A 50,449-nucleotide genomic window follows, 5' to 3' on the forward strand; every position below is an offset into this window, starting at 1 on the left:
TGCGTGATAAATCACCAACTCATCTTTGGCGACATCAACACCCACGATCGGCTTTGCGACAGAAACCGGCATTGCCATTGAAAATCCTCCGGGCTAAGGTTTGAACACTTGAAGGGTTCACCCAGAGGCGCAGGCTTGTTCCTATCGTCGGTCTAGGCCAGATGCATTCTTTATCGGCGCTTGGGTGAAAGGAGGAGGGGTGAAATCTCCCACGGTCTGTACTGCGGCTAACAGTCAGAATCGAGCTTTGTCCCTCCTCCCCCCTTCAAGTCCTACCATACAAGCGAGCTTGCTCGCGATGGCGGTGGCTCGGCTTGCGACTGGGGTCAGATCTTGAAGCTGTCCACCAGTTGCTTCAGTCGATTGGCCTGTTGGGACAAGGCATCGCAATCCTTCAGGGTTTCATTGAGGTTGGCCACGCTTTGCTGGTTCAGCAGGTTGATGTGGCTGACGTCCATGTTGAGGGTTTCGACCACCGCGGTCTGTTCTTCGGTCGCGGCGGCCACCGACTGGTTCATGCCGTCGATCTCACCAATGCGCTGCGTCACGCTGACCAACCGCAAGCCAGCCTGGTTGGCCACTTCCACGCTTTCTTCGCTGGAGGTCTGGCTGGCGTTCATCGTGGTGACCGCTTCACGGGAGCCGACCTGCAGCGAGGTGATCATCTTGTGGATTTCTTCCGCCGACTCCTGGGTACGGTGCGCCAGGTTACGCACTTCATCGGCCACCACCGCAAAACCGCGGCCGGCTTCACCGGCACGGGCCGCTTCGATGGCAGCGTTCAGGGCCAGCAGGTTGGTTTGCTGGGAGATGCCCTTAATCACGTCCAGGATGTGCCCGATGTTGTCGGTGCTGGCGTTCAGGGTTTCGATCTGGGTGCACGAGAGGCTGATCTTCTGCGACAGCTCGGTCATGGCCTGGATGGTTTTTTCCACCACCTGGCGACCGTCATCGGCCTGTTCGCTGGCACCGCTGGCATGCTGCGAGGCATCGGCGGCATTACGGGCGATTTCCTGGGTCGCGGCGCCCAACTGGTTGATGGCCGCGGCCACGCTGTTGGTGCGGGCACTCTGCTCATCCGAGCCGACGAGCGAAGCGTTGGACGAGGTCATCACTCGTTGCGACAGGTCATGCACCTGGCGGGTAGCGGAAGACACTTCCGAGATCGACGCATGAATCCGCTCCACGAACTGGTTGAACGAACCACCCAGCACCGCGAACTCATCCGTGCCCTGCACCACCAGGCGCCGGGTCAGATCGCCTTCGCCCTGGGCGATGTCCTGCATGGCGCGGCCCATGGTGGTCAACGGGCGCATCAATACCTGGATCAGCATGCTCAGCAGCAACGCAATGGCCGCCACCGCGACGAACATCGCGATCAACGCCGACGTACGGAACTGGCTCAACGGCGCGTAAGCCTTGGCCTTGTCGATCGACAGGCCGATGTACCACTCGGCATTCGGCAGGCCCGCCACCTGGGTGAACGAAAGAATGCGGTCCTTCCCATTCAACTCGACCTCCTGGATACCCTTGCCAATGCGCACAGGGGTGCCGGGGTAGATGTCCTTGAGGTTCTTCATCACTTGGTCTTTATCCGGGCTGACGATCACCTGACCGTCGCCGCTCACCAGGAACGCATGGCCGATACCACCGAAGTCCACGGAGTTGATGATTTTCACCAGGGTTTCCAGGCTCAGGTCGCCGCCCACCACGCCGAGCAGTTCGCCGTTGTGCTTCACCGGCAGGGCAACGGTCACCACCAGGCCGCCCACCGCCGCCATATAAGGCGGGGTCAGCATGGTTTTATCGGCGGTCACCGCCTGTTTGTACCAAGGGCGCTGACGCGGGTCGTAGCCGTCAGGCATTTTCGCGTCAGGCCGTTGGGTGAAGACACCGTTGGCCTGGCCCACATAAGTGAACTGGAAGTTCGACGTCAGCGCCGGTTGGTCAACCAGCCCGGGCAAATCGGCAGTCGGGCCCTGGTGCGCGATGTTTTGCGCCAGGTTTTCCAATACCAGTATCCGGCCACTCATCCAGTTCTGGATGCTGCTGGCCGTCAGATCGCCGGATTGCTCGATGGACGACTCAAGGCTGCTGCCAATGGTGTTGCGCTGCAAATAATCGTTGTAGAGCGTGAACAGGGCAAAAGCCAGAACCACCACACCAGAGGCGGCGAGAAGGATTTTGTGGCTGAACTTTAGATTCATCGATGGGGCTTCTTATGCAAGGAGTGGGGGTGCATTCCAGATTGCAACGTTCCATATAACGACGCGGGCGGTTGTCACTTCGCTCCACTTTGGTGCACGCATATCACTCTGTCGGCAAGCCTGTACAAATAATTAGGGATTCGAAGAAATAGACGACGGGAGGACAAGGCGAGCGAACGGTGGTTGCAAATTCGCCGGGCGATGATGACAATGCGACCTATTATCATTTGTAACATCCAGGCCGTCGCGTCCATGTCATCTCCCGAGTTTGCAGTACAGGCGCTCTACAGCCGGCATCACGGCTGGCTCAATACGTGGCTGCGCACCCGGTTGGGCAATGCCGCCGACGCGGCGGACCTGGCTCAGGACACCTTCGTGCGCCTGTTGCAGCGTAGCGAACGCCTGGAGCTCAGGACGCCACGTGCCTTTTTGCGAACCATCGCCCAAGGCCTGGTGATCGACCATTGGCGGCGAGCGGAAATCGAACGCGCCTACCTGGAAACCATCGCTCACCTGCCGCCAGCCCAAACCCCTGGTGCTGAAGCCCAGGCCTTGATCCTGGAACTGCTCGAAGCCATTGCCAGGATGCTCGAAGGCCTCAAGCCGAAAGTGCGCAGGGCCTTTCTGTTGGCCCAGTGCGAGGGTCTGACGTACAAGCAGATCGCCGAACAGATGGGCATCTCGCTGCGCTCGGTGGAGCGCTACGTCGCCGATGCGCTGTACCACTGCTATGTGTTGCGCTATGAAAGCTGAGCCGGCGGATCACTTGCAGAGCCGCCGCAACGGCCCGTCGCAACAGGTGGTCAGGCAGGCGATCAACTGGCTGTTGCGCCTGCGCAATCACACCGCTCACCCGACCCTGCGCCAAGAGTGCGACACCTGGCGCGCCGCCCACCCTGAACACGAACTGGCCTGGCAACGGGTGCAATCGCTGCACAGCGAATTGACCGCCAACCTGCGGGCGGTGCCCGGTGCCCATATCGCCCTGGACACCCTGGAAAACAGTGCCCAGCGCCTCAGTCGTCGTCAGGCCCTGAAGTTGCTGTCGGGCGTTGCCGTGGTGAGCGGCGCGGCATGGCTGGGCAAGGACCTGGGCTGGCAAGCGTGGAATGCCGATTTCGCCACCGCCACCGGTGAACGCCGAGGTTTCCAGTTGCCAGACGGCACGCGGCTCGAGCTCAATACCCACAGCGCCGCCGACCTGGACTTCAGCGCCCGGCAGCGCCTGATTACCCTGGCCCGCGGCGAAATCATGGTCACCTGTGGCCGCGACCCGGGACGGCCGTTGCTGGTGAAAAGCAGACATGGCCTGTTCGAAGGGCTGGAAGGACGCTTCGTCGTGCGCCAGGACAGCGACTGCACGCGCTTGAGCGTCACCAGCGGACACGTCGTCATCCGTTCGCACCCCAGCAGCGATGGCCCGCCCATCCAGGTCGAGGCCGGGCAAAGCTATCTGGTCACTGCATCGACAGCGTCCCTGGCACCGCCGCTGGACATGGACGCAGGCGCCTGGGCCGACGGCTTGATCGTCACGCGCAACATGCGCCTGGAAGACTTCCTCAATGAAGTAGGACGCTACCGCTCGGGCTATCTGCACTGCGCAGCGTCGATCGCCGACCTGCGCCTGTCGGGGGTGTTTCGCTTGGAAGACACCGACAAATTGCTGGCCGTCCTGCCCCGCACGCTTCCGGTACAGCTGCGCTATCGAACCCGTTGGTGGATCACGGTGGAACGCCTGGCTTGATTTTTTTTGGCGGGTTTCAGACCGGCGTCCGGCTAGGACAGTAAGCAACCCTTATCTGCCTTCAGCGACTCCTACGGAACCTACAATGACTGAGCGCGTACCTCTCAAGAACTCCTTCGGCTTTTCTTCGCAACCGCGCCTGTTGCGCCAGGCGATTCATGCCGCACTGCTCTCCACGGCACTGGGGGTCAGCGTCGTGCCGATGCTCGCGCTGGCCGCACAAAACGGCGTGACTGCCAGCCGTCAGAGCTACAACATAGCCCCGGGCCCATTGAGCGATGTGCTGAACCAGTTCGCCCGCCAGGCCGGGATCACCCTGGCAAGCACCCCGGCGCAAACCGGCGGCGTCCAGTCCCCGGGGCTCAAGGGCGAGTATTCGCCCGACCAAGCCCTGAGGCAGTTGCTCAGCGGCTCAGGACTGGTTGCCATCAGCCAGGATGGCAGCAGCTATGTGCTGCAAACCGAGACCGCTGGCAGCACATTGGAATTGCCGACCACCGACATCAAGGGCTTCGCCCTGGGTAATGCGTTGGGCAGCATGGAAGGCTACAACGCCACCCACAGCCAGGTCGCCACCAAGACCAGCACCGCCCTGCGGGAAACCTCCCAGAGCGTGTCGGTGGTCACCCGCGAGCAAATGGACGACCAGGGCGCGCAAACCGTGTCCCAAGCCATGCGCTACACCCCCGGCGTGCTGACCAATCCCTACGGCGCGACCCACCGCTACGACTATGTGGCGATGCGCGGCTTCAACGACGGCTCGGTGGATAACATCTACCTCGACGGCCTCAAGTCCATGGGCGACAGCGGCACCTACAGCTCCATGCAGGTCGATCCGTACTTCCTCGAGCGGGTCGACATTCTCAAGGGCCCGTCCTCGGTGCTCTACGGCCGCAGTTCGCCGGGCGGCTTGGTGGCGCTGACCAGCAAGAAGCCGCTGTACGAGGCCTATCACCAGGTCCAGGCCACGGTCGGCACCCAGGGCCAGCGCGGCATGGGCTTCGACTTCAGCGGCCCGGTGGATGACGAAAAACGCCTCACCTATCGCCTGATCGGCCTGGCGGACAGCTCCGACACCCAGTTCGACCACAACAAGGAAAAACGCTTCGCCCTCGCCCCCACGGTGAACATCGACTTCAGCGAGGACACCTCGCTGACCCTGCAAGCCTACCTGCAGCATGACCCCGACGGCGGCTACCACGGTGGCATGCCGGCCGACGGCACCTTGCATCAGCGCAACGGTCGACGGATTTCCGAGCACTTCTTTGAAGGCGAACCCGGCATCGACCGCTATGAGCGTGACCAGCAGTCGTTCGGCTACCAGTTCGAACACCGTTTCAACGATGTCTTCACCGCCCGGCAGAACTTCCGTTACCTGGACTCCGAGGTCAAGAACGATCAGGTCTATGCCTACGAATGGACCACGCCCACCAGCAACGAGCTGAACCGCTACTACACCGGCGCCGAAGAAAAGCTCCATTCGTTCATCGTCGACAACATGCTGCAAGCCGAATTCTTCACCGGCGCCACCCAGCACACCGTACTGATGGGCGTCGACTACCAGCGCCGCAAAACCGTGGTCGACTGGACCAGCGGCAGCCTCGCACCGATCAACGCCTTCGACCCGGTCTACGGCAACTCGGCCATCACCTACTTCAGCCCCACCAGCTACCTGCGGCGCCTGGAGCAGACCGGCGTCTACCTGCAAGACCTGATCGAAATGGACAAGTGGCGCTTCTCCCTCGGCCTGCGCCAGGACTGGGTGCAAACCTCGGATGAGAACCGCATCGCTGAGTTCGGTCGTCCGGAAGGCACCGAGATCAACGACAAACGCACCAAGCTCACTGGCCGTGCCGGGGCGCTGTACCTGTTCGACAACGGCCTGGCGCCGTACATCAGCTACTCCGAGTCGTTCAACCCGAACTCCTATGCCGACAGCGCCGGCAACCCGCTGCCGCCGACCGATGGCACGCAGTGGGAACTGGGGTTGAAGTACCAGCCGCCGGGCACCGATGACCTGTACACGGCCTCGCTGTTCCGCATCGACCAGGAAAACCTGGCGACCAAACTGCCCCAGGACAACTTCTACCGCGCCATCGGTGCCGTGCGCTCCCAGGGCCTGGAGCTGGAAGCGCACCTGCAGTTGACCGAACAATTCAAAGTGCTGGGCAGCTACACCTTCACCGACATCGAATACTCGAAATCGATGGTCAGCACCCTCAGCACGCCCACCGACATCATCGAAAACAAGGGTAACTCACCGACCCAGGCGCCGCGCCACATGGCCTCGGCCTGGGCGGACTACACGTTCGACAGCGGCACCCTCGATGGCCTGCGCCTGGGCGGCGGCGTGCGCTACGTCGGCTATAGCTGGGCCGATGCGGAGAACACCATGAAGGTGCCGTCCTACACCTTGTTCGATGCCTCGGTGGGGTATGACCTGGGCAAGGTCGGCTTGAAGGGCGTGGACGTGCGCCTGAACGCGAACAACCTGACGAACGAAAGCTACGTCGCCTCGTGCGCGAGCCTGAGCTATTGCTACCTGGGCGAAGAGCGCAATGTGGCGGCGACGGTGAGTTACCAGTTCTAAGCGCCACAGGCTTGATCGTTCCCACGCTCCGCGTGGGAATGCATCCCGTGACGCTCTGCGTCACCTTGCAGAAGCGGAACGCGGAGCGTCCCTGGCGGCGTTCCCACGCGGGAGCGTGGGAACGATCGATCCGCGCTAGCCGGCCCACCACTTTCCCTCGCCACAGATTCTGCTTCTGCTCTTTGGACGGGTTAGCTTCAAACCCGAACCGTATCCCCTTCCTCCCGCACCACAGCTTCCTGGCGCACAAACCGATTCGCCCGCCCGAACGTGCCGAAGTCATTGAACCGCACGCCCATCTCCCGCATCACCTTGTGCGCCACCGGCACCGTCAGTTGGCGAATGTAGAACGGTTCCTTCACCACGAAATGATGAATGCCGTGGCTGCTGCCGAAGTTGAAGCAGAACGCCTGCAACGGCCACAACCACCAGGGATTGAGCACCTGGGTTTGCTGGATGACGTTGCCCGGCTCGATGTCGCCGTAGTAGTGCATGTTCGAACTGACGAAATGCAGGCAAAAGGTGCGCAACACGTTCGGCCCGATGATCACCACCGCCGCGATGTCGATCACCTGCATCGTCGCCAGCGTGGTGGCCGACCAATCGATTGAAGTCCCCAGCAGACTGGCGACACCGTTGGCCCCGTGGAAACCGAGGAACACATACCAGGCGCCCCAGTGCAGCAACGCCAGCGGGAAGTAAACCTTCAGCGTACGCTTGAGGATGCTGCGCTTGTGCACCCAGCTCTTGGCCCGCAGCAGGCGGATGAAGGCCGACATCACGTTGTCGCCCACCATCAGCAACCGCGCCAGCCCCCAGGGTTCGCCGTTGGTGATGGCGCGCTCTTCCATATCGGCCTCGCTGCCGGACACCTTGTGATGGTTGAGGTGCAGATGGCGGCGGATCCACGGATTGATCGTGCTCGGCCGCGCCAGCCACACCAGCCCCATCATCAGGTTGTGGGGCAGGCGCTGCTTGCGGAAATACATGCTGTGGATCAGGTCATGTTCCAGCTCGTGGGTCAGGGACGCGAAAAACCCGTTGAGCAACAGGCACGCCCACCCGGCCAGGTAACCGTTGATGTAGAGCAGCGCCGAACCGATCATCCCAGCCAGGGCCAGGGCCAGGATGCCCGCGCCCAACGCATCCTGGTGGCGCAGGATCGGATAACGCTGGCGCAACTCCTCGCCCCGGGCCAGGACCACCTGGCGAATATGGGCCGCTCGTTGTTGTGCATTCAATCGCTCGGGGCTTGCGCAAGTGCCGTGCATGGCTTACATCCTCTATCAGAGATGTGCTCATCCTGCCGGGCGTTGTCCCATGGGGTGGTAGCCGTAAACGCCAACCTGTTGACCGCAAGCGCCAATCGTCATGACGGAACCGACCTCCCTCGCCAGTTGGACCCGCGCCCTGCGCAAGCAGCTCGATGCATTGGGCCTGGACAGCCATGCCCTGTGCGTCGAGGCGGGGCTCGACCCGCAATGGATGGACGACCCGAACGCCCGTTATCCGCTCTCGGCCACCACGCGCCTGTGGGCATTGGCCGTGCAGGCCAGCGGCGACCCGGCCATCGGCCTGCGGGTGTCGCGCTTCGTCAGCCCCACCACGTTTCACGCACTGGGTTATGCCCTGGTGGCCAGCGGCAGCCTGCGGGAAGTGTTCGAGCGGATCGTGCGCTATCACCCGGTGGTCAGCGATGCACTGACCCTGCAACTGAGCCGCGGCGAAGACCGCTACCGCTTCAATCTCGATGTGCCCCAGGGCAGCCCGTCACCGGCCTTTGAAGCCATCGATGCGTTCGCGGCGATTTACGTGCGCACCTGTCGCAACCGCCTCGGCCGTGATTACGCGCCACTGGCGGTGTACCTGCGCCGCCCGGAACCGGCGGACCCCAGCCCATGGCATAAAGTGTTTCGCTCGCCGGTGCATTTCGGCGCCGCCCAGGATTGCCTGGAGTTCAACCTCAGCGACTTCGACAGCCACCTGGACGACGCCAACCCGGAACTGGCCGAGCACAATGAAACGGTGCTCGAACGCACCCTCGCCCAGCTCAAGCCGCTGACCTGGGAACGCAAGGTGCGCGCGGCCATCGAGGCCCAACTGCCCGAAGGCGAGCCCAGCGCCGAACGCATCGCCCAGGCCATGCACCTGAGCCTGCGCAGCCTGCAACGGCATCTGGCCGACGAAGGCTGCCGCTTCGACGCACTGCTCAACGAATGCCGGGAAAACCTTGCGCTGCTGCACCTGCGCGATCCCCAATGCTCGCTGAGCGAAGTCAGCTACCTGCTGGGCTTCGCCGATACCAGCAGCTTCAGCCGCGCCTTCAAGCGCTGGACCGGGATGACGCCGGGGCAGTTTCGGGATGGGTTGCGCTAGGGATTTGCGTTGGCTGGGCTGGTCCTATCGCGAGCAAGCTCGCTCCCACATTGGGAACGGTGTGACCGCGATATCTGCGGCAACACAACCCCCCTGTGGGAGCGAGCTTGCTCGCGATGGCGGTGTATCAGTCAATATTGATGTCGACTGACCTGTCGCCTTCGCGAGCAAGCTCGCTGCCACAGGGGGCAGGTCGGTTCAGATGGTGGTCAGCGCCCGCAACCGCTCGATGTCGACGATTTCGATCTCGCCATAACCCAGGTGGAGAATGCCCTGGGCCTGCAAGTCCTTGAGGATCTGGTTGGTGGTCTGGCGGGACAGCGAGAGCATCAGCGCCAGTTGCTCCTGGGGCAGTTGCAAGACCCGGCGCGGCGGTTCGATTTCGCCGTAGCCTTCGGCGATCATCAGCAGGCGGTGGGCCACGCGGGCCGGGGCGGGCATCAGGCTCAGGTGTTCGAGGTTGATGAAGGTCAGGCGCAGTTTATGACTCATCAACAATGCCAGATGCCGCCAGTAGATCGGTTGCGCTTGCAGGAAGGCCAGCAACGGCGCCTGGGGCACGTGCAGCAGCGTACCTTGACCCACCACGACCGCATCATGGGTCCGTGGCTGGCCATCGAACAGGCAGATTTCACCGAACCAGTGAGGTGCCTCCACCACGCTCAGCAACGCCTCCTTGCCCTGTTCGTTCACCGCACCGACGCGCACCGCGCCTTCTAGCACGGCATACAGCCCACAGGGTGGATCGCCGCGCTGGAACAGCCGATGCCCCGCTGGCAGGCGGCGCACCCGCGCCATGCCCAGCAGACTATTCTGTAACTCATCAGGCAGATGGCTGTACCAGTGGCCGGCCATCAGGTGCGAGTGCCAGGGATGAGAATTCATGGAAACTCCGGGACAAGTGTCGGCTAACTGACAGAACGCCTCGTGGTACCCGGGCATCATGCAGGCATCACCTCAGGAGGAACAACAATGAAAAGCCTCGTCGATCATCTCAGTCAATACGCTGCTTATCACCGAGACCCGCGCAACATCGCCAGTCATTTCATCGGGATCCCGCTGATTTTCGTCGCCGTCGCCGTGCTGCTGTCACGCCCCGGCTGGCCAGTGGGCACGGTGCTGGTGTCACCAGCGCTGCTGGCGGCGGTGGCCAGCGCCTGGTTCTACCTGCGCCTGGAGTTGCGCCTGGGGGTGCTGATGACGGTGCTGCTGGGCCTGGCGGTATGGCTGGGCCAGGTGCTCGCCGCGCAAGGCACCTGGGTATGGCTGGGCAGTGGCCTGGGGATGTTCGTGGTGGGCTGGGCGATCCAGTTCGTCGGCCACTATTACGAAGGCCGCAAGCCGGCGTTCGTCGACGACCTCACCGGGCTGATCGTCGGGCCGTTGTTCGTGGTGGTGGAAGCAGGCTTCCTGCTGGGGCTTCGCGGCGAACTGAAGCGGGCGATCGAAGAGCGTGTCGGGCCGGTGGCGTTGCGCAACCAGCGTTCGGCGGCGTGAAAAAACCATAGCCCTCTGTGGGAGCGAGCTTGCTCGCGATTGCGCTCGGCCAGACACATCCGTGTCGACTGATCCACCGCTATCGCGAGCAAGCTCGCTCCCACAAGAGTCAGACCTTGCCGCTCAAGCGTTACAGGGCTCCGAATTCGACCCGTATCGTCAGCGCGCCGGTGTTATCTTTCAAGCCAGACCCGTGCTGCCCGGTCAGGTCATCGTTGATGCACAGTTGCAGCTCCCCTTGCTGATTGCCCGGAACCTGCGCCAGATCACCCACCAGGAACGGCTTGCCACCGTTGCCCACGCGACCGATCAAGGCGCCTTCGGCGGCACCGGGCAAGGCATAGCTGCTGTAGTCGATGTGCCTCGAACCGCCATTTCCATCGACATTGCCGCCCTGCGGACTGGCACACCATAGCCCACTGACGTAGCGGACCAGGCGCGGTACCACCCCGTTGACCTGCACGCCAGTGCCCTGCCAGGCGATGTTGGATTGGACCTGCATCGTCACCGCCTTCAGGTCGTTGGCCACAGTGTCCCCGGCCTGGAACGACAACGCTGCGATCGTCAGGCTCGGGTTCGAAGTGCCGGTGCTGGGGAACACGCCATCGCCCACCAGGAACAGGTTCTTGTGGTCCCAACTGCGCTGGTCCTTGTCCACCACCGACTTGGCCGGATCATCGCCCATGCGGTAGGTGCCCATCAGGTGCCCGGCGCCCTGGAAGCTGTACTCCTCGCCTTTGTAGGTGAATTTGCCTTGGCCGATGGGTACCGTCAGCTCCACGGCACCGAGCATCTCCGTGATGATCTTCGTCGCCAACACTTTCGCCCGCCTGAAACCTTCCTTGGTGTAATCGGAGAGGTCATAGTGGATTTCCGGGCGCAGAAGGCCAAGCCCATCCGTGTAGCCATCCGTCGAAGGCACGATGTAGCAATTGGAATGGTCGGGATTGTCCTCCACCTGCTCCACCAGGAACCCGATCCGAAACTGACGGGTGAACAAGTCATTGAGTTTTTGAATCAGAGCCGTGCCGTAAAGCACTTCACTGGGCAGCGGCGGTGTCTGTTCCGATAGCAATGGGTTAGTGCGGCTGACGTTATCCCCATCGATAAAATCGGCCACGGTGACGTAAGGGTCGCCCACCGGCCAGTTCCAACCCTCGTTACCGATCTCGATGCGCCACGCCGCTCGCTGGCTGCGAAAATCGCCGTCACGCAAGCTCTCGATGCCCGCCGTGGACACCGGGCCACGATACGGAAACACCGCCTTGCCTTCCGGCATCAGGCCCCACGCCAGGTAAATCGGATGGTCGGACAGGCTGCGTCCCACCTGCCCACTGCTGTTGGCCACACCGTTGGGCCAGTCAGTCGTCTTGGAGTTGAGCAACAATTTAGGGGTTTCGATGGCATGGGCGGCGACCACATAACGTTGTCCGACAGCCACGCCGGTTCCCGTCTTCGGCCCCTCGCCAAGTTGATATTGAATGAATTCGATGCCATTGATGTTCTTGTCCGGACCCACGTTCACTTTGCTGGCCACGGTCCGGTACATGACCCGGACCTTGCCGGTGGCCAGGGCTTTGTTCAGGGTCACAGTGGCGTCGTACTTGGCCTGGATCGGGCAGATCGGCGTGCAGTTGGTATTGCCGGCACACACCCGGCGCCCGGCGTAGGGTTGGGAGTTGCGGCCGGCCGGCGTCGGGCTGACCACCAGCGGCAACCCGTCGAAGCTCTTGCCGGTCACGGCCGCGACAAAACTGCCATCGACCAGCGACAACGGAATGCCGTGCATCGGGAATGAATAGCCCTCGGGAAAGGTCATGCCCAGGTAGGCCTGGTCGGCGACATTGGCCGACACCCCGATTTCCGCCTCCGCCCGGCAATAGGCGCTCTGCAGGTCGTCGTAGCCGATCGGCCAATCCACCCCGACGCCGTACTTGCTCCTCAGGCGGAAATCGTTCGGCACCATGCGCAGGCAGGTCCCGACCCAGTGCCAGGTCGTCCCGCCGCCCACCCGTTCATAGGTGCTGTTGAACGGCAGCGGACCTTTCTGCACCAGATAGCTGACGTCGTGATCGTTCCAGCCCTTGATCAAGTCGGCGATGGTAGCCCGAGGGGCATTTTCTTTGGTCGGATATCGCCGTGTGTCCAAGGTCGATAGCGGAGGGTAGGGCGATTCCGGAGTTTTCAGGGTGGCAGTGTAGAAGCGCTCCAGGTATTGCGCACGGTTGACCGGGATCTCCGGCCCCGATTCGAGGACCAACACATCCACGCCAGCCATGCCCAACTGATAGGCGATGATGCTGCCGGCCAGTCCTGCGCCAACGACGATCACCTCTGCTTGTTCGGTACTCATGACGAGGCTCCTTGTGAGTGAGCGGGCACCCCGGTGTAATCCTCGAGGCTCGGTGGCGTCGTGTTCCAATAGCCGAAAAACATCTCGCTGTAGCCCATGGGGTGGGCCTGGGCAATTTTCCAGGCCCAGCTCTGGATGTAGGCCTGGTCGGAGACCACCGTCTGGACTTTCTCCTTGAAACTCCCCGCGTCATAGGGTTGGTACCAGACCCCCAGCAACCACAGCTTCATGATTGCACGCGCGGCCAGCACGGTTTTCGGGAGGACCGGCTGCACTCCGATGTCCACCAACACTTTGTGGGCAATCAGATCGGGATGAGACTTTTCAGCCGCCTGCGCGGCGAACTGGGTTAGCAACGCATTGAGTACCTCCGGCGTGATTCGCGGCGTGATGAACTCAAGAAAGATCGTCGGCAGTCCCACCTGGTCGATCGCCGGCGCAAGCCGATCAGTGGGAATGCCGGTCAGGGCCGATGAAAGGCCAATGAAATTCTCCAGATCACTGCTCATGGCTGACTCCTTGTCGCGCCGGTGGACTGTGCGCGTTCGAGCAAATAGGTGAAGTCCGCGAAACTGGTACGCGGGGATTCGGTGACATGGGTGGCGGCATTGCCGTGACACGCCATGCAACTGGACGACGCCTGGGGCACGGTGCCCTGGATGTAGGTTTCCAGCGTGGCATTGGCCAGGAACAACGGGGCCGGGCTGCCCAGTGGGTTGGCGGCCGATACCTGGCAGTTCTTGGGCGGGTCTGACGGCCACTGGGTACTGATCAGTTGATAGTTCGCCCAGACACTCCGCGGGTTCACCGTACGCAACAGCGTTTGATAGGTGGTATTGAGGGTTTTGGTGGCTTCGGTCAACGGCACTTCCCGCACGATCTGCGAGGGTGTCGCCTTGACTGCCGGGTTCCACGGCCGTGGCGGCGGCTGGTTGATGTCGCTTTTGCTGGCCGCGTTGTAGAACAGATAAGGCCCCGTGCGCTGGGCCACAGGCGTGGTTTTTTCCGGCACGTTTTTCACATGCTCGAAGGTTGACCAGACCCATTGCGCCGCACTGGCGGTCTTATGGACCATATGCAACCCCACCAACCCGACCGGCTCGGACACGCATGACTCCGCGACGATCGGCCCATGGCTCGGGTCGTTGTTACCCGGGGTGTAGACCAGTGCATCGACGGTATGGAAATCCTGGCGGTTGTCGTTGGGGCCCAGCACTTTCCACGATGCCTTCACCATCACCGCGCCGACCTGTTTGGTCTGGGTGGAACCACAGCTGAACGCCACGGTATTGTTCGGGTTGGCGGCGAAGAATTTCTGCTGACCTTCAATGCTGTACAGACCGTTGTCGACGATCCCGTTGAACATCGATTGATTGACCACGATTTCGTTGCGCGTGTAGGTACCGTTCTGATCCACCAACGGGCCGCTCTCGAAGGGTTGGATAAACTCATCCAGCACATCGGGAACCTTGCCCATCTGCTGCAGCAAGCGACCCGGCTTGAGCGACTTGCACGCTTCAGGGAGAGTCGCCGATGCGTTCCAGGGCAGCGGCGTCTGGCCCTGGGCCCGGAAGATCTGGTAACTCTCCTTCCAGCTTTCCCACACCGTGGCGCCATCTTGCTTGCCAATGGGCGTGCCGGTATTCGGATCACCGTTATCCAGCGCCGGCCAGTTCAGGGCGATGAAGGTCTGCCATGACAGGTCATCGAAATCGGCTTGCAGGCTGGGCAGTGAAACCGGTTTGGTCACCGTGACATCGAAGGGTATCTGGGGGGACAACGAAGGGGCGGCGCTGGCGGCCGGGACCAGCAAGGCACTTAGCAATGCACAGCCCAGCGGGCCGTGCCGACTGACTTCCATTCTCATACTTCATCTCCTTGGCATCAGGGCGCCAGGAGATAACACCGGTCCGTCGTTGGACTCTCTCTCGCCTCCTGGCAAGTCAGAGTCTAGGTAGGGTTTGAGATGGGCAAAGGCTTTGAAGTAGAACCAATCGAAGCAAGGCTGGGTAGAGTTATTCAGATTCTGATCGGGGGCAGTGAGGACGCCATCGCGAGCAAGCTCGCTCCCACAATGGATCTCCATAGGTACACAAATAGTGTGTTCACTGAAGTTCTACTGTGGGAGCGAGCTTGCTCGCGATGCTTTTAGAGGTTGGAAACCTTCTGCCAGACCTTGGGCTTGAAGAACAGCGTCTCACCCTTCGCCAGGCCCACCAGGCTGTCATGGTCCTTCACCACTTCCGCTTCGATCAGCTCGCTCTGGCCCTCCACCTTCAACGTCACCCGAGTGGTCGCGCCCAGCGGCCGGATGTCGCGCACTTCGGCGGCGTGGTGGTCTTCCAGCTCCGAGCGCGACAGCGAGACTTCGTGAGGGCGGAACAGTACATGCCGGTCCTCCCCCAAGTGCAGGCGGTTCGAGTCGCCGAGGAAGTGGTACACAAAATCACTGGCCGGATTTTCATAGACATCGCCCGGCGAGCCGATCTGCTCGATCACGCCCTTGTTCATCACCACGATCCGGTCGGCGACTTCCATGGCTTCTTCCTGGTCGTGGGTCACGAACACCGAGGTCAGGTTGATGTCCTCGTGCAGGCGCGCCAGCCAGCGGCGCAGTTCCTTGCGGACCTTGGCGTCGAGGGCGCCGAACGGTTCGTCCAGCAACAGTACCTTGGGCTCCACAGCCAAGGCGCGGGCCAGGGCGATACGCTGACGCTGGCCGCCGGACAGCTGCTCCGGGTAGCGGTCGGCGAGCCAGTCCAGTTGCACCATGTTCAGCAGTTCGTGGACCTTGGTCGCGATCTGGCTTTCGTTCGGGCGCTGATTCTTGGGCTTCATGCGCAGGCCGAAGGCGACGTTGTCGAACACCGTCATGTGGCGGAACAAGGCGTAGTGCTGGAACACGAAACCGACGTTGCGATCACGCACGTCGTGGCCGGACACGTCCTCGCCGTGAAACACGATGCTGCCTTGGTCCGGCGTTTCAAGACCCGCGATGATTCGCAGCAAGGTGGTCTTGCCACAGCCCGACGGGCCTAGCAGCGCCACCAGCTCGCCGCTCTGGATGTCCAGGCTGATCTCGTCCAGGGCCCTGAAGGCGTTGAAATTCTTGCTGACGTTACGGACTTCGATCGACATGACTTATTCCTCCGCGGCGCTGGCGCGCAGGCGGTTGATTCGGTTTTCGCTCCACTGCTTGAGCAGCAGGATGAAGAGCGCCAGGATCAGCAACAGGCTCGCCACAGCGAACGCGGCCACGTGGTTGTATTCGTTGTAGAGGATCTCGACGTGCAGCGGCAGGGTGTTGGTCACCCCGCGAATGTGCCCGGACACCACCGAAACCGCACCGAACTCGCCCATGGCCCGGGCGGTACACAGCACCACGCCATAGATCAGGCCCCACTTGATGTTCGGCACGGTGACATGCCAGAACATCTGCCAGCCATTGGCGCCCAGCAGGCGCGCGGCCTCTTCTTCCTGGGTGCCTTGTTCCTGCATCAGCGGGATCAGCTCACGGGCCACGAACGGCACCGTGACGAAGATGGTCGCCAGGACGATGCCCGGCAGCGCGAACACGATCTGGATGTCGTGATCCGACAGCCACGGCCCGAACAGGCCCTGGGCGCCGAACATCAGCACGTAGACCAGGCCCGCGATCACCGGCGACACCGAGAACGGCAGGTCGATCAGCGTCACCAGCATGCTCTTGCCACGGAATGAATACTTGCTCACGCACCACGCGGCACTGACGCCGAACACCAGGTTCAGCGGCACCGAGATCAGTACGGCGATCACCGTGAGCTTCAACGCCGACAGCGCGTCGGGTTCGAAGATCGCGGTGAAGAACGCCCCCAACCCGAGCTTCAAGCCCTGGGACACCACGATGAACAGCGGCAACAGCAAAAACAGCGCAAAAATCAGCCAGCCGAGGCCGATCAGCACCCGCCGCGACGTCGCACTGCCGCGGCGAGCGGCGTTGGTGGAGGCTGCGGAAATAGACGATTGGGACATGCTCGCGCCTCCTTATGGGGTTTCGATGCGCCGCTGCAGCAGGTTGATCAGCAGCAACAGGACGAAGGAAACCACCAGCATCAGCACGCCGATGGAGGTGGCGCCGGTGTAGTCGTATTGGTCGAGCTTGACCATGATCAACAGCGGCAGGATCTCGGTTTTCATCGGCATGTTGCCGGCGATGAAAATCACCGAACCGTATTCGCCCACGCCACGGGCAAAGGCCAGGGCGAAACCGGTCAACCAGGCCGGCAACAACGCTGGCACCAGGATGTGGCGGAACACCTGCCATGGCTTGGCACCCAGGCAGGCGGCGGCCTCTTCGACTTCACGGGGAATATCGGCCAGCACCGGCTGCACCGTGCGCACCACGAACGGCAACGTCACGAAGGTCAGCGCCAGGGTGATGCCCAATGGGGTGTAGGCGATCTTGAAGCCCAGGTCGGTGGCGAACTGGCCAACCAGGCCGGTCGGCGCGTACAACGCCGTCAAGGCAATACCGGCCACGGCGGTGGGCAGGGCGAATGGCAGGTCGATCATCGCGTCGATGATCTTGCGGCCGGGGAAGGTGTAGCGCACCAGCACCCAGGCCAGCAGCGTACCGATCACGCCGTTGATGACCGCGGCGTACAGCGCGGTACCGAAACTGAGTTTCAAGGCCGCCAGCACCCGCGGCGCCGAGATGATCGCCCAGAACTGTTCCCAGGTGAGTTGGGCGGCATGCACGAACATCGCCGCCAGGGGTATGAGCACAATCAGACTGAGGTACACCAGGGTGTAGCCCAGCGTCAGCCCGAAGCCGGGTATGACGGGGGATATGCGACGCGACATAGAGGTCCTTGGTTTACTGTGGGAGCGAGCTTGCTCGCGATAGCGGCGCATCAGTCAACATCAATGCAAACTGAACCGACGTCATCGCGAGCAAGCTCGCTCCCACAGGTTTGTGGCTTAACTGGCAGGCACTAAGACAAAACCCAGCTTACTGCGCCTGATAGATCTGGTCGAACACGCCGCCATCGTTGAAGAATTTCGGTTGGGCAGTTTTCCAGCCGCCGAAATCCTTGTCGATGGTCACCAGGTCCAGTTTCGGAAACTGGCGCGAATACTTGGCGGCAACGTCCTTGTCACGTGGACGATAGAAGTTTTTCGCGGCGATTTCCTGGCCAGCCGGGCTGTACAGGTGCTTGAGATAGGCCTCGGCGATCTCGGCATTGCCCTTTTTCTCGGCGTTCTTGTCCACCACTGCCACGGGCGGCTCGGCGAGGATCGACAGCGACGGCACGACGATGTCGAACTTGTCGGCGCCACCGTCTTCCTTGAGCGCCAGGAAGGCCTCGTTTTCCCAGGCCAGCAACACGTCGCCCTGACCGTTGTTGACGAAGGTAATGGTCGAACCACGGGCGCCGGTGTCGAGGATCGGCACGTGCTTGAACAACGCCTGCACGTATTCCTTGGCCTTGGCTTCGTCACCGCCGTTGGCCTTCAGGCCGTAGGCCCAGGCGGCGAGGAAGTTCCAGCGCGCACCGCCGGAGGTCTTCGGGTTCGGGGTGATGACCGACACGTCGTTCTTGATCAGGTCGCCCCAATCCTTGATGCCCTTGGGGTTGCCCTTGCGCACCAGGAACACGATGGTGGACGTGTAAGGCGTGCTGGCATCCGGCAGGCGTGTCTGCCAGTCCGCTGGCAGGGACTTGCCCAGCTTGGCGATTTCATCGATGTCGCCAGCCAGGGCCAGGGTCACCACGTCGGCCCGCAGACCGTCGATCACCGCCCGGCCTTGCTTGCCCGAACCACCGTGGGACTGTTGGATCTTCACGCTGTCGTCCGGGTGCGCTTTCTTCCAGAAACTGACGAATTCGGCGTTGTAATCCTGGTAAAGCTCGCGCGTCGGGTCGTAGGACACGTTGAGCAGCTCGTAATCCTTGGCGACGGCGGAACCTGCAAAAACAGCACTGGCCAGCGCGGCCAGGGCATAACGACGAATGGACGACATGGTGAAAGCTCCTGGAATTCTGGTTTTTTCTTATGGCTTATAAATCGTGAGACCTGAACAAATCGAATCGCTGTGGGAGCAAAGCTTGCTCGCGATGAAGGCGCCGCAGTTCCCCAGAAATCGAGGCGCCTGTTTCGCGAGCAAGCTTTGCTCCCACAACCAGCTGTTTCAGCCCGGTTTATGGCTCGGTTGCTGCAACCGGAATTTTTCCTTGCGTTCGATCTGGACCACCTGGGCGTTGTGCACGGTGATTTCCACTGCCCCAAAGCGTAGATCGCGCAACGCGCTCTGGATCTCGCGCAAGATGGTTGCTTCGTCCTGGCCGTCAACGCTACGTAGAGATGCGCTCATGCTGCTGCTCCTTTGAATGAATGCCTGGCAGTGGGCGGCACTGCTTGCGGCGTGGGAGCAATACTAGATAAGTGCGGATATTCTTAAAAAGACTATTTAAGAATTTTTATATAACTAAAACGATATTTGGCTTTCACTGCCCTGCGGCGGGCGTGATCGCGCCATCGCGAGCAAGCTCGCTCCCCCAGGGAAAAGCGGGTTAGCGCGCCTATCACAGGCAACACAAAACAACTGTGGAGCGAGCTCGCTCGCGATAGCCGAGTGTCAGTCAACATCAATGCCATCGGTCATCAAGCGATGATCGGCGCGCAGTCCCAATCCAACTGCGCCGCCGCCACCGGTCGGCCAAACCAGTAGCCCTGCCCCAGCTCACACGCCTGTCCAAGCAAAAAGGCCGCTTGTTCGCGCTGTTCAATGCCCTCGGCATGCACTTGCATGCCCATGCTGCGGGCCAAGGCGATGATCACCCGGACGATCGCCGCGTCATCCTCATCCCATGGCAACCCCGCGACAAAGCCCTGATCAATCTTGAGCTTCTGCACCGGCAAGCGTTTGAGCCGCAGCAGCGACGAGTAGCCCGTACCGAAATCGTCGATGGCCAGGCGCACGCCCAACTCCCGCAGGCGGTGCATCTGCTCCAGCGCCACCTCCGGGTCTTCCATCACCGCGCTTTCCGTCACTTCCAGTTCCAGGCAGGCCGGATCCAGGCCCGTGTCGTGCAACACTTGGGCAACCTGCTCGTACAACTCGCGACGGGCAAACAACCGACTCGAGACGTTGACGGCGACGAACGACAACGCTACGCCCGCCTGGTGCCACCGGCACATCTGCCGACAAGCCTGGTCCATGACCCAGGCATCGACCTGGGCAATCAGGCCGGTACGCTCGGCGATGGGAATGAACTCGGCCGGCGACACCAGCCCCCGCGTGGGATGCTCCCAGCGCACCAGCGCCTCGACACCGATCAGACGGCTGCTCGCCAAGTCGTGTACCGGCTGGTAATGAACCCGCAACTCCTGCTGCTGCAGCGCGCGACGCAGTTCGAAGGCAATTTCGACCCGTTGCTGCGCATGGGCGGTGAGTTCTTCGGTATACAGGGCGTAGCCGTCGCGTCCGGCGCTCTTGGCCTTGAACAACGCCGAATCGGCATTGCGCAACAACTGCCCGGCGTTCAGGGCATCGCCGGGAAACAGGCTGATGCCGATGCTGGCGTTGATGAACAACGCGTGCTCATCGAACCGCAGCGGTTCTTTCAAGGCGTCGAGGATGCGCCGGGCCAACGCCGCGGCCTGGCCAGGCTGGGAACAGTTTTCCACCAGCACCGCAAACTCGTCGCCCCCCAGCCGGGCCAGGGTCACGCCCGGGGCAAACAGCCCGCGAAATCGCTCGGCCACGCCTTTGAGCAACTCGTCGCCGACGTTGTGGCCGAGGCTGTCATTGATGTTCTTGAAGTGATCCAGGTCCACCAGCAACAGGGCACAGCCACGCTTGTGCAACTGCGCCGACGCCAGGGCCTGCTCGGTGCGGTCGGAAAACAACAGGCGGTTGGGCAAGCCTGTCAACGGGTCGTGATGGGCCAGGTGGGCCAGTTCGTGCTCGGAATCCTTGATGGCGCTGATGTCCGAAAACACCGCGACATAATGGCTGACTTGGCCGTTGTCATCGTGAATGACGCGGATCGTCTGCCATTGCGGGTAGATCTCACCACTTTTACGTCGATTCCAGATCTCGCCGCTCCACTCGCCCAGATTGACCAGGGCGGCAAACATGTCGCGGTAGAAATCCGGTCCATGGCGACCGGACTTGAACAGATTGGGCCGCTGGCCCAGCACTTCGTCCCGGGCATAACCGGTGATCGCCATGAAAGCCCGGTTCACATGCACGATCAAGCCGTTGCAGTCGGTCACCAACACTCCTTCGCGGGTGCAATCGAAGACGGCGGCGGCCTGGCGCAGGCGCTCGCGATCGGCGCCGTGCTCACCCTTGGCGAAAAACCGCGAGATCCGCGCCCGGGCCAGGAAGATCAGCCCGGCGCTGAACAGGATCCAGGCATACCCGTTGATCAGGAGCCAGCGCTGCCGGTCAGCGAATTGATCGAAGAAACTGCTCAATAAATAACCAACAAGCTGCAGCCAGACGACTGACAGTACGAGGTAAAGCAGCGCTACGCGCATGGCACTGCGTTGATAGGCAGGCATTCGGCCATCCATGTCCTTACAAAGAGGTGGATTATAGAGGAAGAAACATTCAGCCACTCTTATCTGAAAGGCCGACTGGTTTTATCCGTGGGGCTGGTGATAATGCAACGGCGGTTTCTATCTTTATCGAGGGCCCTACAGCCTATGTGGTACGAAGGTTTTCTTGGCTTGTCGGCCTGGTCACTGGTGGCAGTCACCCTGCTGATGACCCACGTCACGATCATTGCCGTCACGGTCTATCTGCACCGTTATTCGGCCCATCGCTCCCTGGAGCTCAACGCAGGTCTCAAACATTTCTTCCGTTTCTGGCTGTGGCTGACCACGGCGCAGAACACCCGCGAGTGGACCGCCATCCACCGCAAGCATCACGCCAAGTGCGAAACCGAGGATGACCCTCACAGTCCGGTCATCAAGGGCTTGTCCACCGTGCTGCGCAAAGGCGCCGAGCTGTATCGCGCCGAAGCGGAAAACCCGGAAACCCTGCGCATCTACGGCAAGAACTGCCCCGACGACTGGATCGAGCGCAACCTCTACAGCCGCTTCCCGCTGCTGGGCGTGGCGATCATGGGCATCATCGACCTGCTGCTGTTCGGCACCATCGGCATCACCATCTGGGCGATCCAGATGATGTGGATCCCCGTCTGGGCCGCTGGCGTGGTCAATGGCCTGGGCCATGCCGTGGGCTACCGCAACTTCGAATGCCGCGACGCGGCGACCAACCTGGTGCCCTGGGGCATCCTGATCGGCGGCGAAGAACTGCACAACAACCACCACACCTACCCCAACTCGGCCAAGCTGTCGGTACGCAAATGGGAGTTCGACCTGGGCTGGGCCTGGATCCGGGTGTTCAGTTTCCTGCGCCTGGCCAAGGTCCAGCGCGTTGCGCCTATCGCCCACCGGGTCGAAGGCAAGGGCCACCTGGACATGGACACGGCCATGGCGATCCTCAACAACCGCTTCCAGATCATGGCGCAGTACCGCCGGCTGGTCATCGCGCCGCTGGTCAAGCAGGAACTGGAAAAGGTCGATCACTCGGTGCGTCACCAGTTCCACCGGGCCAAACGGCTGCTGTCGCGGGAAACCAGCCTGCTGGATGATCGTCACCACGTGCGAATCCAGAACATGCTCGAACACAGCCAGGCACTGAAGGTCATCTACGAGAAACGCCTGGCCTTGCAGCAGATCTGGGTCAAGACCAGCAGCAACGGCCATGACATGCTCGCGGCCATCAAGGAATGGGTCCACGAAGCCGAGGCCAGCGGCATACAGTCCCTGCGGGACTTCGCCGACCAACTCAAGACCTACTCGCTACGGCCTGCCACAGCCTGACAAGATCACTGTGGTGAAGGGCTCCTGTGGCGAGGGGATTTATCCCCGCTGGGCTGCGAAGCAGCCCCAAAGCAGTCAACTCAAATTGATCTGACACACCGAGCCATCAGGATCCAGGGGCTGCTTCGCAGCCCAACGGGGATAAATCCCCTCGCCACAGGTTCAGTCCTCATGACGTGATTGGCTGAGTTTCCCCCCGCCCTTCGTCGCCTGAAAAGGAACTTCGCCCCGAATCCCCTATCTCAAAGAGCACTTCGCCATCCAGGCGGGATTTGGAGAAAAGTGCGTGCAAAACAACAGCAGTGCACGTTCTTTGAGATTTGTGCCGATGGTCGACAAGAACCTACAGGATTACGCTCTACCTCATTGGCCCGAGGCGGCCCAGACGCTCATGGCGCTGATGCACGCCCAGGGCGAAGTGGCGCGCCTGAGCGAACGTGAGCAACTGTTCAGCTCGCTGCTGGTCAGCGTCAATGCCGTGCTGTGGGCGTTCAACTGGGAAACCCGGCAAGTGCTGTATGTCAGCCCCGCCTACGAACGGATCTTCGGTCGCCCCGCCGGCCTGGTCCTGGCTGACTACAACGAATGGCGCGACGCAATCTACCCCGATGACCTGGAGTACGCCGAACGCAGCCTGGCCGAAGTCCTGGTCAAGGGGGCCGTCGAAGACCGTGAATACCGCATCATCGCCGGCGATGGGCAGGTTCGCTGGCTGAGCGACAAATGCTTCATCAACCGCCAGGCCGAGCCAGGGCAACCGGTGATCGTGGTCGGCATCGCCGAGGACATCACCGAAAAGAAGCTCTTGGAAAGTGAGCTGCAGCGGTTGGCAACCACCGATGTGCTGACCCAGAGCAGCAATCGGCGGTACTTTTTCGAATGCGCCCACCGTGAGTTCGAGCAGGCGCGGCTACAAGGGACGCCCATGGCGTTCCTGTTGCTGGACATCGATGACTTCAAGGTGATCAACGACACCTACGGTCATCAGGAAGGCGATACCGTGTTGCAGAAGATCGCCGAAAGCGGCCGGTCCGTGCTCCGACGCGGCGACCTGTTCGGGCGGATCGGTGGCGAAGAGTTCGCTGCGGTGTTCCCTGGCTGCCCCCCCGACATGGCCTTGCAAGTGGCCGAGCGGTTGCAACGGGAAATCCAGCGCCTGATGTTCCGATGCGGCGAACAGACCTTCGGCATTACTGTCAGCCAGGGCCTGACCGCCATTACCCCCGAAGACCCGTCCCTCGACAGCCTGTTCTCCCGCGCCGACGCGGCCATGTACGAGGCCAAGCGCAGGGGGAAGAACCGCATCATCGCGGCTTGACGCCAATCGCAGCGCAGTTGAACCCAGTCATGCCACGGATCCTGTGGGAGCGAGTTCGCTCGCGATGAGGGCGTGACATCAATGCTGGGGTGACAGTCATGCCGCCATCGCGAGCAAGCTCGCTCCCACTGGGGTCAGGTGGCGGTGTTACTTGCGGCGCAACCGCATCAGTTCCGGCAACCCGATCTTCAGCAACCGCGCCGTGCGCCCCCGGGACAGTTCTTCAAGCCCTTCATGCTCGGTCAGATGGGCCATCTGCGCCGCCATGTTCATCACCAGCGCCTCGCGGGAATAAACCCCGCCACCCAGGCTATAGGCCGCCGCGATCAACTCACGCAACTCCAGCGGCAGGCGCCAGCGAGTGCGCAGCGCCGAGCCGAAGCCGGCGCCGTATTGATCGAGGGCGTTCCCGACTTCCTCCAACTCATCCAGTTCGCCCCCCGCCTGCGTCCATTCCTCCAGGCAACGCAGCAGCGCCAGATCGCCCAGGCGATGCAACAGCCCCGCGCAGTAACAACGCTCCGGTTCCAGATCCAGCAACCGTGCCAGGATCCGGGCGTACTCGGCGGTGTGTAGCGACAATTCCCAGTAGCGCTTGGCATAGTCCGCCAGACAGGGAACGGTGAGCCGGGCGCAGCGCTTGAGGGTCAGGCCGAGGATCAGGTTCATGCTTTGCCCGGTGCCGAGCTGGTGCAGCGCCTGGGCCACAGTCTGCACCGGGCCGCCGCCCTGATGCTGGGCAGCGCTATTGGCCGCCGCAATCAGCACCCCGGTGATTTGCGGATCGGTGCGAATCTCTTCTTCCAGCAGTTTCAGATCCAGACCCGTGGGGTTGAGGCAGCGCTTGACCGCCACCTGCACATCGGTCATCAGCGGTGCGCCTTCGGACAGATCACGCCGTCGTTCCAGAAAGGCTATCAGGGTCAGCCCCGGGCCGGGGACCGGCACATCGCCGACGGTTTCTTCAGTGCCACTCAACAGCAACCCTTGCAAACGCAGGGTCAGGCTTTCCCGGTTCAACGGCTTGGTCAAATACGCCGTCGGCGCCAGTGGAACGACCTCACGCACACTGGCGCTGTCGTTACGTCGACTCATCAGGATGAACGGCAATGGTGTAGCTCGATGCTGTTGGCGAAGACCACGCAGGATCGTCAGGCCATCGACACCCGGCAGCTCCCAATCGGCGATGACCAGGTCGTACGCGTTATGCGCCAGCAAATCCAGGGCCTGTTGCCCCTCGCCGCAGGTGTCCACTCGGGCATCGCAGCGCACGCCCGACAGCACTTGCTCAAGCATCTCCCGGGACGCCGGGTCGGCCTCGGCGATCAACACACGCGGTACAGCGGGTAAAACCACAGCAGTCATGCAACATCGCTCCCTTGCCATACATGCACCTTAGACAATGAAGGCCGTTCCAGACAGCTCAAACCTGCGGGATATGCCCGCAGGCATGAAAAAACCCGCCGAAGCGGGTTTTTTTGTGGATCAGTGCACAGTCGGCGTTCGTCAGATCAGAGCTCGGAGAAGCACTCTTCGATGATCGCCAGGCCTTTGTCCAGTTGCTCGTCCGGCGAGGTCAGCGGCACCAGCACCCGCAGAACGTTGCCGTAGGTGCCGCAGGACAGCAGGATCAGGCCCTTGTCACGTGCCTTGGCCACCACCTGGGCCACTGCCGCGGCGTTCGGCTTGTGGGTGTCGCCGTTTTCGAACAGCTCCACGGCGATCATCGCGCCCAGGGCACGTACTTCACCAATGACCGGGTACTTTTTCTGGATGGCCTTGAGGCCCGTGACCAGACGCTCGCCCACAGCCTTGCAGCGGTCCAGCAGGTGTTCTTCTTCAAACACGTCCATCACCGCCAGCGCCGCCGCGCAAGCGATCGGGCTACCGGCGTAGGTGCCGCCCAGGCCACCTGGGGCGATGGCATCCATGTACTCGGCCTTGCCGCACACACCGGCCAACGGGAAGCCGCCAGCGATGGATTTGGCGAAGGTGGTCAGGTCGGCGGCAACGCCCATCTGCTCCATGGCGAAGAAGGTGCCGGTACGGCCGGCACCGGTCTGCACTTCGTCAGCGATCAGCAGGATGCCGTGCTGGTCGCACAGGGCGCGCAGGCGCTGCATGAATGCCTTGGGCGCTACATAGAAACCACCCTCGCCCTGTACCGGCTCGATGATGATGGCGGCGATGTCACGGGGCTCGGCGTCGTTCTTGAAGATGCGCTCGATGCTGGCGATGGAATCGTCGATGCTCACGCCGTGCAGTTCGTTCGGGTACAGCGCGCGGAAGATGCCGCCGGGCATCAGGCCCATGCCAGCCGAGTACGGCACGACTTTACCGGTCAGGCCCAGGGTCATCATGGTGCGACCGTGGTACGCGCCGGTGAAGGCGATCACACCGGCACGGCCAGTGGCGGCGCGGGCGATTTTCACGGCGTTTTCCACTGCTTCGGAACCGGTGGTGACCAGCAGGGTTTTCTTGGCGAAATCACCCGGGACCTTGGCGTTGATTTTTTCGCACAGTTCCACGTACGGCTCGTAGGCCAGGACCTGGAAGCAGGTGTGGGTCAACTTGTTCAACTGTGCGGTCACGGCAGCGATGATTTTCGGGTGCACGTGACCGGTGTTCAGCACGGCGATACCACCGGCGAAGTCGATGAATTCACGACCTTCAACGTCGGTGACCGTGGCGTTCTTCGCCGACTCGGCAAAGATCGGGTGAATCTGGCCGACGCCGCGTGGAACAGCGGCGGTGCGGCGGGCCATCAGGTCTGCGTTGGTCTTGCTCATTAAAATGTCCTCATTCGCCGCTCATCGGTCGGCGTAGCTCAAGGAATACATGGCGGGGAGACAACGGCGACAGCATGCGATGATCGACTGCCGCAGCGTTCCGGCCACAGGAAACAGAACGGGTGAAACGCGCAAAGGGACAGCGCTCTCGTGCCCTTTGCGCTTGAAGCGGATCAGATACCCAGGCAGAGGTATTTGATTTCCAGATAATCCTCGATGCCGTACTTGGAGCCTTCACGGCCCAGGCCCGAGGCCTTGATGCCGCCGAACGGCGCGACTTCGTTGGAAATCAACCCGGTGTTGACGCCGACCATGCCGTATTCCAGGGCTTCAGCCACACGGAACACACGGCCCAGGTCGCGGGCATAGAAGTACGAAGCCAGGCCGAATTCGGTGTCGTTGGACATCGCGATCACTTCGGCTTCGTCTTTGAAGCGGAACAGCGGTGCCAGCGGGCCGAAGGTTTCTTCCTTGGCCACAGCGGCGTTCTTCGGTACGTTGGTCAGGATGGTCGGCTCGAAGAAGTTGCCTTCCATCGCCTTGCCGCCCGACAGCACGGTCGCGCCTTTGCTGATGGCATCGGCAATGTGCTCTTGCACCTTGGCGACCGCTTTCTCGTCGATCAAGGGACCGGTGGTGATGCCATCATCCAGACCGTTGCCGATCTTGAGCTTGGCCACCGCCACTTTCAGTTTCTCGGCGAACGCGTCGTACACCGAATCCTGGATGTACAGACGGTTGGCGCAGACGCAGGTCTGGCCGTTGTTGCGGTATTTGGAAATGATCGCGCCTTCGACGGCCTTATCCAGGTCCGCGTCGTCGAACACGATGAACGGCGCGTTGCCGCCCAGCTCCAGGGAAACTTTCTTGATGTCCTTGGCACATTCGGCCATCAGCTGGCGACCGATCTCGGTCGAGCCGGTGAAGGACAGCTTGCGCACGATCGGGTTGCTGGTCAGCTCGCCACCGATGTCGCCGGCGCTGCCGGTCACCACGCTCAGCACGCCTTGCGGAATGCCGGCACGGTGTGCCAGTTCCACCAGGGCCAAGGCCGAGAACGGGGTTTGCGAAGCCGGCTTGATGACCATGGTGCAGCCGGCGGCCAGGGCCGGACCGGCCTTGCGGGTGATCATCGCGGCGGGGAAGTTCCACGGGGTAATGGCCGCAGTCACGCCGATCGGCTGCTTGATCACGATCAGACGCTTGTCGGGCTGGTGGCCGGGAATCACGTCACCGTAGATGCGCTTGGCTTCCTCGGCGAACCATTCGATGAACGAGGCGGCGTAGACGATCTCGCCCTTGGCCTCGGCCAGCGGTTTGCCTTGTTCCAGGGTCATCAGGCGACCGAGGTCGTCCTGGTTTTCGATGAGCAATTCGTACCAGCGGCGCAGTTTGTTGGCGCGCTCCTTGGCGGTCAGTGCACGCCAGGCCGGCAGTGCCTTGTCGGCGGCTTCAATCGCCCGGCGGGTTTCGGCGGCGCCCATCTTCGGCACCGTGCCCAACACTTCGCCCGTCGCCGGGTTGGTGACCTTGATCGTCTGACCATTGTCCGCATCGACCCAAGCGCCATCGATAAAGGCTTGCTGGCGGAACAACTGGGTGTCTTTAAGCTGCATGTCGGCTTTCCTTAACAGCACCGCGCGCACGCGGAGCGAATTAGATTTGTAGAAAGGCGCCTGGAGGGCTGCCGTCAGGGAAATCATTCACCGGGCTGAAGCACAGAAATAACGCACATAAGCACAGACGTGCGGTTCAGCACCCAGACAAGAGCGTTTGAAATCTCAAACGAATCCTAGGGCCGATGGGGGTGAAGGACAATAGCCTGTTCGAAAAAAAGAACGAAAAAACCGAATTTGCCCGTTTTTTCTGATCAGCGTAGCCAACACCCGGCGAGCTGCCCAAAAACACAGGCGATTCAGCAGCATGGACGCCCGCCATGCATATGAGTATCATGGCGCCCGCGTCGCACCAGTAGCTCAGCTGGATAGAGTACTGCCCTCCGAAGGCAGGGGTCGTGGGTTCGAATCCCGCCTGGTGCACCATACATGCAAAATCAAAAGCCCCAGTCCTCACGGATTGGGGCTTTTTTATGGACGCGAAATTTTCCGTATCGAACGTCGTTGATATCGATCACGACCCACGACGAGTCTTGTTACAAAACGCTCCTCATCTGAGTGTGGTGAGAATGGCAAAGTCATCTCCCAGAGCTCCCAAGATGCCCTTCTCTGAAACTTGGCCCTACAAAAATACTTGCTCACAAGGAGCCGCCACGTGAAGGGGTATGTGGAAAGCAAAAGACAGACAAAGGGCGGATTAGGCGATGTTTAAATGAAGCAGGGGTATCCCAAAACCTGGCAGAGCTACCAAGCGCAGCTTGAATTGTTGATAGCTCGGGGAATGGTCGTTACTGATCAACCTAAAGCACTGGAATATTTGGAGCGCATTGGTTATTACCGCCTCAGCGGCTACTGGTTCGCCTTTCGCGAGCGCACTGAGCTTTGCTGTCCTCTCATCCAGCAGGGAATTCACAAGCCATCCAAAACGAAACCTACGCGACTGCTTCTCGACAATTTCAAGCCCGGCACAACATTTCAAAATGCCGTTGACCTGTATGTTTTCGACAAGAAACTCCGCCTCTTGACCCTGGATGCTCTGGAACGCATCGAAATCGCCCTGCGGGTAGACATCTCTCATGGCTTGGGGAGGCACGAGAAATTCGCCTATCTAAAGCCTGAGCTGTTCCACGAAAGTTTCTCTACGCAGTTGGACGGTCAGACTGGACTAACCAAACATCATGCGTGGATAGGTAAACACGCCGCGTTAATCAATCGCTCGAAGGAAGATTTTATTCGGCACAATAAAGAAAAATACGGCCTTCCCCTCGCCGTCTGGGTGGCGTGCGAAGTTTGGGACTTCGGCGCGTTATCGACCCTTTATGCGGGCATGACCGAAATCGATCAAGATGCCATATCTCGAGAGTACGGCATCAGCAATGGCCGGATCTTCGCCACTTGGCTCCGCAGCCTGAATTACCTGCGAAACGTATGCGCCCATCATAGTCGCCTGTGGAACCGGAACATAGCCGATCAACCGAAGCTGCCCCCTGTAGAGCAGGCGCCTTCATTAAGCGCGTTCCATGACGACACGCACGGACGTGCACGCCCGTTCCTGCTTTTGTGCATCACCCAGCATCTGATGAAAACCATCAATCCCTCATCAAGTTGGGGGCAGCGGTTGAAGGCTCTGCTGGAGGATGATTTTCCAGATTTGTCCCGCCTCGGTCTTAATCTGGAGGGAATGGGCGTCGATAATGATTGGCAGAAGCGTGACTGGTGAGGAAAAAATTCAAACAATAAAAAACCCCTGAGCAGTATCAGCGCCGAAGCGCATCAACCGACAGGGGCCGTGTTGCGAGCAATTATAGAGATCAGAAGTCTCCCGTCAACCACCCGCCAGCCATGACGGCCTCACCAGCAATCGCCGTCCTAAGACTGGATATTTCAGGTCGCCGTTTCGCGCTGTCAGGAAGCAGGCGTAGCGGGTCAGGACAGTACCGTCGACAGCCTACCGCTGCGAGCCAGAACCGAGGCTGACCATTTTCGTGACATCACGAAAATGGTCGCCAATCAGATGCCCCATATGCCCCTCATTTCCTTAGGCCCTGAATCACTCCATGAGGATCGTCCATCTCGCTCCAGGCAGTACCATCGAGTTCTTTGAGCTGAGTAACCGCACAGCGCAAAGAGACTCTCTCAAGCCTCTCGTAGGATTGAATGAACATTCTTCGCAGGCGCCAGCCACCCTGTGGCCGACTTTCCCACTCCCCTGCACCATGGACACGAGTGGAGATGAACAACAGATTGCCCAAGTGTTCTGCCAATGCCGCATCGGCTTCACAAAGAAAATTTTCTCCACCGGTGCCCTCAAGCAGAACAGGAACCGTCTCGCCCTCCCCGCCAACAGAATACAGACGTCCCTGGACGCTACCTTGCTTGATGATAACCATGAGAGAGGGCCTTTACGTTTAGGGGTTAAGTAGCGTCGCACCTTGCGTGCAAGGTCCATTCACTCAATTCGACGCCATCAATGCGACATGCAGCAGGCACGTCTTGCATGCAGTCCCACGCACGAGCGCCTACTAACTACGGTTACAGTCTGCCAGCACCATCGACATTACGACTCACCACTTCCAGCAAATCCGAACCTTCTCGCAGCAGCAAATACGCCGCGTTGGTAAATCGATACAAATCCCCATCGTCGATGCCCTTGATCGTGACAGAAGTGATGCTTTCCAAAAGGTCGGTTCCGGCCTTGATGCGGCTAAGCGCACTGTCAATCAGCATCGCGGTGGGCATCTGGCTGTCGATCAATAGGACGGGACAATCGGGATTGTTGGTTTGCAATGGGATGTAATGCGACATGTGCTGACTCCTTGTCAGACGAACCGATGAATTGATAGAGCCGGCAACGGCACCGAAACTGCGCGCTGCTCCATCCGTCGATTCAGTAGATCATTGAGAAGCAGATATCCGAAAAGCAGATATAGCATTTAGCGCACACCCCATGGATACCACCATGGCCGAAGCGATCCACAGACCTCTCCATCTGCTCACTTCAGGTTTGGATGAGACATTGTCGCTCGGCCTGTAAGAGCTGCCGAGCGGAGCGAGGCTGCGATCTTTGCGCAGGCGGTTGAGTCTCAAGCGAAAGATCAAAAGATCGCAGCCTTCGGCAGCTCCTACAGCGTAGCGGGAGCAAGCTCCCTCGCCACAGACGTTGTGCCAGCCTTTTGGTGCTCGCCGACTTCAACGCTTGCGCAACGCCTCCAACCGCGCCGGCAGGTCTTCCTCGGGAAAGCGTTTTTGCAACGCCAGCAGTTTCTCATCAGCGGCCTTGCTCTCACCCGCCTCGCGCAAGCGCAGGATCTCCATCAGGCCTTGCTCCAGCGATGGCAATGCTGCCGGCGCGGGTTTGCTCATTTTCGCCGCAGGCTTTTCCGCCAAGGATTGCACCGGGCTTGCCGGGGCCCGGGCCAGTTCGCCCTGGGGCGCCATGGGGGTGATCGGGGCGGGGGCGGGCATGGCCGGTGGTGGTGCGGCGGCAACGGCAGGCGCTTGCCGATCGGCGGAAAACTCCATCGAGGCGGGTGAAGCCAGTTCCTCGTGGGGCACGGGTGAGCGTAATACCAGGCCAATCATCAGCGCCACGCCAGCGACCGTGGCGAATGCCATCTGCCAGCGCGGCCGTTGGCAGGCTTGCAGCCAGCGTTGCCACAGGCTTGGCGTGGGCGTCGGTGCTTCGCGACGGGCGGTGGCCAGGATGAAGGTGTCCAGGGAGGCCGGCGGCTCGCCGCTAGCGTGTTGGCGGAAATGCTCGATCAGCACTTCGTCGTTGGGATCCGGGGTGTGCTTGGGGTCGATCATGCGGGTACCTCCTCGGCCAGCAGTCGCTGCAATTTCTGCTGGGCGTAACGCAAGCGGCTTTTGACCGTTTCCAGCGGGGCGCCGGTCAGGGCGGCAATCTGTGGCAGCTCCAGGTCGCCATGCAGGCGCAGCAGGAAAACCTCTCGCTGATCCTCGGGCAAGGCCTGCAACGCGGCGTCGAGACGCGCCTGGTCGCGGCTCAGGCTCAGCTGTTGCTCGGGGCTGCCGGTGTCGTCGGGCTGGACGTGCAGTTGCTCGTCATAACTGTCGTGCAACGGGTTGTGGACACCGTGTTTGCGCCACTGGTCGATCAAGCGGTTGCGGGCAATCTGGAACAACCAGGTACGAAAACTCGCCCGGCCTTGTGGCTGTGTGGCGCTGCGAATCAGGCTGAGCCAGGTGTCCTGGAAAACCTCCTCGGCCAGCTCGGCTTTGTTGCTCAAGGACAGCAGGAAACGGTAAAGCCCTTGCCGATGACGGGCGTACAGGACTTCGAAAGAAGCCCCGTCGCCATTGCGGTAGCGGGCCAGCAGCGATTCGTCGCTGGGAGAATCAAGCGCAGCGGGCATGTGGGGGGCGAACTCCTTTCCGGTCATTGCAACACAATCCTGGCAGACAACAAGGGAGCCCTGTGGGAGCGAGCTTGCTCGCGATGGCGTCGGATCAGTCAATGATGAACATGATCGGGCTACTGCTATCGCGAGCAAGCTCGCTCCCACATTTGATCCTCGTTGCAGTCAGGCTCAGCGCTTGGCCGCAGGCTCAAGGCTCTGGGCCAGTTCCACCAACTGCACAAACTCCGAGCGCAGCCCAAACGGATCATCACCGCGGGCCGAGCGCGCCAATTGCGCAGTGTCCTTCAAGGTCATCGTCCCAGTGTAGCGTCCATCACCCTTGAGCTGTTGGGCGAAGGCGGCAACAGCGGCAGAGAAGCGCAGGTCATCGCTGGGCTTGCGGTCGTTCTGCACGCTGGCAATGGGATGTTCGATCAATCGACTGCTTCCGCCCTCGGCCGGCTTGTAGCGTACGCGCAACATCGCCAATTCGCCTGAGGTGCTCTGCGACTTGGGCGTGCTTGCATAGCGCAGCGGTTCCAACCAGCCCGGCTCGCCCTTCGGAACGATTTCATACAACGCCGTCACCGTATGCCCGGCGCCGATCTCGCCTGCGTCGACCTTGTCGTTGTTGAAATCCTCACGCTTCAACGCGCGGTTCTCATAGCCCAGCAGTCGATACTCACTAACCTGGGCGGGGTTGAACTCCACCTGCAACTTCACGTCCCGGGCGACCACCGCCAGGGTGGAGCTGAGCTGGTCCACCAGGACCTTGCGCGCTTCGAGCAGGTTGTCGATGTAGGCGTAGTTACCGTCACCGGCGTCGGCCAATTGTTCCATCAGGTGTTCGTTGTAGTTATCCACACCGAAGCCCAGGGTCGTCAGGGAGACGCCGCTTTTACGCTGGTCCACCGCCATCTGCTTGAGGCTGTCGAAATCACTGACGCCGACGTTGAAATCACCATCGGTGGCCAGCAGGATGCGGTTGATGCCTTTGTCGATGAAGCTCTCGCGCGCCATCTGATAGGCCAATTCGATACCCGAGGCCCCAGCGGTGGAACCACCGGCGTCGAGTTGATCGATGGCGTTGCGGATTGCCACCTTGTCGCGACCCGAGGTGGGCTTGAGCACCACCCGGGATTCACCGGCATAGACCACCAGGGACACCCGATCCTGATCGCGCAATTGGTCCACCAGCAGTTTCAACGTGCTCTTGACCAGCGGCAGGCCTTCGCGACGGTCCATGGACCCGGAAACGTCCACCAGGAAGACCAGGTTGGCTGGCGCCAGGTCCGCCACAGCGCGGTCGCTGGCCTTGATGCCGATGCGCAGCAGGCGGGTGTGGGGATTCCACGGTGAGGGGGCGACTTCGGTCGTCACACCGAAGGGTGAACCGTCGGTGGGCAGGGCGTAGTCATACGGGAAATAATTGACCATTTCCTCCAGCCGCACCGCACCTTCGGGCGGCAGGCTGCCTTGGTTGAGGAACCGTCGCACATTGGCATAGCTGCCGGTATCGACATCCACGCTGAAGGTCGACACGGGTGTTTCGGCCACGCTATGGATAGGGTTGTCCGGCAGTTTTTCGTACTGCTCCCGTGGCTCGGTGCGGTAATCGCCGGCGAGGGTGTCGTTCGCCACCGTGGGGGCGGGCATCGATGCCGGAACGGCCATGCGCCTGACCATGGGCTCGCGAGCATAGGCGACCTCGCCTTGCGGTGCAACGCTGGGCGCCACAGGCACGGGTTCGGCCGGCTTGGCGACCTCCCGGGACGAAGACAACCCACAACCGGCCAACGCCACCAGCAAAGTCACGGCGAAGCCCTGGGCAGCAGGACGCATGAAGGGAAATGGACGGGACATGGGCTGAACCTCGTGAATGAATGATCCGTTCACAAGCTCAGACGTAGGGTATTCGCGGTTCGGGTTAACTGTCGGAAAATTTTCCGGGTACCGAAGCCGCAGGGCCTGGTCACCCAAAGATGACCAGGCGATTCACTACGGGTGAATCAGTCCGATCCGTACTTGGGAGAACGTGGCCCGTACAGGATTCCAGTGCGTTGGCCGGCCGACAGCAAGCGCGTACTGGTGATCCCGGCAATCGGGTAACCGGCGTCGGTTGAACTGTTAATGATTTGCTTGACCGCCGCAGTGATCAGCATGCCGACCAGCCCACCGCCACCGTTATTCCCACCTTCCTCGCTGGAGGCGCGAGCAGAACCGGTCCACAGAGTGGTACCGGTGCGCAGGTCTACCAGCTTGGCTGAAGCCGTGACCGCCGTTTCGCTGGAGATCACCATGTAGCGGGTGCCGTACTCAGTGATGGTGATGTACAGCGCCGCGTCCGCGCCGAAAATATCGTGCAGCTTGCCTGGGGCGACGCCTTGGATGTCGTTCGGTGTCGTCAGACCGTTCTGGCGGAAGGTTTCATCCACCAGGGCAATCGGCAATACGTAGTAACCCGCTTCGGCCAACGGATAGGTCACCTGAGACACCAGGGCGTAGGACGCCTGCACCTCAGGGGATTCGTTGATCGGCGGCAGTACCAGGATCGACTTGGGCCGCGCCTGTTTGAACGCCGAATAGTCAATGGTCTTGGGCGCCACACAACCGCCCAGCAACGCCAGCGCCAGCAGAGCCCCGGTCATTTTCAAAAAACTCATTTGACGTCTCCGGTCTTGGCATTTTTGAGCAGGAAGTCCATGTAGGCCGCAGACTCAGGGAACAACACCTTCTCGGTGCGAAACTGCTGCACCATCTGATCATCCTTACCCATGCTCAGGTACAGCATGCCCAAGTGAGCGTGGTAACCCGGCGGCGCCTTACGACCACTGGCGTTGATTTTTTGCAGATCCCGCTCCAGCGCCTCGACCTGCGCTTCCTTGGGCTCGCCCTTGAAGTATTCGTAAACCTGCGGCTGGTAGCTCTCCCATTGATATAGGGACTGGGGCGCCGTCTGGCACCCGGCTACCGTCGCAACGGCCGTCAGCATCAGCGCCAACTTCACTGCCTTGTTCATCCGTGTACTGCTCCTCATGGTCCCGTCGTTCAGTTGCGTGGGTTCCAGGCGCCGGCATTGATGCCATCCACCAGGCGGTTGATCGCTTCACGCATGGCCAAGTCCAGAACCTTGCCATTGAGCGTGGAGTCGTAGCTGGCGGTGCCACCGAAACCGATCACTTCACGGTTGGACAGGGCATATTCGCCGGCGCCCTGGGTGGAATACACCACTTCAGAAGTGTTGATGTTGACCACATTCAGATTGACCTTGGCGTAGGCCACTTGGGTCTTGCCACGGCCGAGAATCCCGAACAACTGACGGTCGCCGGTCTCTTTGCGGCCGAATTCGGTCACGTCACCGGTCACTACGTAGTCAGCGCCCTTGAGTTTCTGCACGCTACCTTTGATCGCCGCTTCCTGGGCAATTTCGCCCATGTTGTCGCGGTCCAGCACGCTGAATCGGTTGGTCTGCTGCAGGTGAGTAATCAGAATGGTCTTGGCTTGGCCGCCAAGGCGATCGACGCCGTCGGAAAAAATCCCGCGCATGTAACTGGAACGGTTATCAAACTTTCCCACGGCGATCGGCACGCGCTGGCCTGCATAGGCGACGCTGGCGCTGGCGACTTTTTCCACCGGCAGCGCCCGGGAGCTTTCCGAGGCGCAACCGCCCAAGGTCAGCAGCACTGCGGCGGTAAGGCTCGACAGCAGGATTTTGGACAGTGTTTTCACGAGTTGCTCCTAAGAATGAAGAGTCGCAAGGTGCAGCAGATAACTAGCGAGACGGAATGGCCTGGAGGTCATCGACGATAAAGCGGCTCAACAGACCGGTGTAGTAACCCTCGACATCGGAATTACCCTTGTTCGTCAGCGCACCCATCATGCTTTTCATGTTCTGCAATTGCCCTATCGCGCCGCCAGGCATCAATCCTTGACGGGCCTGGGCAAAGTGCAACACCTCGGCACCGGCTTTCTTCACCTGGACCCGATAGCTGAAATCGACACTGGCGAGAAGCGTATTGTCGGCCACGAGATGGCTCATGAAGCCACCCTGGGTATCTTGGATACGGCGCGCGTAGACGGTCTCCACATCCAGCAGATAGTCGGCTGTTTCCTTGCTGCTGGCGTAGCGTCCGGCATCGAGCAGACGACCGACCAGGTCGCTGTTCAACTGCTCCCGAACCGTGTCGTCAGGCAGGAAACGTTCGTTCTTGCCTACGACTTCAACATTGAACGTGTCAATCCAATAGGTGGCGGTCTTGGGGATCGTTACGGGGGCAGGGGAAATGTAGTAGTCCGGCTTGGAGGCACAGCCCGCCATAAGGCAGGCGGCCAGCAATAGTGCAAAAACACGCATGTCTTGATTTCATCCCTGAAGGGTAGTGGCAAAATACTGGCGCCATTTTACGGAGTTTGAAGGGGTTCTCAAGTTGTTTCGCCGACTACGCCGCTGGTGAGCAAGAACTCTTACGACTCACAAGCCAACGACGGCTGCGCAGTCTTCATATGCCGCCCTGGAAAGTACGCCGCCGCACCAACCCCCACCGCCCCCATCACCGCGCAATACCCCACGCACACCCACGGGCTCCATGGCACCAGGGCGATCAGCATCAACGGTGTCATGCTGGCCCAGAGCGCATAGGCGATGTTGTAGGTGAGCGAGATGCCGGACACGCGGATCTTCGGCGGGAACAGGCTGACCATCACCGACGGCACCGCGCCGACCACGCCGCAACCCAGGCCGGCCACGGCGTAGGCCACGCCCAGCCAGGCGCTGCCGCTGATCAGGCTGGCGTAGAGCACGGCGATGCCCAGGGGCAGCAGCAGGCTGTAGAGCATGACGGTGCGCCAGGCGCCGATGCGGTCGACGATGAGGCCGGCCAGGACGCAGCCGATATTCAGGAAGATGATGCCCAGGCTGCTCAGGGCGAAGGTGTGGCTGGGGGTCATGCCGAAGCTTTTCTGCATCACGGTCGGGGTGATGACCACGAACACCACCACGGCAGAGGTCAGCACGCAGGTCAGAATGGCGGCGGGCAGCAAGGCCTGGCGGTGGTCGCGCAGGACCGTGCGCAACGGCAGTTCCGCAGCGCCTTTGCGATCGGCTTGCAGGGCCATGAAGATCGGCGTTTCGCTCAGCCAGCGGCGCAGCCAGACGCCGATCACACCGAAGACACCCCCCAGCAGGAACGGCAGGCGCCAGGCGTAATCGAGTATCTCCGCCGGCGTGTAGATCCGCGCCAGCGCCGTGGCGGTCAGGGCGCCCAGCAGGTAACCGAAGGTCAGGCCGGCCTGGAGGAAACCCAGGGCATAGCCGCGATGATGCAGCGGCGCGTGTTCGGCCACGAATACCCAGGCGCTTGGCACCTCGCCGCCCACGGCCGCGCCCTGCAGGATACGCAACGCCAGCAGCAATAACGGTGCGAAATAGCCGATTTGCGCGTAGGTGGGCATCACCCCGATGAGCAGGCATGGCAAGGCCATCATCAGGATGCTCAGGCTGAACACGCGCTTGCGCCCCAGGCGATCGGCAAAGTGAGCCATGAGAATGCCGCCCAAGGGGCGAGCCAGGTAGCCAGTGGCGAAAATCCCGAAGCTTTGCAGCAGGCGCAGCCAATCGGGCATTTCCGGCGGGAAGAACAACTGGCTGAGGGTCAGGGCGAAGAACACGAAGATGATGAAATCGTAGATCTCCAGCGCGCCTCCCAAGGCGGCCAGGCCCAGGGTCTTGTAATCGGATCGGCTGAATCGGTCACCGGGTAGAACGGGGGTGGCAGTCATAGGCGGATTTGAATGATAAGTTGAAAGAGGGCGACGGCTCAGTCGTCGCGATCAGTGTCCACCGGTTGAACCGATGGTTGGCCTGGCTCGGCGTCTTCGGCCTCGTCGGCAGGCAGGAAATCCTTGCGGCTCTGGGCGATGGCCCGGCGTATTTCGTCGCCCTTGGTGGGGCAGTTCAGGAGGCGGGCGATGCCGTCGGGTTTCTGCGTCATCGCCATCCTCCGGCATGAGTAAACAGGGGCTCGATAGTGCTCGCTTTTGGCGCGTGACGCCAATTTTGTGTCTGGACGGCGCCATTGTGGCAGGGGGCTGCTTCGCAGCCCAGCGGGAGCAAGCTCCCTCGCCACAGGGGGTTTGCGTTGTTCGGGTCAGCGGTGGTAGCGGCGCACGACGCTGCTGTTGCGCAGGACGTGACCTTTGATTTTTTCCATCAGTTGAGCCCGGGTGAGGCCAGCGGGGAAGGCTTCCGGTGGCAGGTCCAGGGCGAAGAGCTGGATGAGATAGTGGTGAGCGCTGTCGCCGATGGGCGGGCAAGGGCCGATGTAGCCGTGGGTGTTCTTGCTGTTGATGCCGCTCATGCCTTCCAACGAGGACTTGGTACCGGCGCCCGCTGGAATCTGCCGGGTGGTGGCCTTGATGCCGTAGTGGACCCAGTGATCGACACCCTGCCCCCTCTGGCCGTCCGGGTCCAACATGACGATGGCATAGCTGAGGGTGCCCGGTGGGCCGGCGTTCCAGCTCAAGGCCGGGGAAATGTTCTTGCCACCACAGGCGTTGGCGTCACTGGCCGCCGCTGCGGTGAAGAGGCGGTCGTCCGACACGCCGGGAATACTGAGGGTAAAACGCTCCTCGGCCTGGGCTGCCCCTTGTGCGCACAGCACCAGGGCGAAGGCCGCCAGCCAAGGGGTGAGAATGTTCAATCGAGTCATACCGGGGGCACCTTGTGCGTGTCTGGCCATGGACGGCTTGCGAACTATAGCCGCAGCGTCGCCAAGGGTGCAGTGACAATTATGCTGAACCTCGTTCCGGCCCTCGACTCCAAAGGGAAACGCCTGACGGAGAACGCCCATGTCTCTGCATCAAATCGCCCGTTTCGCCGATGTTCGCGAAGACCGCGGCCTCGAAGTCAAAATCAACGACACGTCCATCCTGTTGCTGCGCTCAGGCGATCAGGTGCGCGCCTTCCAAGGCAAGTGCCCCCATGCAGGCGCCCCCCTGGCCAAGGGCGCGGTGTGTCATGGACGGCTGATTTGCCCGTGGCACAAGGCGGCCTTCCGGGCTGAAGACGGCGCCCTGTGCGAGCCGCCGGCCCTCGACAGCCTGGCGCGCTATCACGTCGAAGTGCGCGGCGATGACGTCTGGGTCGATGACCAACCGCTGCCGGCCGATAAAATCCCGCCGGCCGATGACGCACGCACCTTTGTCATCATCGGCGCCGGCGCGGCCGGCACGGCTTGCGCGGCGGCGTTGCGGGAGAAGGGGTTTGGCGGTCGGATCCTGTTGATCGACCGCGAAGCCGAAGCCGGCTACGACCGTACGGTGCTGAGCAAGTATGTATTGGCCGGCGACATGCCGGTCAACGAGACGGCGCCGCTGCGCGATGAAACTTATTTCACCCAGCAACGTATCGAAAGGCTCCACGGCGAGGTCACCCATTTGGACCCCAGTGCCCGGCAAATCCAGCTCGCCGATGGCCGGCGCCTGGACTACGACGCCGCACTCATTGCCACAGGCGGGGAGCCGAAGAAGCCAGCGCTGCCCGGCATCGATTTGTCGCAAGTCTTCGTGCTGCGTTCGATCGCCCATGCCCGACAGATTCTCGACACGGTCCGGCCAGGGCAACGGGCGGTGATCATTGGCGACAGTTTCATCGCCATGGAGGTGGCCTCGTCCCTGCGCAAACGCGAGCTGAGCGTCACCGTCTTGGCCCGGCACCCGGTGCCATTCGCCGCGCAATTGGGCGAGAGCGTCGGTCAGGCCATCCTGGCCCGGCACCGGGCCAACGGCGTGGTGTACCACACCGACGGCGAAGCGGCACGGATCGAGGGAACGCACAAGGTCGAAGCCGTGGTGCTGGATAACGGCCAGCGTTTGGCTGCGGACCTGGTGATCGTCGGCATCGGCGTGCACCCGGCCACCGAGCCGTTTGCCCAGTTGCCACGGGAACAGGACCAGTCGCTGTCCGTTGACGCGGGCATGCGTGTGGCTGATGGCCTATGGGCCGTGGGGGATATCGCGACGTTCCCCCTGAACGACAAGCCTGTGCGCATCGAGCATTGGCGCCTGGCCCAGCAACAGGCACGCATCGCCGCCGCGAACATGCTCGGTGGCGACGAGCACTATCTGGACGTGCCGTTTTTCTGGACTTATCACTTTGGCAAACGCTACGACTACCTCGGGCACGCTGAACATTGGGACGAGGTGGAATTCAAGGGCACGCCCGAGTACCCGCCCTTTATCGCCCTGTTGGGCAAGGACGGCCTCGTTGCCGCCGCCGTGGCCTGCGATGAAGGCCGGGCCATGGCAGCGCTGGCCCAGCGCATGAAGCAACCGTTGCCGGTGGACGAAGCGTGGCGGCTGGTTCGGGATTTCTCGTCGTAAATCTGTCCCACCCCCCAAATCCCCTGTGGGAGCGAGCTTGCTCGCGATAGCGGTGGATCAGTCACCTCAATAATGTGACTGACGCGACGCCATCGCGAGCAAGCTCGCTCCCACAGTGTTGTCTTGTGTTGACCGAAATATCCGCCGCCCCCCAATCCCCCTGCTTGCATCAATGCACAGACTGATCGGCCGGCAAGTGGATTACCCGTGGTCGCTCCAATGGCGCCAGGGGCGGTGGCTGCAAGTCCGGGCTGAGCAAATGGAAATGCGGCACGACGTGGCTGATGTCGCCGTCCTGGTTGTTGTGGATGATCTTCGAGCCGGGCTGGCGCAGCGTGTCCAGGCGCTCGCCGGTCAACTTGAAACTGGCGCTCAAGCCCTGGTCATCCACCACCGGCGCCGGCAGCCGGCGCTGGGCGAAGCTGCGACTTTTGCGCTGTTGATAACGCGCCCAGGCAATCAGCACCACCGCGTTGACCAACGCGATCCAGCCATAGACCTGCAAAGTCCCCAGGGTGTCGAACAGCGACCCTCCCAGGCGCGGGCCGGCCTGGCCGTCGAGCAGCGGCCACAGCCCATTGACCAGCAAATACAACAGCCCCACCCACGCCAGCACGGTGAAAAGCGCATCGATGACCACCAGAAAAGGTCGTTGCCGGGTCCTGATAATTTTCATCGGATCACTTCCTCTTCCTGATCATCGAACGGTTTGATACCGCGATCCGGGCTGATCCAGCGCGCACGCTTCTGATGCTGCCCGAACAACACTTTGGGAAAGCTCACCAGGGTGGTGAAAAGGCTGATCAGCCAGAACACCAACGGGTACCAGACCACCCAGAACATGATGTGCCACAGGCCTTTTTCATAGCGCCGATCGATCAGGATGCTCACCGCGAACTGCAGCAGGCACACCACGGCCAGCAACAGGCCGGTGAAGGCTGGCGGCATCAGGTGATCCACGGCGATGGCCGCTGGCATTTCGACGAACTTGCCGGCGCCCCAGAAGATCACCGACAGCAGGAAGGTAAAGGCCCAGCCGGTGGACAGGCAGTATTCGAACAGCAGCGGCCACAGGTAGCGATGGCGGTATTGCCAGATGCCACGAATGTTCTTGAACAGCACCTCGGCGCCCCCTTGGGCCCAGCGCAGGCGTTGCCGCCACAGGCCACGCAAGGTTTCGGGCATGAGGATCCAGCACAGCGCGCGCGGCTCGTAGAAAATGCTCCAGTGATCCAGTTGCAGCTTCCAACTGATGTCGATGTCTTCGGTGATCATGTCCGGGCTCCAGTAGCCGACCCGGTGCAGGGCGGTGCGACGGAACGCGACGATCACGCCGGACACGGTGAAGATCCGCCCGAAGACTCGCTGGGTACGCTTGATCAGGCCGATGATCGAGGAAAACTCGCCGACCTGGACCCGGCCGATCAAGGTCGAGCGGGTGCGGATGCGCGGGTTGCCGGTCACCGCGCCGAGGCGGGCGTTGTCCAGCATCGGCGCCACCAGGTAAGCACAGGTGTTCGGCGCCAGCAGCGCGTCACCGTCGATGCACACCAGGTATTCGCTGCGCGCCGCGATGGCGCCCATGCGCAGGGCCACGGCCTTGCCCTGGTTTTCCGCCAGGTGCAGCACGCGCAGGCGCGGGTCCTCGGCTGCCAGTTGATCGAGCATCTGGGCGGTGTTGTCCTTGGAGCCGTCGTTGATGGCGATGACTTCGATGTTCGGATAATGCTGGCCCAGCGCCGCGTGAATAGTGTCGGCGACGTTGTCGCCTTCGTTGAAGCACGGGATCAGGATGCTGATCAGCGGCTCACCCGCCAGGGGCGGTGGCAAGGTGTCGTCCTTCCATGGCCAGTGGCGTTCCCAGTGCAGCCAGAAATACAGGCCGCCGGCGATCCACAGCCCGGACATGAACAGCGGGTAAAAGAACACGAAGTCCATCAGGAATTGCCCGGTGACCAGGAAGATCAGGCCCAGGGGCACCCCAAGGACGATCGCCAGCACCAGCAGGGCGAGCAGTCTGTCGAGCATGTCAAGGATTCCACTTGTTGGAGAGCGCCGGCCGCACGGTTTTCACGGCGGGCTGGTCTTCGATGAAGTTGTCCGGGTAGTAGCCGAAGCTGGTCACGCCCTGGCGCTTGAGGCGCCCCATCCAGTCGGCCAGCAGTTCGCCGTCGATGTCGGTCACCGGTTGGCTGTCCCAATCTCGCGCCTGCAATTCGAACACCGTCCGCTTGAGTGCACCGGGCCGGCTTTTGACGGTCTGGACCAATCGTTCCAGCCATGGGCCGGACTGTGCACGGGTCTGCTTTTCCATCAGCGGCATGGCCATCGGTGCCGTCCAGTCGTAGGCGCCGAGGAAGTCGTCGAGGTTCTGGGCGAACCAGGCTTCGCTTTGCGGGTTGAGCATCGGTTCGGCAAAGATATTGCGCGCCGTCAGCACCTGCGGGCCACGAATCGCCCGGACCTTGGCGGTCAGCTCATGGGTGAAGTCGATCAGGTAGCGGCTCTTGAAGCGGGTCCAGCGTTGCATCGCCGCAGGATCGTCCCGCAGGGCGGCAATGGACGTCGGCAAACCGTTGGCGGCATAGACTTTCAGGGCCGCGGGGCTGGCGTCCTCGAAATCGGAGAACACCGCGTCGTCATGGTACAGAACGCCATCCACCGAACTCATCCGCGCCAGGTCTTCATAAATTTCACCGATGACCTTGCGCACATTCGGGTCGAACGGCGACAACCGCACATATTGGTCCGGGGCGACGCCGGTCTTGCCGGTTTCCGGATCCCAGCGTTGTACCCGTGGCAGCTTCGCGTCCAAGGCGAAACTGAGCACCGGCATCCAGGCATAGACCTTGGCGTTGGCCCGGGTGCGCAGTTGCCAGGCGACCCGGTCGAACAGGTCGGCGCGTACCGGCAGGTGGCGGTTGGGGAAGTACAACGAGTGCACCAGACCATCGCCTTTCGGATCGGCGAATGCCTGCAAGAACACGGTGTTGGCACCCAGGTCGTAGATGCGCTGGACCAGCTTGCCAACGTTGGCCTCTTGCTGCACCGGGTCCGGGTCGTAGACGTAGTCCAGATCGACATGCACCACGCGCATCGGGTCAATCGTCTGTACGGACACGATGCTTTCGGCGAAATGGGCGCCATCCGGATCGGACGACACCAAAAAGCGCGGGCCGCTCATCAGGTTATCGAGGCTGTCGAGGCCATCCTCCAGGGTCAGGGCCATCTGATAGCCCTCGCTGCCGATCACCTGGAGCGCGACGCCGTCGGCTTCCCCGTAAGGCCAGACCCAGACGCGTGGGCTGTAACCGGCCACCTTGCGGATTTTCTCGGAAATGGCCACCACGTCCTTGCGCAGGCGCGCCTGGAAATCGGCCTCGGTCTCATAGCGACCGGTGGCCGGATCGTAACGCCGGGTCGTCGCCGCAGGTTGCTGGTTGCCTTGCGGGTTGGCGAGCACGCCTTTGTGATTGGCATCGGTGTGGGCGGCGATTTCCACCAAGCCCGATTTCGACACCTCACGAATCTGATCCCAGGTCAGGAACTCGGAACGCTTGCGCGGCACCCCGGCGAAATCCACCGTCTGGTTCAGCGGCGTATCGACCCAGCTACCGACCGGAGCCAGGATGGCCGGCCAGTTATAGGCACGCAGGATGGGCATGACGCGGGTATAGAAGCTCGAGTAGCCGTCGTCGAAACTCAGCAGCACCGCACGGGGCGGCAACTCCGGGCCGCCGTTGCGGGCCGTGATGATCTGGTCCACCGTGACCGGCTGGTAGTTGTTTTCCCGCAGCCACGCCAGTTGTTCGATCAGCCGCTCGGTGCGCACGGCCACCAGCGCTTGGTCCGGGTCTCGGTCGTCGACATCGTGGTAGGCGATGCCGAGCACATGGTTCTTCGGCCACGGGGCGTCGTTGGCCGCCAGCGGACGCTGCGAAGGCGGCGTGAACGCCGGGGCTTGCTGGGCACAAGCGCTGATCAGCAAGACCCCCAGCAGAAGGATGAATCGCGAAATGACAGGCATCTTCAAACTCTTCTAGAAGCGATAGGTGAGGTCGACAAGCAGGCGCAAATCGCTTTCGCGATCGCCGTCGTAGGGGCGGTTGAGCCAACTCAGCGCAGCACCTGCCTCTAGCACGTCGTTCCAGATGAAACGCTGGCCGTAGCCGAGCAATCCCATGGCTCCGGTGTTGTAGTCACGCTGGCTGTAGGTACCGGCACCGACCTGGAATTGCTGGCTCCACGTGGTTTCGTAGCGGCGATACAACACGTGGTTGGCGCTCACGGTCGGCATGACGCTGAAATCCGCTTTCGGATTGAAATAGGGCACTTCGTTGGAGCCGCTGTTGCGGCTGGCGCCGACTTCCAGACCCAGCTCCACTTGCAGGCGCGGCGTGCTGTAGATGCCCTCGCGGCCGGTCAGTTGGGTTTCGAGGCGGTTGTTGCCGTCACTGAAATGGGACGGGCTCACCGCCAGCCGCCACTCGCGGCTTTCATTGGCCCGCCAGCGGACGAAACCACTCCCGCCATTGGCGCGGATGCCGCTATTGAGCGCCCGTAGCGGGGTATTGGCCGAGAGGTAATCCAGGCTGCCGCCGTATTGCCAGTGATCGTCAATGTCTCGGGCCACGGCCACGCGCGCGCCCTGTTTGTCACCGGAGCCATACGAGTGATTGGAGACCTCGGCCTCCAGGGTCATGTCCCGGGTGCGACGCTCCACGCCCAGGCGCTGCCAACGGTGGTGGCCGGTGCCTTCCTCGAAATCGCCGGTGGCGTAGCCGGCACCGCCAAACAACCGCCAGTCTTCATCGATAGGCGGGCTGTAGAGCAGCGTTTCGATACCAAAGTCCCGGCTGCCAGTGACCGCACCGGCATCACCGTTGCCACCGCCATAGCTCTTGCCGGTGTAGGCCTCGATGCGCAGCTCGGCCATGTCGTGTACCTCACGCTGGCGCTGCAGACGTTTGACATGGGCGTTTTCCGGGTAGCGGGCGACCACGTCGTCGGTCAGTGCATCCATCTGCCGCCACTCCTGCAAATCCATGGCAGCGCGGGCCTGGGCGATTTCCAGATCACGGTTGCGCGGAATCGTCGCCTCGACTTCTTTGAGCAGGTTTTCCGAACGGCGCGGCCAGTCGCGGGCCTGGTACAGATCGGCCTGGGCCAGGCGCATGCCAGTATTGCCGGGGCCCTGGCTGACCAAGGTTTCCAGGCGCGCCTCGGCAGAGGGCAAGTCGGCGCCGTAAGTACCGGCCTGGGCGGCGAGTTGCTGGGCGTCCATCCATTCATCGTTGGGGTTGCCGATCGGCAGGCCCTTGAGCTCGATGCGCGGAGGCTGGGCTTTCGCCATGTCTTCGGCCAGTGCACGGGCCTCTTCGGATTTTTCACTTTCCAGCAACGCATAGTAGAGCGCGGTGCTGTCTTCAAAACGCTCCGCGGGGTCGGCATCCGGCGCGCTCAGGACCCGGCGGTACAGATCGACGGCAATCTCCGGCTCACGCTGTTCCAGATAGGAAGAAGCCACCCAGCGCAGGGCATAAGTGGGAATGCTCACGCCCTCGGCGATCAGCTTCTGGTATTCGGCAATCACTTCTGCTCGACGGGCGCGGGCATTGAGCGCGCCCATGCGATCGATGCGCCAACGGAGTACGTCGTCATGGGCCTCGGCCACCGGGGTCCAGGTGACGAGCAACTTGTCGTAGTCGGCCAAGGCGCGGTCGGCAATGACGAAGCGCTCCTGTTCGCTGCGGCTGGCCATGTCCGCCAGACGCACCCGTTCAGCGGCGACGTCACCCTCCAGGCGTCGTTGCACGCCACGGTCGATCAGCCCCGGCTGCAGGCGCGCCAGGCGCAGCGCCGGCTCCGGCAGCCGTGCGCGTTGCAGGGCGTAGATGTATTCGCGCGCAACCTCTGGATTGTTGCCGGCACGCGTGAAGGCCTGGTCGTATTCGAACAGCGCTTCGTGGGGGCTGTTGGCGCGGGTCAAGGCATAACCCAGTGCCAGTCGACGCATCGGATCTGTCGGCTTGGCAGCGACCAGGGCCTTGGCGCGGGTGACGGCTTCGTCGGGCTGGCCTGCATCGGCCTGGGTCAAGGCCAGGCCGAGTTGCAGGTCGGGGTTCTGAGGATCGATCACCAAGGCCTGGCGGTACAGCTCGGCCGCCGAATCCCAGCGCTTGAGGTTGCGATAGGCTCGAGCCGTCGCAGTCAGTGCCTGGACGGGCAGCGCTCGATTACGGCCCTGGGTCTCATAGACCGTTACCACCTCGGTATCGAGGCCGGCCCAACTGGCGATCTGCAAGTGGTCACTGATCTGCGCGGCGCTGGCCTGGCCGGCCGGCACCTGGCGCAACGCAGTCAGCGCAGGCGTGTAATGGCCTGCACGGGCGTCGAGCACCATTTGGTCATAAGCGGTATCGGCAAACGCCAGCATCGGCCAGCACAGTTGGCTGCACAGCGCGACGCGAAACAACGGGCGCAATCCACGTTGAATAAAAGGACCCACAGTACGCGGCATTCGTCAGCATCCTTACATGGCCAGCCGGGTCGCAGTGCCCCCTTGCCCATCAAACAGGAAGCCGGATCAAAGGAATCCAGCCAAGCTCTAATGGGCCTAGTCTTGCACTCTCAGGCGGGTCATCTTCAGGAACGCCACAATTCTTCAGAATCGATACAGATTTCACCCAGGGTTGATTCGTGGACATAAAAAAACCCGGCCGTGCGTCATGCACGGGCCGGGTCTTGGGTGTGACTTGAACAGGCTTACTGGATGGCGACGCCGCCGCCCAGCTTGCTCATCACAAATGCCGAGAATTGCTCGACGGTCATTTTCTGGCCATTGAAATCGACCTGGTTGTTGGCGTAGTGCAACTTGGTGACAACGTCGTTGCCTTCAAGGGTCGCCAATTGAGTACCGACGGCCATGGCGCTGAACATATCGCTGGTGGCTGTGGCTTGATCGGCGATCAGCTTGGCATCCGTCTGGCCTTCCATCTGTGCCTGCACGGTCAGCAGATCGACCAGCATCGGCTTGGAAACCTTGAGATTGAAATCCAGCAGGGCGAGCAATTGACGCCCCAGCTCATCCGGCGGCAGGTCCATGGACTGCGGCTTGGTCAGATCGACGATCAGGCTGGCACGGCTTTCACCGTTGGCAGTGTTGAACGACAGATTTTCCAAGGCCACCTGCGGGGCACCGGCCAAGAGTTTCTCCAGATCGGCTTTGACCTGTGCTTCCTCAGCTTCGGTCAGGCTCAAATCTGGCGTCGGCTCACCGGCTGCAGCGGCTTCGGCGGCCGCTTTTTCGTAGGGCTGCAGCTTGGTCTGGTAGATCTGCATCAGCGACATGGTGGCCGGGATGTCCAGGTTCTTCAGGCTGACCGCCATCTGTGCCGAACCAATGGTCTTGTCGTTGAACGACAACTCACCGATCTTGTAATCGGCACGCCCCGAAGCACTGGTGCCGTTCTCGCTGCTGCTGTTCTTCATTTCGAAGTTCTTCAGGCCCAGCACCGACTTCGGCTCACCAAACGTGGCCTTGGTGCTGCTCATCAGCAGGGTGTTGTCACCCATGTAGTAACCGTATGAGCTTTTGCTCAGGTTACTGGCCAATGTCAGGCCGTTCAGCTCGATCTGCACTGGCGTCTGATCTTCGGCAACGGTGGTCAACTTGAAGCTGTCCATGTAGCCATCGGCCTTGACCTTCTGGCCCTGGGCGCTGGCGGCCAGGTCGATCTTAAGACCGGAGAAGGTGAGCTGGGACTGCTCATCCAACTTGGTGTCCAACGGCAGCAGCTCGTAAGTGCCGTTGATGGACTCGTCGTAACCCAGGTTGACCACACCTTTGAGCGGCGACTGGTCCTTGGTCGCAGCGAACCACTTGTCAGTCAGTGGATTGCGCTCAAGAGCGGTGTGACTGGTGGCCATGACTGGCAGCCACTTGAGCGTAATCAAGCGCGAAAATGGCAGTGGGCCGTGCTCGATCCGGTCGACGAAGAGCAGCTCGACCGACTCACCACCGAACATCTCGCCTTCGCCTTTGAGGCGGTAGTGGGCGGTGCTGCTGAATGTGCCACGGTCCATGGAAACCAGCTCCAGGGCAGCCGTGCTGTTGGACCCGGCCAAGGCTGTCTGCATTTGCTTATTGCTATCGGCAATGGCATTTTTCAACACGCCTTCGAGTTTGGTCCCGGTGTACCAGGCGCCGCCCGCGCTGATAGCACCGACAGCCACAACGATTCCCAGAAGTACGCTTGCTGATTTATTCATGAGTGACCCGATCGATATCCATGGTTGAAGAAAGCCGTCGTCTTCCCTGACCCGTCAAGGGGGTGGCTCGACGCCGCAAAGAGGAGCGGAGATTACCATCAGGCACCCCTGCGGGCCCAATGTTTATGGGGGTAAAAACGTTTTCTTGAGAGGTGGTCTACGAATATTGGACTTCGATTTCATCGAGCTGATGGTCGAAAGTCTTGAGGCGGGCCGTCCAGGTGTAGACCAGCACTTCGAAATCGCGATTGATCACCGCCGCGCCCGATGACTCCGTGCGCGAATCGCAAAAGTCCAGTTGATAGCGCTCCCGGGCCATGGCGTTAGCCACGTCGCACAATTCACGGGCGTTGTTGAGCCAGTGCCAGCCGTCCTGGGTGACCTGCTTGTCCAAGGCCGCGCATTGGACTTTCAGGGCTTCCAGGCTTTTTTCCAGCGGGGTGCCGGTGAGCTCGCCCATGACTTCCTGGAATGTGCGACCAGGTTGCCAATAACTGCCCCAGAAATAACGGTCGAACACCGTTTCGACGCGTCGCAATGCCACCTTGGTGTCCCAAATCAGCACCAGGGTCTTGCCTTGTTCGAGGTGTTTTTTCTTGATGCGTTGGCCCTGAAGCGAAGCCCAGGCCACGATTGCGATGGATATCACGCCAATCAAAGCTGCCGCGCTATCGAGGAACAGCAGCGCCTTGTCGATTTGATGGGTGAGCATGACGCCGTAGAAATAAGTGGCCGAAAGCAGCAGCAATGCCGCAGTGGCGCACCAAAAGCCGGGAGCATAAGGGTTTTTCATTATTGGAATCCCCATGACCAGTGACGTCGTGGCCCTCTTGGTCGCCAGAGCCCGACTCTCACAGCATAGCAACGGCGTTGGGGGTTTGCCGGGGCATCAGGGGCTCGATCCGATTACCGGCCCAAAACGACAAAACCCCTGTCTGCTGAGGCAGACAGGGGTTCTGGGAATTCAATCTTGACGATGACCTACTCTCACATGGAGAAACCCCACACTACCATCGGCGATGCATCGTTTCACTTCTGAGTTCGGGATGGGATCAGGTGGTTCCAA

At 61.4% G+C, this 50,449-nt stretch carries 42 protein-coding genes, 1 tRNA gene and 1 rRNA gene; 10 read left to right on the forward strand and 34 right to left on the reverse strand.

Features of this window, described 5'->3' with window-relative positions; translation table 11 throughout:
* Window positions 1–326: 326 nt before the first annotated feature.
* A complete protein-coding gene (locus BM321_RS27700; protein WP_092446121.1) occupies window positions 327–2,207 on the reverse strand; it encodes a methyl-accepting chemotaxis protein in 1,881 nt (626 codons plus the stop codon).
* A gap of 252 nt (window positions 2,208–2,459) precedes the next feature.
* On the opposite strand from BM321_RS27700, the gene BM321_RS27705 reads away from it, so the two are divergent.
* From BM321_RS27705 to BM321_RS27715, 3 genes are all read left to right on the forward strand, one after another.
* On the forward strand, window positions 2,460–2,960 hold the full coding sequence (locus tag BM321_RS27705) for a sigma-70 family RNA polymerase sigma factor (protein ID WP_092176834.1): 501 nt from the start codon (window positions 2,460–2,462) through the stop codon (window positions 2,958–2,960).
* A complete protein-coding gene (locus BM321_RS27710) occupies window positions 2,950–3,951 on the forward strand; it encodes a FecR domain-containing protein (protein ID WP_092446124.1) in 1,002 nt (333 codons plus the stop codon). The genes BM321_RS27705 and BM321_RS27710 overlap by 11 nt, the downstream gene beginning before the upstream one ends.
* Window positions 3,952–4,036: 85 nt before the next feature.
* Window positions 4,037–6,541 carry a TonB-dependent siderophore receptor gene (locus BM321_RS27715; protein WP_092446126.1) on the forward strand — a complete coding sequence of 835 codons (2,505 nt, stop codon included), beginning with the start codon at window positions 4,037–4,039 and terminating at the stop codon, window positions 6,539–6,541.
* 197 nt (window positions 6,542–6,738) lie between these two features.
* Here BM321_RS27715 and BM321_RS27720 read toward each other — a convergent pair whose 3' ends face one another.
* Window positions 6,739–7,812: a fatty acid desaturase gene (locus BM321_RS27720; RefSeq protein ID WP_092446128.1), complete on the reverse strand. Its 1,074-nt coding sequence runs from the start codon at window positions 7,810–7,812 to the stop codon at window positions 6,739–6,741.
* Between the two features lie 100 nt (window positions 7,813–7,912).
* Here BM321_RS27720 and BM321_RS27725 point away from each other — a divergent pair, with 100 nt between their 5' ends.
* Window positions 7,913–8,917, forward strand: coding sequence for an AraC family transcriptional regulator (locus tag BM321_RS27725; protein WP_092204960.1), 1,005 nt, complete (start codon window positions 7,913–7,915; stop codon window positions 8,915–8,917).
* A 198-nt stretch (window positions 8,918–9,115) separates the two neighbouring features.
* Here BM321_RS27725 and BM321_RS27730 read toward each other — a convergent pair whose 3' ends face one another.
* Window positions 9,116–9,802, reverse strand: a complete 687-nt coding sequence (locus tag BM321_RS27730; protein ID WP_092446130.1) for a Crp/Fnr family transcriptional regulator — start codon at window positions 9,800–9,802, stop codon at window positions 9,116–9,118.
* 87 nt (window positions 9,803–9,889) lie between these two features.
* Here BM321_RS27730 and BM321_RS27735 point away from each other — a divergent pair, with 87 nt between their 5' ends.
* Window positions 9,890–10,414, forward strand: a complete 525-nt coding sequence (locus BM321_RS27735) for an Mpo1 family 2-hydroxy fatty acid dioxygenase (RefSeq protein ID WP_092446132.1) — start codon at window positions 9,890–9,892, stop codon at window positions 10,412–10,414.
* 130 nt (window positions 10,415–10,544) lie between these two features.
* Here BM321_RS27735 and BM321_RS27740 read toward each other — a convergent pair whose 3' ends face one another.
* The 9 genes from BM321_RS27740 to dibA form a co-directional block, all read right to left on the reverse strand.
* Window positions 10,545–12,767: a GMC oxidoreductase gene (locus BM321_RS27740; RefSeq protein ID WP_092446134.1), complete on the reverse strand. Its 2,223-nt coding sequence runs from the start codon at window positions 12,765–12,767 to the stop codon at window positions 10,545–10,547.
* Complete coding sequence (locus BM321_RS27745) at window positions 12,764–13,276, reverse strand: sorbitol dehydrogenase (RefSeq protein WP_092446136.1); 513 nt, start codon at window positions 13,274–13,276, stop codon at window positions 12,764–12,766. The genes BM321_RS27740 and BM321_RS27745 overlap by 4 nt, the downstream gene beginning before the upstream one ends.
* Window positions 13,273–14,634 (reverse strand): cytochrome C, encoded by a 1,362-nt coding sequence (locus BM321_RS27750; RefSeq protein ID WP_092446138.1) that lies wholly within the window; start codon window positions 14,632–14,634, stop codon window positions 13,273–13,275. Before BM321_RS27750 ends, BM321_RS27745 begins: the two co-directional genes overlap by 4 nt.
* 281 nt (window positions 14,635–14,915) lie before the next feature.
* Window positions 14,916–15,905 (reverse strand): sulfate/molybdate ABC transporter ATP-binding protein, encoded by a 990-nt coding sequence (locus BM321_RS27755; RefSeq protein WP_092204966.1) that lies wholly within the window; start codon window positions 15,903–15,905, stop codon window positions 14,916–14,918.
* Between the two features lie 3 nt (window positions 15,906–15,908).
* Window positions 15,909–16,778, reverse strand: a complete 870-nt coding sequence (cysW, locus tag BM321_RS27760; RefSeq protein ID WP_024618577.1) for a sulfate ABC transporter permease subunit CysW — start codon at window positions 16,776–16,778, stop codon at window positions 15,909–15,911.
* A 12-nt stretch (window positions 16,779–16,790) separates the two neighbouring features.
* Entirely contained in the window at window positions 16,791–17,609 is an 819-nt protein-coding gene (gene cysT / locus BM321_RS27765; RefSeq protein ID WP_003186964.1) for a sulfate ABC transporter permease subunit CysT, read from the reverse strand.
* Between the two features lie 148 nt (window positions 17,610–17,757).
* Window positions 17,758–18,771 (reverse strand): sulfate ABC transporter substrate-binding protein, encoded by a 1,014-nt coding sequence (locus BM321_RS27770; RefSeq protein ID WP_092334410.1) that lies wholly within the window; start codon window positions 18,769–18,771, stop codon window positions 17,758–17,760.
* A gap of 168 nt (window positions 18,772–18,939) precedes the next feature.
* The gene (gene oscA / locus BM321_RS27775) at window positions 18,940–19,122 is read right to left on the reverse strand and encodes a sulfur starvation response protein OscA (protein ID WP_042732574.1); all 183 of its coding nucleotides are present in this window, start codon (window positions 19,120–19,122) and stop codon (window positions 18,940–18,942) included.
* Between the two features lie 290 nt (window positions 19,123–19,412).
* Window positions 19,413–21,320 (reverse strand): phosphodiesterase DibA, encoded by a 1,908-nt coding sequence (gene dibA / locus BM321_RS27780; RefSeq protein ID WP_092446140.1) that lies wholly within the window; start codon window positions 21,318–21,320, stop codon window positions 19,413–19,415.
* Between the two features lie 144 nt (window positions 21,321–21,464).
* On the opposite strand from dibA, the gene desA reads away from it, so the two are divergent.
* Window positions 21,465–22,649 carry a delta-9 fatty acid desaturase DesA gene (gene desA / locus BM321_RS27785; protein WP_072411662.1) on the forward strand — a complete coding sequence of 395 codons (1,185 nt, stop codon included), beginning with the start codon at window positions 21,465–21,467 and terminating at the stop codon, window positions 22,647–22,649.
* 328 nt (window positions 22,650–22,977) lie between these two features.
* Window positions 22,978–23,967 (forward strand): GGDEF domain-containing protein, encoded by a 990-nt coding sequence (locus BM321_RS27790; RefSeq protein WP_092446142.1) that lies wholly within the window; start codon window positions 22,978–22,980, stop codon window positions 23,965–23,967.
* Window positions 23,968–24,114: 147 nt separating this feature from the next.
* On the opposite strand, the gene BM321_RS27795 is transcribed toward BM321_RS27790, so the two are convergent.
* The 3 genes from BM321_RS27795 to gabD all read right to left on the reverse strand — a co-directional run bounded on the left by BM321_RS27795 (window position 24,115) and on the right by gabD (window position 28,372).
* Window positions 24,115–25,332 (reverse strand): HDOD domain-containing protein, encoded by a 1,218-nt coding sequence (locus tag BM321_RS27795; RefSeq protein ID WP_092446144.1) that lies wholly within the window; start codon window positions 25,330–25,332, stop codon window positions 24,115–24,117.
* A gap of 146 nt (window positions 25,333–25,478) precedes the next feature.
* Window positions 25,479–26,756, reverse strand: a complete 1,278-nt coding sequence (gene gabT / locus BM321_RS27800; protein ID WP_092204970.1) for a 4-aminobutyrate--2-oxoglutarate transaminase — start codon at window positions 26,754–26,756, stop codon at window positions 25,479–25,481.
* A gap of 173 nt (window positions 26,757–26,929) precedes the next feature.
* The gene (gabD, locus tag BM321_RS27805) at window positions 26,930–28,372 is read right to left on the reverse strand and encodes an NADP-dependent succinate-semialdehyde dehydrogenase (RefSeq protein WP_092446146.1); all 1,443 of its coding nucleotides are present in this window, start codon (window positions 28,370–28,372) and stop codon (window positions 26,930–26,932) included.
* Between the two features lie 349 nt (window positions 28,373–28,721).
* On the opposite strand from gabD, the gene BM321_RS27810 reads away from it, so the two are divergent.
* Together BM321_RS27810 and BM321_RS27815 are read left to right on the forward strand one after the other, a co-directional pair.
* Window positions 28,722–28,798: transfer RNA gene (locus tag BM321_RS27810), tRNA-Arg, on the forward strand.
* 286 nt (window positions 28,799–29,084) lie between these two features.
* Window positions 29,085–30,092 carry an Abi family protein gene (locus BM321_RS27815; protein WP_092446148.1) on the forward strand — a complete coding sequence of 336 codons (1,008 nt, stop codon included), beginning with the start codon at window positions 29,085–29,087 and terminating at the stop codon, window positions 30,090–30,092.
* Window positions 30,093–30,402: 310 nt separating this feature from the next.
* Here the strand turns inward: BM321_RS27815 and BM321_RS27820 are convergent, their stop codons facing one another.
* From BM321_RS27820 to BM321_RS27870, 12 genes are all read right to left on the reverse strand, one after another.
* A complete protein-coding gene (locus tag BM321_RS27820) occupies window positions 30,403–30,762 on the reverse strand; it encodes a hypothetical protein (RefSeq protein ID WP_175534985.1) in 360 nt (119 codons plus the stop codon).
* A gap of 142 nt (window positions 30,763–30,904) precedes the next feature.
* Window positions 30,905–31,177 (reverse strand): hypothetical protein, encoded by a 273-nt coding sequence (locus BM321_RS27825; RefSeq protein ID WP_063323512.1) that lies wholly within the window; start codon window positions 31,175–31,177, stop codon window positions 30,905–30,907.
* A 384-nt stretch (window positions 31,178–31,561) separates the two neighbouring features.
* Window positions 31,562–32,179: a hypothetical protein gene (locus tag BM321_RS27830; protein ID WP_092446150.1), complete on the reverse strand. Its 618-nt coding sequence runs from the start codon at window positions 32,177–32,179 to the stop codon at window positions 31,562–31,564.
* Window positions 32,176–32,748 carry an RNA polymerase sigma factor gene (locus BM321_RS27835; RefSeq protein ID WP_092446170.1) on the reverse strand — a complete coding sequence of 191 codons (573 nt, stop codon included), beginning with the start codon at window positions 32,746–32,748 and terminating at the stop codon, window positions 32,176–32,178. The genes BM321_RS27830 and BM321_RS27835 overlap by 4 nt, the downstream gene beginning before the upstream one ends.
* Window positions 32,749–32,922: 174 nt before the next feature.
* Window positions 32,923–34,596 (reverse strand): vWA domain-containing protein, encoded by a 1,674-nt coding sequence (locus tag BM321_RS27840; RefSeq protein ID WP_092446152.1) that lies wholly within the window; start codon window positions 34,594–34,596, stop codon window positions 32,923–32,925.
* A gap of 146 nt (window positions 34,597–34,742) precedes the next feature.
* On the reverse strand, window positions 34,743–35,396 hold the full coding sequence (locus tag BM321_RS27845; RefSeq protein ID WP_092446154.1) for a DUF799 domain-containing protein: 654 nt from the start codon (window positions 35,394–35,396) through the stop codon (window positions 34,743–34,745).
* Window positions 35,393–35,752 (reverse strand): DUF4810 domain-containing protein, encoded by a 360-nt coding sequence (locus tag BM321_RS27850; protein ID WP_092334117.1) that lies wholly within the window; start codon window positions 35,750–35,752, stop codon window positions 35,393–35,395. The genes BM321_RS27845 and BM321_RS27850 overlap by 4 nt, the downstream gene beginning before the upstream one ends.
* A gap of 29 nt (window positions 35,753–35,781) precedes the next feature.
* Window positions 35,782–36,462: a CsgG/HfaB family protein gene (locus BM321_RS27855; protein ID WP_092334115.1), complete on the reverse strand. Its 681-nt coding sequence runs from the start codon at window positions 36,460–36,462 to the stop codon at window positions 35,782–35,784.
* A 43-nt stretch (window positions 36,463–36,505) separates the two neighbouring features.
* Window positions 36,506–37,087 carry a hypothetical protein gene (locus tag BM321_RS27860; protein WP_092446156.1) on the reverse strand — a complete coding sequence of 194 codons (582 nt, stop codon included), beginning with the start codon at window positions 37,085–37,087 and terminating at the stop codon, window positions 36,506–36,508.
* Window positions 37,088–37,197: 110 nt separating this feature from the next.
* Window positions 37,198–38,511, reverse strand: coding sequence for an MFS transporter (locus BM321_RS27865; protein ID WP_092446158.1), 1,314 nt, complete (start codon window positions 38,509–38,511; stop codon window positions 37,198–37,200).
* Between the two features lie 38 nt (window positions 38,512–38,549).
* A complete protein-coding gene (locus BM321_RS30640; protein ID WP_175534984.1) occupies window positions 38,550–38,723 on the reverse strand; it encodes a hypothetical protein in 174 nt (57 codons plus the stop codon).
* Window positions 38,724–38,879: 156 nt separating this feature from the next.
* Window positions 38,880–39,440 (reverse strand): YbhB/YbcL family Raf kinase inhibitor-like protein, encoded by a 561-nt coding sequence (locus BM321_RS27870; RefSeq protein WP_092258816.1) that lies wholly within the window; start codon window positions 39,438–39,440, stop codon window positions 38,880–38,882.
* A 139-nt stretch (window positions 39,441–39,579) separates the two neighbouring features.
* Between BM321_RS27870 and BM321_RS27875 the strand changes: the two genes are divergently transcribed.
* A complete protein-coding gene (locus BM321_RS27875) occupies window positions 39,580–41,112 on the forward strand; it encodes an FAD-dependent oxidoreductase (protein ID WP_092446160.1) in 1,533 nt (510 codons plus the stop codon).
* Between the two features lie 169 nt (window positions 41,113–41,281).
* On the opposite strand, the gene pgaD is transcribed toward BM321_RS27875, so the two are convergent.
* The 7 genes from pgaD to rrf all read right to left on the reverse strand — a co-directional run.
* Window positions 41,282–41,788: a poly-beta-1,6-N-acetyl-D-glucosamine biosynthesis protein PgaD gene (gene pgaD / locus BM321_RS27880; RefSeq protein WP_092334105.1), complete on the reverse strand. Its 507-nt coding sequence runs from the start codon at window positions 41,786–41,788 to the stop codon at window positions 41,282–41,284.
* Complete coding sequence (gene pgaC / locus BM321_RS27885; protein WP_060739781.1) at window positions 41,785–43,140, reverse strand: poly-beta-1,6-N-acetyl-D-glucosamine synthase; 1,356 nt, start codon at window positions 43,138–43,140, stop codon at window positions 41,785–41,787. Before pgaC ends, pgaD begins: the two co-directional genes overlap by 4 nt.
* 1 nt (window position 43,141) lies before the next feature.
* Entirely contained in the window at window positions 43,142–45,139 is a 1,998-nt protein-coding gene (gene pgaB / locus BM321_RS27890; protein ID WP_092446162.1) for a poly-beta-1,6-N-acetyl-D-glucosamine N-deacetylase PgaB, read from the reverse strand.
* Window positions 45,140–45,151: 12 nt separating this feature from the next.
* The gene (gene pgaA / locus BM321_RS27895; protein WP_092446164.1) at window positions 45,152–47,632 is read right to left on the reverse strand and encodes a poly-beta-1,6 N-acetyl-D-glucosamine export porin PgaA; all 2,481 of its coding nucleotides are present in this window, start codon (window positions 47,630–47,632) and stop codon (window positions 45,152–45,154) included.
* 245 nt (window positions 47,633–47,877) lie between these two features.
* The gene (locus tag BM321_RS27900) at window positions 47,878–49,383 is read right to left on the reverse strand and encodes a YdgA family protein (protein WP_092446166.1); all 1,506 of its coding nucleotides are present in this window, start codon (window positions 49,381–49,383) and stop codon (window positions 47,878–47,880) included.
* Window positions 49,384–49,540: 157 nt separating this feature from the next.
* Window positions 49,541–50,176: an NADH:ubiquinone oxidoreductase subunit N gene (locus tag BM321_RS27905; protein ID WP_092446168.1), complete on the reverse strand. Its 636-nt coding sequence runs from the start codon at window positions 50,174–50,176 to the stop codon at window positions 49,541–49,543.
* Window positions 50,177–50,351: 175 nt separating this feature from the next.
* Window positions 50,352–50,449 (reverse strand): 5S ribosomal RNA (rrf, locus tag BM321_RS27910); the annotation flags it as partial.

This window comes from Pseudomonas sp. NFIX10 (assembly GCF_900111955.1).
Classification (GTDB): Bacteria; Pseudomonadota; Gammaproteobacteria; order Pseudomonadales; family Pseudomonadaceae; genus Aquipseudomonas; species Aquipseudomonas fluorescens_AA.

Bases quoted from the DNA above. Each gene is read 5' to 3' on its own strand.
- BM321_RS27790 (WP_092446142.1), top strand. From the start codon at position 22,978: ATGGTCGACAAGAACCTACAGGATTACGCTCTACCTCATTGGCCCGAG.
- BM321_RS27815 (WP_092446148.1), top strand. From the start codon at position 29,085: ATGAAGCAGGGGTATCCCAAAACCTGGCAGAGCTACCAAGCGCAGCTT.
- BM321_RS27740 (WP_092446134.1), bottom strand. From the start codon at position 12,767: ATGAGTACCGAACAAGCAGAGGTGATCGTCGTTGGCGCAGGACTGGCC.
- BM321_RS30640 (WP_175534984.1), bottom strand. From the start codon at position 38,723: ATGACGCAGAAACCCGACGGCATCGCCCGCCTCCTGAACTGCCCCACC.
- pgaC (WP_060739781.1), bottom strand. From the start codon at position 43,140: ATGCTCGACAGACTGCTCGCCCTGCTGGTGCTGGCGATCGTCCTTGGG.
- BM321_RS27795 (WP_092446144.1), bottom strand. From the start codon at position 25,332: ATGACTGCTGTGGTTTTACCCGCTGTACCGCGTGTGTTGATCGCCGAG.
- BM321_RS27865 (WP_092446158.1), bottom strand. From the start codon at position 38,511: ATGACTGCCACCCCCGTTCTACCCGGTGACCGATTCAGCCGATCCGAT.
- BM321_RS27825 (WP_063323512.1), bottom strand. From the start codon at position 31,177: ATGTCGCATTACATCCCATTGCAAACCAACAATCCCGATTGTCCCGTC.
- BM321_RS27730 (WP_092446130.1), bottom strand. From the start codon at position 9,802: ATGAATTCTCATCCCTGGCACTCGCACCTGATGGCCGGCCACTGGTAC.
- BM321_RS27745 (WP_092446136.1), bottom strand. From the start codon at position 13,276: ATGAGCAGTGATCTGGAGAATTTCATTGGCCTTTCATCGGCCCTGACC.
- BM321_RS27830 (WP_092446150.1), bottom strand. From the start codon at position 32,179: ATGATCGACCCCAAGCACACCCCGGATCCCAACGACGAAGTGCTGATC.
- BM321_RS27845 (WP_092446154.1), bottom strand. From the start codon at position 35,396: ATGAGTTTTTTGAAAATGACCGGGGCTCTGCTGGCGCTGGCGTTGCTG.
- gabD (WP_092446146.1), bottom strand. From the start codon at position 28,372: ATGCAGCTTAAAGACACCCAGTTGTTCCGCCAGCAAGCCTTTATCGAT.
- BM321_RS27870 (WP_092258816.1), bottom strand. From the start codon at position 39,440: ATGACTCGATTGAACATTCTCACCCCTTGGCTGGCGGCCTTCGCCCTG.
- BM321_RS27840 (WP_092446152.1), bottom strand. From the start codon at position 34,596: ATGTCCCGTCCATTTCCCTTCATGCGTCCTGCTGCCCAGGGCTTCGCC.
- BM321_RS27715 (WP_092446126.1), top strand. From the start codon at position 4,037: ATGACTGAGCGCGTACCTCTCAAGAACTCCTTCGGCTTTTCTTCGCAA.
- BM321_RS27725 (WP_092204960.1), top strand. From the start codon at position 7,913: ATGACGGAACCGACCTCCCTCGCCAGTTGGACCCGCGCCCTGCGCAAG.
- cysW (WP_024618577.1), bottom strand. From the start codon at position 16,778: ATGTCCCAATCGTCTATTTCCGCAGCCTCCACCAACGCCGCTCGCCGC.
- BM321_RS27755 (WP_092204966.1), bottom strand. From the start codon at position 15,905: ATGTCGATCGAAGTCCGTAACGTCAGCAAGAATTTCAACGCCTTCAGG.
- pgaD (WP_092334105.1), bottom strand. From the start codon at position 41,788: ATGAAAATTATCAGGACCCGGCAACGACCTTTTCTGGTGGTCATCGAT.
- cysT (WP_003186964.1), bottom strand. From the start codon at position 17,609: ATGTCGCGTCGCATATCCCCCGTCATACCCGGCTTCGGGCTGACGCTG.
- BM321_RS27750 (WP_092446138.1), bottom strand. From the start codon at position 14,634: ATGAGAATGGAAGTCAGTCGGCACGGCCCGCTGGGCTGTGCATTGCTA.
- BM321_RS27710 (WP_092446124.1), top strand. From the start codon at position 2,950: ATGAAAGCTGAGCCGGCGGATCACTTGCAGAGCCGCCGCAACGGCCCG.
- BM321_RS27900 (WP_092446166.1), bottom strand. From the start codon at position 49,383: ATGAATAAATCAGCAAGCGTACTTCTGGGAATCGTTGTGGCTGTCGGT.
- BM321_RS27835 (WP_092446170.1), bottom strand. From the start codon at position 32,748: ATGCCCGCTGCGCTTGATTCTCCCAGCGACGAATCGCTGCTGGCCCGC.
- BM321_RS27875 (WP_092446160.1), top strand. From the start codon at position 39,580: ATGTCTCTGCATCAAATCGCCCGTTTCGCCGATGTTCGCGAAGACCGC.
- BM321_RS27770 (WP_092334410.1), bottom strand. From the start codon at position 18,771: ATGTCGTCCATTCGTCGTTATGCCCTGGCCGCGCTGGCCAGTGCTGTT.
- BM321_RS27700 (WP_092446121.1), bottom strand. From the start codon at position 2,207: ATGAATCTAAAGTTCAGCCACAAAATCCTTCTCGCCGCCTCTGGTGTG.
- dibA (WP_092446140.1), bottom strand. From the start codon at position 21,320: ATGCCTGCCTATCAACGCAGTGCCATGCGCGTAGCGCTGCTTTACCTC.
- BM321_RS27905 (WP_092446168.1), bottom strand. From the start codon at position 50,176: ATGAAAAACCCTTATGCTCCCGGCTTTTGGTGCGCCACTGCGGCATTG.
- BM321_RS27860 (WP_092446156.1), bottom strand. From the start codon at position 37,087: ATGCGTGTTTTTGCACTATTGCTGGCCGCCTGCCTTATGGCGGGCTGT.
- pgaA (WP_092446164.1), bottom strand. From the start codon at position 47,632: ATGCCGCGTACTGTGGGTCCTTTTATTCAACGTGGATTGCGCCCGTTG.
- BM321_RS27820 (WP_175534985.1), bottom strand. From the start codon at position 30,762: ATGGTTATCATCAAGCAAGGTAGCGTCCAGGGACGTCTGTATTCTGTT.
- oscA (WP_042732574.1), bottom strand. From the start codon at position 19,122: ATGAGCGCATCTCTACGTAGCGTTGACGGCCAGGACGAAGCAACCATC.
- desA (WP_072411662.1), top strand. From the start codon at position 21,465: ATGTGGTACGAAGGTTTTCTTGGCTTGTCGGCCTGGTCACTGGTGGCA.
- BM321_RS27735 (WP_092446132.1), top strand. From the start codon at position 9,890: ATGAAAAGCCTCGTCGATCATCTCAGTCAATACGCTGCTTATCACCGA.
- BM321_RS27720 (WP_092446128.1), bottom strand. From the start codon at position 7,812: ATGCACGGCACTTGCGCAAGCCCCGAGCGATTGAATGCACAACAACGA.
- BM321_RS27705 (WP_092176834.1), top strand. From the start codon at position 2,460: ATGTCATCTCCCGAGTTTGCAGTACAGGCGCTCTACAGCCGGCATCAC.
- pgaB (WP_092446162.1), bottom strand. From the start codon at position 45,139: ATGCCTGTCATTTCGCGATTCATCCTTCTGCTGGGGGTCTTGCTGATC.
- BM321_RS27850 (WP_092334117.1), bottom strand. From the start codon at position 35,752: ATGAACAAGGCAGTGAAGTTGGCGCTGATGCTGACGGCCGTTGCGACG.
- gabT (WP_092204970.1), bottom strand. From the start codon at position 26,756: ATGAGCAAGACCAACGCAGACCTGATGGCCCGCCGCACCGCCGCTGTT.